51 protein-coding genes are annotated in these 57671 nt (G+C 45.6%); 31 read left to right on the top strand and 20 right to left on the bottom strand.

Annotated features, from left to right (window positions below; all coding sequences use genetic code 11):
• Positions 1 to 114: 114 nt before the first annotated feature.
• Positions 115 to 786 carry a hypothetical protein gene (locus tag GWI56_RS19040; RefSeq protein WP_198573789.1) on the bottom strand — a complete coding sequence of 224 codons (672 nt, stop codon included), beginning with the start codon at positions 784 to 786 and terminating at the stop codon, positions 115 to 117.
• A 490-nt stretch (positions 787 to 1276) separates the two neighbouring features.
• Entirely contained in the window at positions 1277 to 2809 is a 1533-nt protein-coding gene (locus GWI56_RS19045) for a DUF3612 domain-containing protein (protein WP_105250724.1), read from the bottom strand.
• Between the two features lie 254 nt (positions 2810 to 3063).
• Here GWI56_RS19045 and GWI56_RS19050 point away from each other — a divergent pair, with 254 nt between their 5' ends.
• A complete protein-coding gene (locus GWI56_RS19050) occupies positions 3064 to 3627 on the top strand; it encodes a malate synthase (protein ID WP_011845404.1) in 564 nt (187 codons plus the stop codon).
• 286 nt (positions 3628 to 3913) lie between these two features.
• Positions 3914 to 4864 (top strand): putative sulfate exporter family transporter, encoded by a 951-nt coding sequence (locus tag GWI56_RS19055; protein ID WP_106648891.1) that lies wholly within the window; start codon positions 3914 to 3916, stop codon positions 4862 to 4864.
• A 26-nt stretch (positions 4865 to 4890) separates the two neighbouring features.
• Here the strand turns inward: GWI56_RS19055 and GWI56_RS19060 are convergent, their stop codons facing one another.
• Entirely contained in the window at positions 4891 to 5037 is a 147-nt protein-coding gene (locus GWI56_RS19060) for a hypothetical protein (protein ID WP_105253023.1), read from the bottom strand.
• Between the two features lie 113 nt (positions 5038 to 5150).
• Complete coding sequence (locus GWI56_RS19065; RefSeq protein ID WP_105250726.1) at positions 5151 to 5696, bottom strand: LuxR C-terminal-related transcriptional regulator; 546 nt, start codon at positions 5694 to 5696, stop codon at positions 5151 to 5153.
• 145 nt (positions 5697 to 5841) lie between these two features.
• Between GWI56_RS19065 and GWI56_RS19070 the strand changes: the two genes are divergently transcribed.
• The 4 genes from GWI56_RS19070 to GWI56_RS19085 are packed head-to-tail and all read left to right on the top strand — an operon-like array spanning position 5842 to position 11447.
• Positions 5842 to 7065, top strand: coding sequence for a metal transporter (locus GWI56_RS19070; protein ID WP_198573790.1), 1224 nt, complete (start codon positions 5842 to 5844; stop codon positions 7063 to 7065).
• On the top strand, positions 7062 to 8090 hold the full coding sequence (locus tag GWI56_RS19075) for a membrane fusion-like protein (RefSeq protein WP_198573791.1): 1029 nt from the start codon (positions 7062 to 7064) through the stop codon (positions 8088 to 8090). The genes GWI56_RS19070 and GWI56_RS19075 overlap by 4 nt, the downstream gene beginning before the upstream one ends.
• Before the next feature lies 1 nt (position 8091).
• A complete protein-coding gene (locus tag GWI56_RS19080) occupies positions 8092 to 11145 on the top strand; it encodes a CusA/CzcA family heavy metal efflux RND transporter (RefSeq protein ID WP_198573792.1) in 3054 nt (1017 codons plus the stop codon).
• On the top strand, positions 11142 to 11447 hold the full coding sequence (locus GWI56_RS19085; protein WP_105250730.1) for a DUF3240 family protein: 306 nt from the start codon (positions 11142 to 11144) through the stop codon (positions 11445 to 11447). The genes GWI56_RS19080 and GWI56_RS19085 overlap by 4 nt, the downstream gene beginning before the upstream one ends.
• 73 nt (positions 11448 to 11520) lie before the next feature.
• Here GWI56_RS19085 and GWI56_RS19090 read toward each other — a convergent pair whose 3' ends face one another.
• From GWI56_RS19090 to GWI56_RS19100, 3 genes are all read right to left on the bottom strand, one after another.
• Positions 11521 to 12156, bottom strand: coding sequence for a paraquat-inducible protein A (locus tag GWI56_RS19090; RefSeq protein WP_198573812.1), 636 nt, complete (start codon positions 12154 to 12156; stop codon positions 11521 to 11523).
• A 113-nt stretch (positions 12157 to 12269) separates the two neighbouring features.
• Positions 12270 to 13460 (bottom strand): HD-GYP domain-containing protein, encoded by a 1191-nt coding sequence (locus tag GWI56_RS19095; protein WP_198573793.1) that lies wholly within the window; start codon positions 13458 to 13460, stop codon positions 12270 to 12272.
• Between the two features lie 306 nt (positions 13461 to 13766).
• A complete protein-coding gene (locus GWI56_RS19100) occupies positions 13767 to 15137 on the bottom strand; it encodes an ABC transporter ATP-binding protein (RefSeq protein WP_198573794.1) in 1371 nt (456 codons plus the stop codon).
• A 515-nt stretch (positions 15138 to 15652) separates the two neighbouring features.
• On the opposite strand from GWI56_RS19100, the gene GWI56_RS19105 reads away from it, so the two are divergent.
• Entirely contained in the window at positions 15653 to 17011 is a 1359-nt protein-coding gene (locus GWI56_RS19105; RefSeq protein ID WP_168826140.1) for an isochorismate synthase, read from the top strand.
• 21 nt (positions 17012 to 17032) lie between these two features.
• Here the strand turns inward: GWI56_RS19105 and GWI56_RS19110 are convergent, their stop codons facing one another.
• Complete coding sequence (locus GWI56_RS19110) at positions 17033 to 17773, bottom strand: transporter substrate-binding domain-containing protein (protein WP_198573795.1); 741 nt, start codon at positions 17771 to 17773, stop codon at positions 17033 to 17035.
• Between the two features lie 205 nt (positions 17774 to 17978).
• Here GWI56_RS19110 and GWI56_RS19115 point away from each other — a divergent pair, with 205 nt between their 5' ends.
• The gene (locus GWI56_RS19115; RefSeq protein ID WP_105250735.1) at positions 17979 to 18638 is read left to right on the top strand and encodes a 7-cyano-7-deazaguanine/7-aminomethyl-7-deazaguanine transporter; all 660 of its coding nucleotides are present in this window, start codon (positions 17979 to 17981) and stop codon (positions 18636 to 18638) included.
• A gap of 100 nt (positions 18639 to 18738) precedes the next feature.
• Positions 18739 to 19197 carry a GNAT family N-acetyltransferase gene (locus tag GWI56_RS19120; protein WP_113940170.1) on the top strand — a complete coding sequence of 153 codons (459 nt, stop codon included), beginning with the start codon at positions 18739 to 18741 and terminating at the stop codon, positions 19195 to 19197.
• A gap of 340 nt (positions 19198 to 19537) precedes the next feature.
• Here GWI56_RS19120 and GWI56_RS19125 read toward each other — a convergent pair whose 3' ends face one another.
• Both GWI56_RS19125 and GWI56_RS19130 read right to left on the bottom strand, forming a co-directional pair.
• Entirely contained in the window at positions 19538 to 21691 is a 2154-nt protein-coding gene (locus GWI56_RS19125; protein WP_105250737.1) for a cache domain-containing protein, read from the bottom strand.
• Position 21692: 1 nt separating this feature from the next.
• Positions 21693 to 23075, bottom strand: a complete 1383-nt coding sequence (locus GWI56_RS19130) for a sigma-54 dependent transcriptional regulator (RefSeq protein ID WP_105250738.1) — start codon at positions 23073 to 23075, stop codon at positions 21693 to 21695.
• 284 nt (positions 23076 to 23359) lie between these two features.
• On the opposite strand from GWI56_RS19130, the gene GWI56_RS19135 reads away from it, so the two are divergent.
• From GWI56_RS19135 to mutM, 8 genes are all read left to right on the top strand, one after another.
• Positions 23360 to 24184, top strand: coding sequence for a substrate-binding domain-containing protein (locus GWI56_RS19135; protein ID WP_198573796.1), 825 nt, complete (start codon positions 23360 to 23362; stop codon positions 24182 to 24184).
• Entirely contained in the window at positions 24181 to 24888 is a 708-nt protein-coding gene (locus GWI56_RS19140; RefSeq protein ID WP_168826136.1) for an ABC transporter permease, read from the top strand. Before GWI56_RS19135 ends, GWI56_RS19140 begins: the two co-directional genes overlap by 4 nt.
• A 3-nt stretch (positions 24889 to 24891) precedes the next feature.
• Positions 24892 to 25602, top strand: coding sequence for an energy-coupling factor ABC transporter ATP-binding protein (locus tag GWI56_RS19145; RefSeq protein ID WP_173497808.1), 711 nt, complete (start codon positions 24892 to 24894; stop codon positions 25600 to 25602).
• The gene (mobA, locus tag GWI56_RS19150) at positions 25586 to 26176 is read left to right on the top strand and encodes a molybdenum cofactor guanylyltransferase MobA (protein ID WP_113940167.1); all 591 of its coding nucleotides are present in this window, start codon (positions 25586 to 25588) and stop codon (positions 26174 to 26176) included. The genes GWI56_RS19145 and mobA overlap by 17 nt, the downstream gene beginning before the upstream one ends.
• A gap of 36 nt (positions 26177 to 26212) precedes the next feature.
• A complete protein-coding gene (locus GWI56_RS19155; protein WP_173497807.1) occupies positions 26213 to 28024 on the top strand; it encodes a bifunctional molybdopterin-guanine dinucleotide biosynthesis adaptor protein MobB/molybdopterin molybdotransferase MoeA in 1812 nt (603 codons plus the stop codon).
• Between the two features lie 16 nt (positions 28025 to 28040).
• Complete coding sequence (moaA, locus tag GWI56_RS19160) at positions 28041 to 29024, top strand: GTP 3',8-cyclase MoaA (protein WP_131524425.1); 984 nt, start codon at positions 28041 to 28043, stop codon at positions 29022 to 29024.
• A gap of 90 nt (positions 29025 to 29114) precedes the next feature.
• On the top strand, positions 29115 to 29570 hold the full coding sequence (locus GWI56_RS19165) for a hypothetical protein (RefSeq protein WP_105250745.1): 456 nt from the start codon (positions 29115 to 29117) through the stop codon (positions 29568 to 29570).
• Between the two features lie 36 nt (positions 29571 to 29606).
• On the top strand, positions 29607 to 30422 hold the full coding sequence (gene mutM / locus GWI56_RS19170) for a bifunctional DNA-formamidopyrimidine glycosylase/DNA-(apurinic or apyrimidinic site) lyase (RefSeq protein ID WP_173497806.1): 816 nt from the start codon (positions 29607 to 29609) through the stop codon (positions 30420 to 30422).
• A gap of 72 nt (positions 30423 to 30494) precedes the next feature.
• Here the strand turns inward: mutM and GWI56_RS19175 are convergent, their stop codons facing one another.
• Both GWI56_RS19175 and coaD read right to left on the bottom strand, forming a co-directional pair.
• Positions 30495 to 31970 carry a capsule assembly Wzi family protein gene (locus GWI56_RS19175; RefSeq protein WP_173497805.1) on the bottom strand — a complete coding sequence of 492 codons (1476 nt, stop codon included), beginning with the start codon at positions 31968 to 31970 and terminating at the stop codon, positions 30495 to 30497.
• Positions 31971 to 32060: 90 nt separating this feature from the next.
• On the bottom strand, positions 32061 to 32552 hold the full coding sequence (gene coaD / locus GWI56_RS19180) for a pantetheine-phosphate adenylyltransferase (protein ID WP_105250747.1): 492 nt from the start codon (positions 32550 to 32552) through the stop codon (positions 32061 to 32063).
• A 282-nt stretch (positions 32553 to 32834) separates the two neighbouring features.
• Here coaD and GWI56_RS19185 point away from each other — a divergent pair, with 282 nt between their 5' ends.
• Both GWI56_RS19185 and GWI56_RS19190 read left to right on the top strand, forming a co-directional pair.
• The gene (locus GWI56_RS19185) at positions 32835 to 33905 is read left to right on the top strand and encodes a glycosyltransferase (RefSeq protein ID WP_198573797.1); all 1071 of its coding nucleotides are present in this window, start codon (positions 32835 to 32837) and stop codon (positions 33903 to 33905) included.
• Positions 33906 to 34260: 355 nt separating this feature from the next.
• Positions 34261 to 35433 (top strand): glycosyltransferase family 4 protein, encoded by a 1173-nt coding sequence (locus GWI56_RS19190; RefSeq protein WP_173497803.1) that lies wholly within the window; start codon positions 34261 to 34263, stop codon positions 35431 to 35433.
• Between the two features lie 48 nt (positions 35434 to 35481).
• Here GWI56_RS19190 and GWI56_RS19195 read toward each other — a convergent pair whose 3' ends face one another.
• From GWI56_RS19195 to GWI56_RS19205, 3 genes are all read right to left on the bottom strand, one after another.
• Positions 35482 to 36558: a CDP-glycerol glycerophosphotransferase family protein gene (locus GWI56_RS19195; protein WP_198573798.1), complete on the bottom strand. Its 1077-nt coding sequence runs from the start codon at positions 36556 to 36558 to the stop codon at positions 35482 to 35484.
• A gap of 30 nt (positions 36559 to 36588) precedes the next feature.
• A complete protein-coding gene (locus tag GWI56_RS19200; protein ID WP_198573799.1) occupies positions 36589 to 37674 on the bottom strand; it encodes a glycosyltransferase in 1086 nt (361 codons plus the stop codon).
• 91 nt (positions 37675 to 37765) lie between these two features.
• The gene (locus GWI56_RS19205) at positions 37766 to 38809 is read right to left on the bottom strand and encodes a glycosyltransferase family 9 protein (RefSeq protein WP_198573800.1); all 1044 of its coding nucleotides are present in this window, start codon (positions 38807 to 38809) and stop codon (positions 37766 to 37768) included.
• 98 nt (positions 38810 to 38907) lie between these two features.
• On the opposite strand from GWI56_RS19205, the gene GWI56_RS19210 reads away from it, so the two are divergent.
• On the top strand, positions 38908 to 39663 hold the full coding sequence (locus GWI56_RS19210) for a 3-deoxy-D-manno-octulosonic acid kinase (protein ID WP_107950046.1): 756 nt from the start codon (positions 38908 to 38910) through the stop codon (positions 39661 to 39663).
• 26 nt (positions 39664 to 39689) lie between these two features.
• On the opposite strand, the gene waaA is transcribed toward GWI56_RS19210, so the two are convergent.
• A complete protein-coding gene (waaA, locus tag GWI56_RS19215; protein WP_198573801.1) occupies positions 39690 to 40955 on the bottom strand; it encodes a lipid IV(A) 3-deoxy-D-manno-octulosonic acid transferase in 1266 nt (421 codons plus the stop codon).
• A gap of 142 nt (positions 40956 to 41097) precedes the next feature.
• Between waaA and GWI56_RS19220 the strand changes: the two genes are divergently transcribed.
• The 5 genes from GWI56_RS19220 to glpG all read left to right on the top strand — a co-directional run bounded on the left by GWI56_RS19220 (position 41098) and on the right by glpG (position 45511).
• The gene (locus tag GWI56_RS19220; protein ID WP_113940155.1) at positions 41098 to 41745 is read left to right on the top strand and encodes a TetR/AcrR family transcriptional regulator; all 648 of its coding nucleotides are present in this window, start codon (positions 41098 to 41100) and stop codon (positions 41743 to 41745) included.
• A 286-nt stretch (positions 41746 to 42031) separates the two neighbouring features.
• The gene (locus tag GWI56_RS19225; RefSeq protein WP_198573802.1) at positions 42032 to 43225 is read left to right on the top strand and encodes a glycine C-acetyltransferase; all 1194 of its coding nucleotides are present in this window, start codon (positions 42032 to 42034) and stop codon (positions 43223 to 43225) included.
• An 11-nt stretch (positions 43226 to 43236) separates the two neighbouring features.
• Entirely contained in the window at positions 43237 to 44262 is a 1026-nt protein-coding gene (tdh, locus tag GWI56_RS19230) for an L-threonine 3-dehydrogenase (protein ID WP_012090660.1), read from the top strand.
• Positions 44263 to 44363: 101 nt separating this feature from the next.
• On the top strand, positions 44364 to 44669 hold the full coding sequence (glpE, locus tag GWI56_RS19235) for a thiosulfate sulfurtransferase GlpE (protein ID WP_198573803.1): 306 nt from the start codon (positions 44364 to 44366) through the stop codon (positions 44667 to 44669).
• The gene (glpG, locus tag GWI56_RS19240) at positions 44666 to 45511 is read left to right on the top strand and encodes a rhomboid family intramembrane serine protease GlpG (RefSeq protein WP_105250758.1); all 846 of its coding nucleotides are present in this window, start codon (positions 44666 to 44668) and stop codon (positions 45509 to 45511) included. Before glpE ends, glpG begins: the two co-directional genes overlap by 4 nt.
• Before the next feature lie 88 nt (positions 45512 to 45599).
• On the opposite strand, the gene elbB is transcribed toward glpG, so the two are convergent.
• Positions 45600 to 46262: an isoprenoid biosynthesis glyoxalase ElbB gene (gene elbB, locus GWI56_RS19245; protein WP_198573804.1), complete on the bottom strand. Its 663-nt coding sequence runs from the start codon at positions 46260 to 46262 to the stop codon at positions 45600 to 45602.
• A gap of 387 nt (positions 46263 to 46649) precedes the next feature.
• Here elbB and polA point away from each other — a divergent pair, with 387 nt between their 5' ends.
• Positions 46650 to 49415, top strand: a complete 2766-nt coding sequence (gene polA, locus GWI56_RS19250; RefSeq protein WP_198573805.1) for a DNA polymerase I — start codon at positions 46650 to 46652, stop codon at positions 49413 to 49415.
• Between the two features lie 1022 nt (positions 49416 to 50437).
• Here polA and yihA read toward each other — a convergent pair.
• On the bottom strand, positions 50438 to 51097 hold the full coding sequence (gene yihA, locus GWI56_RS19255; protein ID WP_106648821.1) for a ribosome biogenesis GTP-binding protein YihA/YsxC: 660 nt from the start codon (positions 51095 to 51097) through the stop codon (positions 50438 to 50440).
• A 167-nt stretch (positions 51098 to 51264) separates the two neighbouring features.
• On the opposite strand from yihA, the gene GWI56_RS19260 reads away from it, so the two are divergent.
• From GWI56_RS19260 to hemN, 5 genes are all read left to right on the top strand, one after another.
• Positions 51265 to 51888 (top strand): c-type cytochrome, encoded by a 624-nt coding sequence (locus tag GWI56_RS19260; protein WP_105250761.1) that lies wholly within the window; start codon positions 51265 to 51267, stop codon positions 51886 to 51888.
• An 816-nt stretch (positions 51889 to 52704) separates the two neighbouring features.
• Positions 52705 to 53343: a class I SAM-dependent methyltransferase gene (locus GWI56_RS19265; RefSeq protein WP_198573806.1), complete on the top strand. Its 639-nt coding sequence runs from the start codon at positions 52705 to 52707 to the stop codon at positions 53341 to 53343.
• A gap of 90 nt (positions 53344 to 53433) precedes the next feature.
• Positions 53434 to 53994 (top strand): Der GTPase-activating protein YihI, encoded by a 561-nt coding sequence (yihI, locus tag GWI56_RS19270; protein ID WP_105250763.1) that lies wholly within the window; start codon positions 53434 to 53436, stop codon positions 53992 to 53994.
• 73 nt (positions 53995 to 54067) lie between these two features.
• Positions 54068 to 54535 (top strand): DUF2489 domain-containing protein, encoded by a 468-nt coding sequence (locus tag GWI56_RS19275; protein ID WP_113940148.1) that lies wholly within the window; start codon positions 54068 to 54070, stop codon positions 54533 to 54535.
• Between the two features lie 261 nt (positions 54536 to 54796).
• A complete protein-coding gene (hemN, locus tag GWI56_RS19280) occupies positions 54797 to 56173 on the top strand; it encodes an oxygen-independent coproporphyrinogen III oxidase (protein WP_198573807.1) in 1377 nt (458 codons plus the stop codon).
• A gap of 5 nt (positions 56174 to 56178) precedes the next feature.
• Here hemN and GWI56_RS21775 read toward each other — a convergent pair whose 3' ends face one another.
• Together GWI56_RS21775 and add are read right to left on the bottom strand one after the other, a co-directional pair.
• Positions 56179 to 56412, bottom strand: a complete 234-nt coding sequence (locus GWI56_RS21775; protein WP_347339153.1) for a hypothetical protein — start codon at positions 56410 to 56412, stop codon at positions 56179 to 56181.
• Between the two features lie 106 nt (positions 56413 to 56518).
• Positions 56519 to 57529, bottom strand: a complete 1011-nt coding sequence (add, locus tag GWI56_RS19285) for an adenosine deaminase (protein ID WP_198573808.1) — start codon at positions 57527 to 57529, stop codon at positions 56519 to 56521.
• Positions 57530 to 57671 lie beyond the last annotated feature (142 nt).

Genomic DNA, 57671 nt, shown 5'->3' on the forward strand with positions numbered 1-57671 from the left:
TGGGCGTAATTCAGGCTATAGCCTCAAGGAACAATCACCACCGCCAGAGGCGGTGGTTTTGGGATGACAATAAAAAAAGTAATCTCACGGAAATGAACATTTTATCTTCATGGATTACAAGCATTGTGACCGAAAGTACTTAAGAAGCTCTTCACCAGCGTCTCCTAAACCATAGTTTTCAAAAATTGAAGAAAGTAAACCCTTTGATTCAAGTCTTGCGCATAAGAAACCTGCATTTTTCTGCAAATTTGGAGGTAAAACGTCGAGAATGTCTTTCACTCGAAATAAAGTATTTCCCGACCCAGTTAATAGAGATTTATGTTCTAGATAAATCTTTCCAATCTCACCAAACATGCTGGCTTCTGATGGTGACATTTCACCTATGACGCTCACTAAATCAAAAGAAGGAATAGAGGTAGCCTGCTTACCAATGATTGATTCAGCGATGATTCGAGCAATGGCGGATATTCTTTCAGTATCTGCTATTTTTATCGCTCGGCTAAATGCATTCTGCGAAAGATCAAAAAACTCTTCTGATTTTATGTACTCTTTATCTACTATTTGATCGCTTATGTAACTCAACTCATTCTTGATTTCGCTAAACATCGATTCAATACGACGCTGATATATTTCATTCGCCATTGAGTTGAAGTGAGAATCTAAAAAAGCACCAATAACAGGTAATGACGCAACAACTGATTTAGTCCAAGGGCTGTCACCATATTTGTGAATCAAAGATTCAACTAAATCATTTGGATCTTTTTCTGCTAATTTATGACTTTCCATTCCTTCCTCCTATATGTGTAAACTCAATTCTGCCTATAACTATACCTCATAAATTATCAATTAAAATCAACAATATATACCGTTTCTTATAGATAGTTCAATATAACAAATAGTTAAAGTAAAAATGCTAGCCAACACTTTTTGCTCAAGAAAACAAACCAAAAAGACATGACGGGCAATCTCTTCGGGCCTAAATTTCATACCTGATGCCGCAGAATACTATTCCCCTCGGAGTTGCCGCAGGGCGAATGGTAAATTCGCGTGAGTCTCGCCATGGATGGCGAGCTAGCTTTCGCAGGTGCATGGACGCATCCTTCGGAAGCGATAGCAAATTTGCCAATGAGCACAAGGAGCTTTCAACTCCGTTGGGGGCGTCATGGAGCATCCAAGGAGGATAGGACGAGCAGTCCTCCTTGGTCGGGTGTGGGGTGAAGCCCCACGACTTTCTCGGCTGTAAGGCCGCAAAACTCAACGTAAATCAAATAGTGATTTACGTTGCCCCATCACACTGTGATTTACCCGCTTGATAGCAACTGGGTTGACGTGGGCATACGGCGCCGCGGGAGCAAATAAGGCGGGCGTCGTTTTTGATCCCGCGTTCTATCCAGTTGATATTGAGGATTTTTGCAACGCTCACCAGATCGCTTTTAATGTGTTTTGGAATAGTGACTGAACCGCCACTGGCGACACAGGCATCTTTCAAATCGTGGGCGATTGAGAGAGCATCTTTGCCTTGGGCTTCAATCGCCGGATTCAAATCAATACCGGCACAGAGGACATGGGGATTGCCTGCCGAATCTTCGACCTTAATTGACTCGCAGCAGTAAATGCGTGGTTCGTTACCGACGTTTAAAATCGAAATCTGTGCCGAAGTGCCGACCGTCGGCTCGCTGATCATTCTAAAGACGGCCCAATGCTGACAAGGGTCTTCCACTAACCGCATATTGCCCCAAGGTAGTGGAATACCGTTACCACGGTAAACGGCTTTGAGTTTGCCTGGTGCGTAAGCGTCGAAATAATGCCAATGGGGATAAGGAGAGACGACAGTCATACGCCGCATGGCGACTGAGGCTGACACTTGCAGTTGCTTGTGTACTTCAATCTCATAGCCGTGGCGGTCGAGTAATTGGCGATAAGGCACTTTAGGGCACAGCAGCGCACCGGCGAAGAAGCTCGATTCAAAATCGCGCCACGCATGCAAGATATCCTGCGCGTTCAAGGTATTGGACTGCATACCCGCCTCTTCATCCACTTCTAATTTGCGGCCTGAGATCATCACACTCTTGAGGCCGTCCTTGTTGTGCAACACGCAATGACCTATGTGCACAGCTAAATCATATTTGAGTCTGTTGGGGCGATTTTTGAGGATTTTATTTACATAAATCGTGCTCGGCGGCTCAATAAATGAGGTGACCAACTGGCGCGAACTCACGCCCATTTCATCGATAACTTCCTGCGGCGTACTATCTATCCACTTGATTTTTAATCCCATTCCCTTAGCGATATCCAGCATATCGTCCAGAGATAGGGGCATACGTTTGAGGCCGACTTCTTCGGCGGCACGTTCAAGATCGGGGAAATGATTTTGATGGTGTTCTTGATGGGCGCGGATCAATAAATGGGCAAACTGCCGACCTGAGATCCCTGTCTGCGACAGCATCTCAGGTATCGCTATTTGTAAAATATCATTGGAAAACAAAAAGCTGGGTTCGAGTGCCATACCACTTATGCCACCACGTCGGCCCTTGTCTGGCGTAATGGCGTTTTCTTCGGGCACATCGTCTAAGAACCATTCGGCGTCTTTTTGAAAAACCGCGGCGATGACTGCCAGCATTCCGGCACTCGGCACACGCTTGCCACGTTCGATCATCGACAAATATGACACAGAAGGCGCACTTCCCGCGTCGACTCGAATGCATCGTGCCGACAAATCTTCCATCGTTAAATTATTACGTTTCCGTAGGTTACGTATTTTTGTGCCTAGGAAATGTGATTTTCTCATCAAGCTCTGGTCATTGCGCATTTTGTAAAATTCACAGTGTAAAATTTTTATTGTGAAATTGTAGTCAAAAAAAGACTAGACTACAAATCAAGCAATCAAGGAAAGGCTAATGCGAACAAGCTAAGCCATTCCAGTACAAGAAATGCTTAACCACTCACACTTAAAGTGGCTAAGCACTCAAAGCGGACAAACCAAATTGAAGACAAACTTTGATAAGCCAAAAGTTAAATCAAAACCCTGAATTTTTTAAATTGAAAGAGTGAGAGGAACAAGCGATGAATATGTCAATTATCAAGAGCAACCAGATCCAACCGAATCTAAACAGCCTCATCGCAGAAGAAGTGCTAGCCGTGGCCCAAGTGAATGTCGCCGAGCACGAGAAGATCGCTAATGCGAAACAATTCCTCGACCGCCTCTTTCCACTTAACTCTGGTTCACACCAAGATGTGAGCAGCTATGTGGTTTACTACCAACACCTGTTGGCCTTTTTTGCCGACGGCAGCCACAGTGGTTTACGTCAGCCAAAACAGTTTGTGGCCTTTAACGGCACTAAAGATGCGCCTTGCGCCATAGTGTTACAGGACCTAGGTTGCCACGTTGAACTCAGTTTCGACCGCAGTGGCATGATAGGTGCGAGAGACGTTGCCAATCTGGAAGATATCCAAATCGGAACGTCATTAAACATGGTAGTCGGAACACCAGAGTCACGTTCTGCCGCATCGCGCCATTGGCTCAGCCTATTACATGCGGGTATGTCCAGCGCCAACGACACCCAAGATAAGTTGTTTACCGCAAAGGATGGCAGCGATTACAACTTGAAAAGTATCGTAAATTTATAATTGCACGCTTTGTAACCTCGCCATTTATTATCTAGCCAAGAAGATGAACTGAGCTCAGTTCATCTTCTTCGATTTACCCTCCTGCTTTGCACAATCCTCTGAGAGTCAATAAAACTGACTGACTAGATAAGTTTAATTGATTTTATTGAGGCTCATACACCCAGCTATAATGCCCTCTTGCATCTGTCTCCATGATCAATCCAATTGATCGCCATTTTGTATCCGTCGCTTAATGTGAAGATCTGTGGTTGGAACGATAAACCGAATCGCTCGAGCCTAAGGCGTTATGAATTCTTCATCGACATCACAGCAAGATAATAAGACTCATCGCATCGTTTTCATCTGTGCGGGTTTGTTATGCCTCGCGCCTTTTATCTCATCGCCCATGGCGCTAGTGTTAGGTTTTACCTTAGCCAGCCTTGGTTGGGTGCCAGTGCAATGGAATATCGCCGCACTCACCAAAAAACTCCTGTCTTATTCGATCATTGGCTTAGGGTTTGGGATTAACTTAAACGCGGCGATCGAGGCGAGCACCCACAACTTCGGCCTGATTGTTGGCTCAATCTTTTTCACCCTCAGCTTAGGGTTTGTGCTCACCCGCGCCCTGAAATTTGATCATGTCACGGGCCACTTAATCGCCTCTGGTACCGCTATTTGCGGTGGCAGCGCCATTGCCGCAGTCGCTCCGGCCATCAATGCGCGTAACGATCAAACCGCCACTGCGTTAGCCTGCGTATTTGTGCTGAACTCAGTCGCGCTATTTTTATTCCCCGCACTCGGCCACTTACTCAATATGAGCCAATACGATTTTGGCGTGTGGAGTGCCATCGCCATCCACGATACTTCATCGGTTGTCGGCGCGGCTTCGGCCTACGGCGATGAAGCCTTAAAAACCGCAACCACTATAAAACTCGCCCGCGCCCTGTGGATTATCCCGATCGCATTGGTCAGCGCTATGTTGTTTGGTGGCGATAAGCGCAAGCTTAACCTGCCGTATTTTATCGGTTTTTATTGTTTAGCCATTGCCGTGGCCCATTGGTTGCCACAATTCCATGCTGTTTATGACACCTTATTTATGGTGTCGAAACGGGCATTAGTCCTGTGTTTGTTTTTGATTGGTGCAGGAATTACAGTGCAGAAAATGCGGGCGAGTGGCCCCAAACCTTTGTTACTTGGGGTGATGCTGTGGGCAGCAATTGGTATCACGTCTTTAGTGTATATTCTTTATTTTCAATAACTAAGATTTAGCTAAAAAAAGCCTGCCTACTCTGCCGTCGGCTTCATTCGCCAAGCCCAGTAGAGGACGCCAACAAAGGCGGAGAATTCGATAAGTGAGCGCACGAGTCCTGTGGTTTGCGTCGAAGCGACCAAGGCAATCAGGCAAAACACGATAATCAGCCAGTTTTTCAATTGCATCTTCCTGCAAACTTAGGGGATGCTCATTATTGTTTAGAACTAAAAACTCAGCAAATATCGATTTTCAATAACAAATAGCTATAACAACTAAGCCAATCCAGCGTTGATTAAGCCGCCTTAGGGCTTGATGCCGCTTCATTCGCAGCAAGATCTTGATTATGTTCTTGAATAAAGTCTTCCATAAACCAAGCACAAAAAGTATGGCGCCCATCGACTGCCGCTTTACCGTAAATGGTCGATGCCTGTTGTCTGACGGTTTTTTCTTTAGTCTGGCGCACTTCGGCAATTTCTTTAAAACTTAAACCCTTAAGCAGTAAAAATGCCACTTGCTGCTCACTCTTAGTAAAGCCCCAAGTCTCGAATTGCTGCGACACAGCTTGGCTGTATTCTTGTCTGGCAGAGCGCATTTGCGTCGACATATTGTCGATTTTTTTATCCGCATGCTCCAACCGTTTAGCCAACGCTTTCACTTCGCGGGAGCGACGAATGAGGTCATAACTTAAGTACATGGCACCAATCACTGTGAGCACTAATAACATGGCTTCCTGGGCAATATGCCATTGGGGAATGCCCAATTGAATGTCGGAAGTGATGTCAAAAAGCTTAAAGCATATGATCAAGGCCAACAGACCAATAATGACAAGATCCTTCATCGAAAAACTCCTAAATAAAAGCAAAATCAACCCATTAATTTATGGGACATATGTACCATAGACAGTTTTATGATACATGTCCCCCACGACTTTCGCCCACCAATCCCTACACTGGCAGTACACTTTATTGCCATAGAATCGTCCTATGTCTGTCAGTACGTCTTGTATCAAGTTATGTCTGTTGGCGACCTTAGTCAGCAGCAGTTTCCTGTGCCACGCCGCGCATTCCGAGCTATCTCAAGCACTCACCACCAGCCAAGCAAGATTACATTCTCTATCTCAATCGGGCGGCCAGTTACCGCAATCACAAATAAGCTTAAGCAGTTCATCTTGGCTCAATGGCCTGCCGAGCATTAGCTTGAGTCACTTAGGTAGCCTAGATAATGGTAACAGCTACGAGCAGGAACTCTCACTCAATTTGCCAATAAAATCCCCTGCTTTGCACAGCAGCGATAAGCAAATTAAACAACTCACCCAAGGCATTCAGGTGCAACAAGCCGCGCTGCAAGGTCTGTATTTATCGGGATTATTGCGACAAAGCCTGTGGGAACATCGTCTTGCTGCAGTGAAACTGGCCCAATTAGATCGCAAGAGCCAATTACTCGACAAGCTTCATAGTCAGCAAAAGCAACTCACAGATGCGGGCGAACTGCCGATTGCCCACATTCTCTTGTTAGAACGCGAAATGGTGGATATTGCACTGGAGCGGGTCGTTCTTAATCAGCAACAGGCCGAGGCGCGTGCCCTCTATCAACAACTCACCGGACAAGAGCAAATACCGCAGAACATAGCCGAAACCGCGCGGCCACTTTCTGCCAACAACCAACCCAATGACATGCTCGCGCGGCATCCATTATGGCAACTACTGAGCCTGCAGAAGCAGCAACAGCTGTTGATCATCCAGAGTCAGCAAGCAGGGAATAACGATCCTTGGGCAGTCTCACTCACGGCCAAAAATACCGCCGATAATCAAGTCGATGATCAACAGCTTGGCATCGCCGTTTCTGTACCACTGACCTTAGGTTCTGCCCTATCACAAACCGAATTATCCCAATGGCAACAAGCCAATACCGAGCACACGCTCAACCTCGACCGTACCTATATCGAGCTAAAAACTCAGCTTAAAAAGCTAGAGCAACAGCAACAAAACTTACTCGACCAACAAACATTGCTAACCCAAGCCTTACACCTTAGCCGCACCATCACTGAAGAGCTGGCCAAGGTCAAAGACCAAAATCAAGTTAGCTACGAAGTCTGGCTGCGCCGCTATATGGATGCCCTCGATACCGAATCCCGCTTAGCACTGAACCAAGTCGCGCAGCAACAACTGCACTCCCAACAACTGCAAGCCTTAGGAATTTCATTATGATGGCCAAGTACGGCGCATGCCTTTTCTGTTTATCCGCCAGTGTTGCCACTTTAGTGCAGGCTGAATCCTTAACGATAAGCTCCCTCGGTAATTTAGACCTGAGCTACGTACAACCACAGAAAGTCGCCAGTTATGAGGGCAGCCCGTTGCCCGCGCAGGTTGAAATCCTCCCCGGTAACGATTATTGGATCAGCACGCCGGAGAATATCCAGCAGATCAGCTTTCTCGTCGGCCAAGGCCAGCTCGTCACTAAAGGCCAAGCGATTGTCAAACTGACTGGGCCAGAAGTGTTCCACTACCTCGCCCAAGTCGAAGCCGCCAGCAGCTTATATCAACTGGCCAAAAGCCGTTATGAGCGCAATAAACCCTTATTAAACAATGGCAGTATCAGCGCAGAAAAATGGCAAGAGATCAGCCAAGACTACTTCAGCACTCACCTCGAATACGAGCACATGCAGCATTTTATGGAGATAGTCAAAAGCACAGATGCCGCCACAGACTCCCTAGTGGTAGGCACGCCAGTGGCGGGGATCGTTAAACTCAACCAAGTGAATGGACCTTATATGGCGGGTTCACAGCTATTCTCACTGGTGTCCAGCGACAGCATTCGCGTCAAGGTCAGTGTGCCAATGAGTCAGTCGCACTCACTTTCGGCGGTGAATATCAATCAGTGCCATATCGCCATTGAGTCCGTGTCGGCCATCGCCGAAGGTGCCTTCGTGACCGCTTGGTCATCATCCGTACCGCAGGAGTGTAACTTACTGTTAGGACAACAGATCACTGTGATACCCGAGTATCAAAAGGCGGTGTATTTATTGCCTAAAAATAGTGTTTTTAGCTGGGAGCAAGACAGCCAAGTCTTCACTAAAACCGCCGACACACTCACCTCAATTTCGATCGATATTCTGGGCTCAACGCCTGAGCAATATATCGTTGAAAGCGATCAAGAACTCAGCCAAATCCAAGTGTTATCCCAGTCAGTTGCTGCAGTCAAAGGCATAATGCTTGGCCTAGGAGGCGAATAAGATGTTGACCTCAGTCATCCGCTTTTCGCTTACGCAGCGCTTATTTGTGCTGATTGTGGCGCTGATCATCATGTTAGCGGGAGCGCGAGCCTGGTTTTCCATTCCCTTGGATGCCTTTCCCGATATTTCGCCCACCCAAGTGAAGATTATCCTCAAGGCGCCCGGCATGACGCCGGAGGAAATCGAAGCGCAAATTACCGTGCCGATTGAAACCGAACTGTTAGGTATTCCCCATCAATCGATTCTGCGCTCGACCACTAAATACGCCATCAGCGATATCACACTCGATTTTGACGAAGGCACAGATATCTATTGGGCGCGCCAGCAGGTGAGCGAACGCATCGCCGCCGTGTGGGACAGTTTCCCTGAAGGTGTGACGGGCGGCGTAGCGCCGATGAGTACGCCGCTCAGCGAAATCTTTATGTTTTCACTCGAAAATCCCAATCTTTCGCTGATAGAAAGACGGCAGTTGCTCGAATGGGAAATCCGTCCGCTACTGCGAACCGTTGCAGGTGTCGCCGATGTGAATATCCTCGGTGGCTATGCCAAAAGCTTTAGTGTGACCCCCAAACCTGCGGCTATGGCGGCCGCGGGAGTAAGTTTTGCGGCGCTGCAACAGGCGATAGTGGAGAATAATCACAACGAAGGTGCGGGCAAGCTCACGATTGGTACAGATACCATCATAGTGCGCGCCGAAGGTCGCATCGATGACATCGACGAGCTCAAACAATTAGTGATCAAAGCCGATGATGCCAGAGTCTATCGACTGCAGGATTTAGCCGATATTCAAATTGGCCACTTAGCCCGCTATGGCGCAGTCACTAAGGACGGTAACGAAACCGCCGAAGCCTTGATCATCGCCCTGAAAGACGCCAATACCGCACAAGTAGTCAAAAACATTAAAGAAAAACTCGATCAAATCAGCCTAACCTTACCAGAAGGGAGCCAGATCAACACCTTTTACGACCGCGCGAATCTGATCAATACCGCGATTGATACTATCTCCAATGCCTTGTTCGAAGCCGTAGTGCTGGTGATCATCTTGCTGGCGCTATTTTTAGGTAACGTGCGCGCCGCATTGGTCGTGTCACTCTCGCTGCCTCTTGCCGCGCTGATGACGTTTTTGATGATGGATTACTTCAATCTTTCTGCAAACTTAATGAGCCTAGGCGGGCTGGTTATCGCCATCGGCATGTTAGTTGATTCATCTGTGGTTGTGGTCGAAAACATGGTAAATCTCATCGCCACTAAGCAGAGATTACCGCGGCTGCATTTGATTTTTCGCGCGACCAAGGACGTTGCCATTCCCGTGGTGTCGGGCACAGTGATCGTCATGATAGTGTTCTCGCCCTTACTGACCTTGAGCGGGCTTGAAGGCAAACTCTTCACCCCAGTTGCGGTCACTATCGTGTTTGCCATGCTGTCGGCGCTGGTGTTGTCGTTAACTGTCATTCCGGTTATCGCTTCTTATCTCGTCAACGAAAAAGCCGCCAAGGAACCTAAGGCGATTGAAAAGCTTAAACAGTTTTATCTGGTCAGCCTCAAGAGCACGGTTAGCCATCAAAAACGCTTTATGGTGATCGCCTTTAGCTTGCTTATCGTCAGCTTAGGCTTGTTCGGGTTAGTGGGAAAAACCTTTATGCCGACCTTAGATGAAGGCGACATTATCCTGCAGCTGGAGAAATCCCCATCGATTTCACTCGAAGCTTCGATTGCCATCGACAAGCAAATTCAGCAAACCTTGCTGGCTAAAGTTCCTGAAATCAAACAGATGGTGGCGCGTACTGGCGCGGATGAAATCGGCTTAGATCCCATGGGACTCAATGAAACCGATGTGTTCTTAGAACTTTTGCCCCGCAGTGAATGGCGCTTTGCCAATAAAGAAGCGCTTATCGATGCGATCCGCACTGTGTTATTGGACTATCCCGGCGTTAATTTTAACTTCACTCAACCGATACAAATGCGTGTGTCCGAAATGCTCACCGGCAGCATTGGCGACGTGGCGATTAAGGTCTTTGGTAATGATATCGACACCTTAGGCCAGCTCACTAGCCAGATCCAACAACTCGTTAATGCCACCAGCGGCAGCATCGATGTGAAAATGGCGATGATCGAAGGCAGTCCTTTTATCAACCTCACCTTAGATAACGAGCTCGCCCGTGGCTTTGGTATGAGCACCATGGAGTTTGCTCGCTACCTGAAAAGCCAACTCGAAGGCGTAATCGTGACCGAAGTGCTGCAAGGTAAGAAGCGCACACCCGTACTGATGGCTAATAATCAGAGCCACTTAAGCAGCATTAATGAGCTTAAAAATCAGTTACTGGTGATGCCAGATCACTCCTTAAAACGCCTGAGTGATGTCGCCACTTTAAGCTATAAGCAAGGCCCCATCCTTATCGAGCGTGAGCAAGGGAATCGCTTTTCAGTGATCACCACCAACGTGCAGGGTCGCGATATTGTGAGTTTTGTAGAAGAGCTCAACGCTAAAATCGCAAAGGAAATCAAACTCCCGAGCGGTTATAGCGTGAGTTTTGGTGGTGAGTTTGAAAACCAGCAGCGAGCCACCAGCAATTTACTGTTAGTGATCCCCATTGCTATCGCACTGATCACTTTGATTTTATTCACCACATTTGGCTCACTGGCCAAAGCGGGCTTAATCCTCGCCAACGTTCCCTTCGCTATGATGGGCGGCATAGTTAGCCTGTATTTATCGGGGGAGTATTTGTCCGTGCCCGCCTCAGTTGGCTTTATCGCCCTGCTCGGCGTCGCTGTGCTCAATGGCGTGGTAATGGTCAGCTATTACGAACAAACCAAGCACATGTTCAGTAATCTGCGCGAACGGGTAGAACAAGGTGCGGCGCGGCGTTTACGCCCCATTTTGATGACGGCGACAACGGCCATGTTTGGTCTTATGCCGCTAGTGTTTGCCTCAGGTCCTGGGGCTGAAATTCAAAAACCTTTAGCGATTGTGGTGATTGGCGGTCTGCTCACTTCAACCATTACCACACTGTATTTACTGCCAATTCTGTATTTTTGGCTGGAGAAACGTAAATGAGCACAGAACAACTGTTAGTACTGATCGCCCAAAATGATATTAAGGACGACATAGTCGATACCTTGATAGAGTTAGAGTTTCTATCGGGTTTTAGCCTAGGGAATATTTGTGGTTTTAGCCGTGAACACAGCCATTTTAATATCAAGGAACAAGTGGAAGGTTATCGGGAGTTTTGCAAATTCGAAATCATGCACCCCGTTGCACAACAAGCCGCGCTGCTCGCGGCGCTAGCTTTGGTCTGCAAACATAATCCCTGTCGCTATTGGATTATGCCCATCTATCAAAATGGTACTCTGTCTTAATCTAGATTGATGTTGATCTCACTAAGCAAGGCATACTCACTTTGTCACTAAAGTCAGTATGCCTTTAAAATAGCTAAAGAATTGGCGTTGGACGACGCACTAAAAAACCACTCAGAATCGATAAAGTGCAGTAAGCGGTAAAGAAATAAAAACCGTTTTCAAATTGCGCCTGTGTTTTTAACATTTCCCCCATGCCACCTGAAGCGTTCCCCGCCATAAAGGTGATGATCAGCGCCACCACAAACACATCGGCCATCGACCACTTGGCGAGTGAGTTGACGACGGCATTAATCCTCAGTTTCAGGCCAATCGAGCTAACACATTGCTGTGCCAGCATTAAACTCAACTTTAAGGCAGGCACCACCACGCTGAATAACATGACTAATCCCGCGACGAGTCCATTACCAGAGTGATAAAGTTCGGTTACCGTTCCCCAAATACTGCGGGTTTTCTGCAACACTTCGACTTCGCCCTTAAGGCTATTAAACCCAAGCAAACCACTGACCATGCTTAACATGCCGCGGGCACTGTCACGCCCAGAGTCCTCATCAAATCTTTGGGCAACTTGCTCTATGCCTTGTTCCGCCAGCTTGGCCTTATCGATACTGCCGCTGATACTCAAAATAGGTTGAGTCACCCCAGGGATTAACAAAGCCAAGGATAAGATAATGATAAAAATAGGAAATAGAGATTTCATAGCACTGTTCATAGCATTGCTCGACCAGAGAAATACTTTCAGTTTACGGTTTTTAGCGCAGGCTCTGCAATCATTCACACCAGCCATCGACTCAGATGACCGGCATTTAAGGTAGGATTTGAAGATTAATAGAAAGGAGTCGGATCGATATCTAATGTACTCGGTGACACACCGCGTTCAATATAAAGTTCAGATTTTAATAAATCCACCATAGCGACATCAGTGTAACGTTTTACTTTTAAAGAATAAAAACACTTTACGATTGGATGTAGCGCATCCCTATCTTTCGAGGCCCAAACAATACCAACACGACCATCCGATAATTCAACTAAGGAACCCACAGGGTAAACACCAATACAACGAATAAACTCATAGACCAATTCTTGATCCAAATGGAATGGCGTCAGACTGAGTAAAATTTTAAAGGCCGCGGCAGGGCTCATAGCCTCTTTATAACATCGCGTTGCTGTTAAAGCATCGAAGATATCGACTATACAACTCATACGGCCATGGCGGGGGATTTCATCACCCTTCAAACCCCTTGGATAACCTCTGCCATCTAATTTTTCATGGTGCATTAAGCAGATATCTTTACTGATCTGCGACAGACCAGTAGTTTCGTTCATAATTTCAAGCGCATACACTTGATGCAGCTTCATATGTTCGAACTCTTCCGGCGTCAGTTTGCCTGGCTTATGCAGCACTTTATTGTCGACTTTAATCTTGCCAATATCGTGCAAAATCCCGCCGACCGCCATTTCCCGTAGCATGACGCGATCTAGCTTTAAGTATTTACCAAAGGTAACCAGTAGAAAGGCGACATTCACTGAATGTTCAAGTAGATAGGCATCTTTTGAACGGAGTGCAGACATACATTTAAGCGCATCAGCATCCAACATCACTGACTCTATCATGGTATCGGCTAACGCTTCGAAGGGCGCGACTTCGATGGCTTTGCCTTCGAAGGTTTCGGATAACACTTTACGAATAAGGTCTTTCGCTTCGGTCAGCATAACCTTAGCTTGAGCTTGTTGTTTATCGCGACTCACTAGCGCTTTTCGATTGTCGGGTTGACTATCATTAGTCGATTTTTTCTTTAACCCACAATGTTCTGCCGAACGCTCAGTGTCCACCCAAACGAATTTGATGCCACTTTTGGCCAGTTTTAAAATTGCATCCTTATGTTTAATTTGTCCAGCATTTGCAATAGCAAGTTGACCCTGATCATTTTTGTCTATGGCACTGACAAACATACCTAATGTCAATTGCGACACTGGTAATTTGATAAGCTCAACTGTTTCTGCCGACTCACTCATATCTACAACCCCAAGGATGATGTGCCCGAATAAAATATCAACTTAACCATACGACATAAAAGCGACCTACGCTCAAATGTTCTGTTGTTATTTTTGATTATTATAGAACAGACGTGAGGGGCATTCTAAGACGAAGATTAGAAAATCACCATAGACTTTCTTGGTAAATAAAGGGGCTTAAACAAGATACGATGAAATCAGAGCTTAAGGTGTCGATTAGACTCATTTCAATCTCTCATTATTTCAACAAATGCCTAAGGGCTAGGCATTCAAAACCAGCGACCCTCACGCGCGAAAAGCTCACAACTACCCCACATAACGCTCAGCCATTTCAGTTGACTCTTCCACCAATAAACCATTGCGTAAACTCAGTTGCCGTGACACAGCACTGTGTTCAATGCTTCTGTGAGTGCTGAGCAAAATAGCGCAACCTTGGGAGCTTAACCGCTTTAGCAAGTACCACACTTTGCCGTAGTAATGCTTATCCATCCCTGCCAATGGATCGTCCAAAAGCAGCACCTTAGGGCGTAGACAGGCGAGTGACGCTAAGGCAATCAAGTGCTGTTGGCCGTAGGATAATTTGTGGGGCGACAGATGGGCTAAGCTAAATAAATCCAACTCGTCCAACATTTGCACCGCTCGCTCTTTGGGGAGTTCAAAGCGCCTAAGGCTAAACTGCATTTCGGCTAGCACGTTAGACTCGAATAATTGTCGACTCGGCCTTTGCATCAACAGTCCCAATTCAGCGCCATAAATCCCCAATTTAGGCCTTCGCCCTAGCACTTTAAGGGGAAGACGCTGCCTTAAACTGTGCACGCCCGCTATAGTTTTCAATAAACTCGTTTTACCAGAGCCGTTGTCGCCCACTAAGGTCACTATCTCCCCCGCTTGCAATTGGAATCCTTGCGGACACGCAAATAACATGGGACAAGCATCGAACCCAAAATCAAAGGCTTCGGCGCTGACCAAGACTTTGCCTAAATGCTCAAATTTAGCTTGATGTCGCCACGCAGGCGCTTCAATTTGCGGCGCATCGCTCACGGTATAGATGCCTTCGGACAACTTGCCAGCCTCTAACTGCCAATAATGCTGAATAATCTCGGCGAATGCCGAGGCGTTATGCTCAACTAATACTAGCGCCATACCATCTTGGATAAGATTGCGAAGCACGACCAGCAGCTCACTCACACCGTGATCATCGAGTTGTGCCCAAGGTTCATCGAGCAGCAGTAAATGCGGCTCTGACACTAACTGGGCGGCGATCATTAAGCGATATTTTTGACCGAGAGAAAGCGTGCTGACTTGGGTATCGAGGCGCAAATACAAGCCCACACGCCGCAGAGCTAATTGCACTTTAGGTAGCATTTGCTCGGTGGGAATACCGAGGTTTTCTAAGGCGAAAGCCACCTCGGCACCAACGGTTTGCCTTAGTAGCTGAGTTTGTGGGTCTTGCATTACCAGACCCGTAACCAATTGAGGATAACGCCAGATGTCACCTTCATGCGGGCGATTTAACACGCCCGCCAGTAGGTTTAGCAAACTCGATTTTCCTGAGCCCGTCGGACCGCTCACGCAATGGCATTGGCCTGTACCAATCGCCAAGTTAATTTCCTGCAATACCGTCGGTAACTGGCTGCCATAGTTGAAGCTAACGCCTTCGAGATCTAAGAGTTTCATGCTATATCTGCCTATAAAGATCTAACGAACAGCCTATGACAAGGCTTCACCCTAGTCGTCTTTTCATTCCCACGGCGAGTCATACGTTAATAGACATCTAACTTGTCACGTAGAAAATTTAAGATGTGCCAGCTATTGTGGACCGCGATTATTCTGTCTCAACCGAAAAACGTTTAAAAACCAACCTAGATCGACTAATTACGACAAAGGGAAAGTACATTTAACGACTAAGAGACAAAATGTCCATCGAGGGTGACTTGCCCGACAAAAAGACCCACTCAAGTCACATTTTTTATCAGCGTAAAATGAGACTATGGCGAAAGTCACACGATAGGGCCTTACATCTTGACACACTCGACCGTGGCCTTTAATTTGAGCGAAAGATTCTTATTTACAGACTAAAATCACTACAGGTAAATGGCTTGTAAAAGAGGACATTAACCTGAGTCGAATTTACTGACGCTGACAGAGTGACCTTCAGCTTTCGCCTTCATCCGTTATCTTTGGAGTTCTATTTGCCCGTTCATGCCCTGTCTGAAGACCTTAAGTCTCTCATCGACAAACTCATTCAATTAAAGCAAGTTCCACCGACGGAACCGATAGTGCAGTTGTCACTAAACACTGTCGCTATGCCTTTAATTTCATGGCTGGCATCCCAGGCTCAATACCCAAGGATCTACTGGCATGGGCGCGACAGAATCGAAGAAGTCGCGGCGATAGGGGCGTGCAAAGACTTTAGATTTGAAACCGGAATCAATGATCAGCAACTGGCCATGGCCTACCAAGAGCAGCGAGCCTTATCGACGAATCAGAATATTCGCTACTATGGCGGTGTTGCCTTCGATCGCACTATAGAGTCTTGGCCTGAGTTCGGTAATAGCCGCTTTATCCTGCCGCGCATTGAATTTAGACGCAGTGGGAACAAATTTAGCCTATTAGTGAATCTTAATTTTGCTGATAATGATCACCATAGTGAGATAGATAAGGCCATCGGCGCTATCGAAGCCGTCATGCCTGCTAAGCCACTCTCGCCACCTAAAAAGATCGTTCCACTTGGGCGCAGTGACAAACCTGATTTTGAACGTTGGAAGACATTAGTCGAGCAAGTGGTGGATCCTAAATTCAATCAAGATACCCCAAAAGTCGTGTTATCCCGCTTAACGCAACTTGAAGTCAACGAACCTATCGATCCTTGGATGGTGCTGGCTTGCTGGCAGGGCCGTAATCCCAATAGTTTCCAGTTTGGCTTTCAATTTAGCCCAGATCGCACTTTTATCTCTTGCTCACCAGAGCGTTTATTCCGCCGCCGTCAGCAGGAACTATTTACCGAGGCACTTGCTGGTACAACGGTACGCGGTCTCAATCAAGAAGAAGATGTTGCGCTGGCGAACGCTTTATTAGAAGACAACAAAAATAGCGTTGAAAACCAACTTGTTCGCAGTCACATAGTGAATATGCTCACGCCGCTGAGCAATTATGTTGGCGCCGATGAATTAGCGACTATTTTTAAGCTGAACCATATTCAACATTTACACCGTGCAATTCGAGCCGAATTGAAGCCGGGCGTGAATGATTTCCAACTTTTGCAAGCCCTGCATCCTACTCCTGCAGTTGGCGGCTTGCCGCGGTATTCAGCGCTAAACTTTATTCGTCAACGTGAAGGTTATATTCGCGGTTGGTACGCCGGTGCCTGCGGCTATTTCAATAAATATGAGAGTGAGTTTTCGGTAGCGATCCGCAGTGCGCTGATCGAACCAGGTCGGATTAATCTATTTGCGGGGGCGGGAATTATTGCAGGTTCTGAGCCTGAAGCTGAGTGGCAAGAGCTTGAAAATAAACTCGCAACCATAATGTCGATTTTATTCGAAATGTAATAAGCCTAGTAAACATTAAGACTATTCAGCGCCGTCAGCCCTTCGTTTTTCAATCGTTTCAAGGTAAAGCCTGTCCTGTTCACCCGAATCGATTAAGCGCTTATGTGCAAGGTCAAAATGTTGTTTCAACATCTGGCCTTTCTCGGTGTTAGCGAAAACAAAATAGGTTTCGGCCTTGAGTACACCTTGAATAATCACAAAATTTTGTGGCGCCTTTAATTTAGGAACAAACGTAAGTAAATTAGGTTTGTAATCTAGCACGGCATCTATACGTCCAGCATTTAAGCTATTGAGCATAGTCAACATATCGCTACTTTCTTCGTAATACATAGGCACAGGTGTCAGCATATTGTATCTGTAGGCCAGCATGGCCTGAACCTTCTTGTGGGATAGGCTTTCAATACCGGTCCATCCTGCCGCCACCTCAGCAGTAACAGCCACATCGATAGAGTCCACTTCAACCATATTATCTGTTAATAGCCCCTTTTTAATATCACCCTTGTAAACGCTGAGCGTGATATCGGTACGATTGTGCTCAACAAGATATAAACTGCGGGCAAAAGGCATAAACTGTACATTGAGCTGCCATTCTGGCTCAGGGAAAATCCGCTGAAGTAACTCGAAGTAGTAACCCGTTTTATCACGATTGGCAAATCCCTCCCAAGTTGACGTTGCTACATCGACCACTATCGGCTGAGCGGCGGAAACAGATACAGGTAACACAGCTAAAAATAAGCAAAAAGTAGCAAAAAATCGTCTCATGGCTATCCTCCTTCGACGTATTCAAAGTGTAGAAGAGTTTTCATTCTATGTGCACATTTAAACAGCAGACTTGCATCTTAAAACTCGACCACTATAATGGCGACCCGATTTCAGCACGCTGTCACCGGCAATAAAGTCGTAAACATAATAAATTGAATATTAGCGGGTTCCCTCACCCCGCCCTACACAACTAAAAAGGCCACATATGTTAATGTTAACCACAGCGCAGCTTCGCCGCGCTTTATTCCTATTAGTAGGATTTCACATACTGATTATTTGCGTCAGCAACTACTTAGTACAATTGCCATTTCAACTGTTTGGCTACCACACAACTTGGGGGGCATTCAGCTTTCCGTTCGTGTACTTAGCCACAGATCTCACTGTCCGTATTTTTGGCCAACAAGCCGCACGAAGCATCATACTCAAAGCTATGATTCCCGCTTTGATGATTTCCTACGTGATGGGAGTGATGTTCCATCAAGGCAGCTTTCAAGGTGCTGATTCACTTGCACAGTGGAATACCTTTGTGTTCCGAATTGCCTTTGCCAGCTTCGCGGCTTATTTGATTGGTCAGTTGATGGATATTAAGGTTTTTGCCCGTATTCGAGCCAGTCGCTCTTGGTGGGTCGCCCCTGCAGCCTCCACCTTAGTTGGAAATCTGGTCGATACTTTAGTCTTTTTCAGTATCGCTTTTTACGCCTCTTCCGATAGCTTTATGGCAGCCAATTGGCCCGAAATCGCTACCGTTGATTACGGCTTTAAGCTAATCGTGAGCTTAGGCCTTTTCCTACCGGCATACGGTGTTTTGCTAAAAGTCTTACAGGACAAGATTTTGCGAGCCAATCCGCAAGAATCAATTTCCTAATTAACCCAACTGGCCAGACCTGTTATAATTTAATCAGTTAATAGCTCAGCCCTGCTCCTGTTAACGCGCGAGTGGGGCTGATTTTTTATGAGAGTAAACTATGTATTCTATTGAAATTAAAGCAGAGTCAAGTTTGACTCCCGAGTTAGCCGCTCAGCTTATCGAACTTAGCCAACAAATCCCTGAGCTCGATCACCCACTCACAAACAAAGTGTTGGACCAGCGCTTACAGGGCAAGACATGTTTGATCTTAGTCGCATATGTAGAAGGTGAATTGGCAGGGTTTAAACTGGGTTACGAGCAAGAAGAAGCCATATTTTATAGCTGGTTAGGTGGCGTTGCATTCGACTTTAGACGTTTAGGCTTAGCGCAGAGTCTACTCGAATATCAAGAAACTTGGGCACGCCGCCAAGGATATAATCATATTCAAGTGAAGACGCTGAACCGCTTCCCTGCGATGCTTAATTTGTTGATCAGTAATCAATATTTAATTACTGAACTGACAGCCGATCCTAAAAGCTTAGTCGAACATAAACTGCATCTGTGCAAGTCGATCTAAATCGTTAATGGATGAGAGCAAAACGATATTTGTAAAGATGTGCACTTTTTGCAATAAATAGCTTGCAAACACAATTGAGAATGATTATCGTTAACGTGCGTTCCAAAACTCATCTTTAACAACGATGACTGGTAATCGACGTTGTTATGGAGCTCCTGAGTTTGCAAGCACGACATTGCTCACACACACTCTTTGTGGCCGGACTCATCATCCGGCTTTTTTTTTTGCCTAAAAATCAGTAATGCAAAGCCACATAATACAAAGCTAGTAATCGCTCGACATATTTTAATTCAAACCTAATCAGCCAAATACAACACACGGCCTATCTAACGGGATAAGACTAATCTGCAGACATATCGCTGTAGTTGCCCGCAAAGTGTAAGCCATCGTAGGGATTATTTTGCTGATCTTCCTTCGCTTCATGATACAAACCTATGGTAAATAAAGACCCTTTACCCAAAGTTGAACTCACTTCTATCGTGCCACCAATCCGCTTGATAATGCCGTAACTGAGCGAAAGACCTAAACCAGTGCCATCCTTACGTGTGGTATAAAAAGGGTCGAAAATCCGTCCAAGCTGCTCTGGCGCTATCCCTGAGCCTTCATCTTCCACTTCGATTTTGACGCCAATCGGCATATCTTGCTGCACCCAGTCATAGGTTCGCACCCAAATACGTCCTTTACCGTCCATCGCATGCGCCGCATTCACGACAAGATTAATCAAGACTTGCAGCAACTGCGGACGATTAACCTGTACTGGACAACTGGCGTTTAACTCAGTGATCAGCACGACTTCTTGTTTCTGAATCGAATGTCGCACCAACACCAACATTTCTTCGATAATAGGAGTCATCGGATGCATTTCTAGTGGCGCGTTGAATTCGCCAGGTCGGCTGTATTGCAACAGGCTGCGGATGATAGTGCTGATCCGCCCAACCTGTTGAATGACTAGATCAATTTCTTCTTTTACTACTTCAGCATTATCACCAAGTTCGTAGCGCAGTAACTCCATATTGCCAAGAATTACGGCAGTCGGATTATTGATTTCATGGGCGATACCTGCGGTCAATTCGCCAAGAGCTGTGAGCTTCTCGTTAGTGACGAGCTGTTGACGCGTTTCGTTCAGTAACGCCACGTTACGTTGCAACTCTAAGGTTTTGTCCTGCAGGCTACGAGTACGCTCTTCAACCTTCATTTCAAGCTGTTCTGCAGCCGCTTGGATCTGGGCATTTCGACGCTGTAGCAAGTCAAGCATACTGTCGAACTGCTCGGCTAAGTTCGATAACTCATTATCCCTATCTAATCCTAAGGCGCCGATACGAATATTGCGCCCCGACTGCACTGCTTGTACAACATGGTGAATACGTTCAATGGGCTGCAATAAACTATAAGCACCGCGATAAACCAGCAGGCCAGAGACCAACAGCACTAACATTAGAATCGTGCCTAGCTCTATGATATTGAGTAAATAATTATGGATAAATGGCGATTCAGAAAAGCCAGTATAGATCATACCGACACGTTGGCCGCGTACATCTTCCAAGGGGGCATAAGCGGAAATAAACCAATCGTTAAATACGAAAGCGCGATCGACCCACTGCTCACCTTGAGTTAACACTTTGTCTTTCACTTCCTCCGATACTAAACTGCCAAGCGCGCGGCCCAGCGTCTCATTGCCTGTGGGATAAAAATGCAGCGGCACGTTGGTGGAAATACGGATGTTATCTAAGAAGATGGTCACAGTGCCGATAGAACGCTCGGGCAAGGTGCCTTTGTCGTATACCAGATCACGAATGTGGTCGACAATTCGAGTATCGCGATTAAACAAGATCCCACCATCGAGATACCAAGCCACTTTGCCTTCCATATCAGGGACGGGCAATAGGCTACGGCTCAATAAACCACGTTCTTCAACGGTTTTAACGGGGCTTTGCGCCCGCAAGGTTGCAACTATCGGAATGCTCGCAGTAATAGCCAATTCGGGGTCGATACGTGCTAAACGCTCGGGCGGCAGCACCATCAAGCCGGAGTAAGGTAATAAACCGTCTAACTTAGGAAGGATTTGGCGTAAATCTGGGTCTGCGGCCGCTTCGGCAACACTGACTAAACGCAGATAATCGAGATTTAGCTGTTTTTTCTGTTCAAGGAGAAAAGCATCAATACTGGCTCGGTAGCTGACTTCGCCACTTAATTCTTTACCACTGAAAAGTGGCCTAAAGTCATTTTGAAAAGTCCAAGAAGTCACCACACGTTCAAGTTGTTTTTCTTGGCGTACTTGCACTTGCTGCAAGGTGTTTTCGGCAACAGACAAGTCAGCTTTAACCTTCATAAACAGCTGCTTACCTGTGTAACTGATGTTCCAGTAAATAGTGATAAACACTAAACTCACCAGTGTCAGTAAAATGGGCAGTAACGTCAGGATTAATATGCGATAGCGCACCTTGGCCTGCATTTGCTGCCAACTGACACCAAAAAAGTGAGTGAAGAATGACACCCTATGACTCCTGTTCGCCACTAAAATCAAACCACTCTTTATACTTGCGATCTAAGGTCTTGCGCGATACGCCTAAATCCCTCGCCGCGGCAGACTTATTGCCAGAATGTAAGTCCACAACACTAGTCACATGGTGTTTTTCCACGTCTTTCAATGGCCAATCCAATGGATAACCCGATGTGGATAAAGACTCACTCTTCAGCTGTTGCTTCCAATATTCCGCTGGCGGTTTGCCCAGCAAAATACAACGCTCAATCATGTTGCGCAGTTCACGAATGTTACCAGGCCACTCGTGTTGCTGTAGTTTCACCATATCTTCATGGCTCCACACGACTTCTCTTACCCCTAATTCAGCGGCAAGTTGGCGAGTGAAATGATGGGTTAACTCCACGACATCTTCGGGTCTATCACGTAATGGCGGGATTAAAATATCGAGCACATTCAGCCGATAATATAAGTCTCGACGGAAATTCCCAGCATCCACTTCATCAATCAGAGTACGGTTAGTGGCCGCGATCACTCGCACATCAATGTTAACTTCTTTCTCGCTGCCCACAGGACGAATCGCTTTTTGCTCTAACACTCGAAGTAAAGCCGTTTGCATTTTTAGTGGCATTTCGCCAATTTCATCGAGAAAAATCGTCCCGCCAGAAGCAAAACTGAATAAACCTTCACGATTGCCTTTCGCACCCGTAAAGGCACCGGCGGTATGGCCAAACAATTCACTTTCGAGCAGTTCAGGGGCGATAGAGCCACAGTTAACTGGGACAAAAGGTCCCTGACGTCCACTAAGCAAATGCAATTGCCGTGCGACTAATTCCTTACCCGTGCCCGACTCACCTTGGATCAAGACGACGGCATTGGTCGGCGCCACACGTTCGATGATATGTTTCACCGACTTCATGGCTTCACTGCTGCCAATAATGGTCGATGAATAACCGATTGAAACCTCACGACGCAGCATCAAGTTTTCACGTTTAAGCAGACGACGTTCGATACAGCGATCGACCGCTGTCATCATCTGTTCAAGGTGGAAAGGTTTCATGATGAAGTCAGAAGCACCCGCGCGTAGCGCGGTAATCGCGACTTCCATGTCAGCATAGCCGGTCATAAAAATGATGTCCGAACGACGCCCCTGCTCATCCAACGCTTCATGCCATTCGATACCCGAACGACCAGGCAGACGAATGTCGACGATAAGCAAATCGAAATGGCAACGGCTACGCAGCTGCTCCGCATCTTCGATACTGCCCGCCGTTTCGACTAAGGCAAATTTCTTCGAGAGTGCCTTATTTAAAAAACTCCGCATTCCGGGTTCATCATCAACAATCAGTACCGATACTGCCGATGGAAGAGGCTTGAGGTTATTATCTATCTGGCTCATATTGTCTGCTTCTGGACATTTTGACTCATTTGCGACCAATTCTAGCACTGAAAATAGATGAATAGGTCACTATGAACCATCAGAAGTTTGTCCTGAGACAATTTGTCTGTAGAGTATTTGTTAAGCTTGGGATCAAGCTCACAAATTAGGTTAAGCTGTGAAGAAAATGACCGCATTCTCAGCTTGGCATCTAACTTGCTTTCAACCGAACGTATTACAATTTACGAGACCTTCCACTCAGTAGGCATTTGAGTTGGAATCCTATTTTCCGCCAAGGAGTACCCATGCTAAACATGAAATCTCATATGAAGTCATTACTGGGACTGGTTGTTGCAGCCAGTATGTTCACTGTTTTACCCGCTCACTCGACTGAAATTATCAAGTTAGCCACCACCACCAGCACAGAAAACTCAGGCCTATTGAAAGAACTGTTACCTAAGTTCGAAAGTGAATCAGGCTACAAGGTTCAAGTCATCGCCACAGGTACAGGTAAAGCCCTGAAACTAGGTGAGCAAGGTGACGTGGATTTAGTCATGACTCACGCGCCTAGCGCCGAAGCTAAATTCGTAGCCGATGGTTTTGGTGTTGAGCCCCGTGGCATTATGGAAAATGATTTCGTAGTACTTGGCCCTAAAAACGACCCAGCAAAAATCCGTGACAGCAAAACGGCCGAAGAAGCCTTCGTTAAAATGGCAAAATCAGGCGTACCTTTTATCTCTCGTGGTGACAATTCAGGCACTCACATCAAAGAGTTAGAAGTATGGAAAGCGGCAAATGTTACTCCTAACTTCAAAGGTTATACTTCAGTCGGTCAAGGCATGGGTAAAACCCTGCTGATGGCAAACGAAATGCAAGGTTACACTCTGTCTGACCGTGGTACTTTCGTGGCTTATAAAACTAAGCTCGATCTTGCCGTTGATTTCGATGGTGGTAAAACCTTAGCCAACCCATACCAAGTTATTCTCATCAACCCTACTAAATACCCAGATCTGAACCACAAAGGCGCTAAAGCATTCAGCGACTGGTTGATCAGCAAAGAAGGTCAAAGCATGATCAACAACTTCAAAGTTGAAGGCGAGCAATTGTTCAAGGCAACTTATAGCGAATGAACGACGGCTGGCTAGCACTATTACAGCAGGCGTTAAGCCTGCTGTTTTCTTTAGACCCTGACGTTTGGTCCATCATTTCGATCTCGTTTTCGGTTTCTTTCGCGGCACTGCTGATCACGCTTGTTCCTTCCATGGTGCTCGGCTTTGTGTTGGCGTTTGCGCCATTTCGCGGCAAATGGATAGTCACTAACTTAGTTCAAACTCTGCAATCAATCCCGACAGTGGTTATCGGTCTACTCGTGTATTTACTGCTAACGCGCAACGGTCCTATGGGCGATCTAAAGTGGTTATTTACCCAAGAAGGCATGATTCTCGGGCAAATGTTCATCTGTGCCCCCGTGCTAATTGCAATGAGCCAAGCCGCATTCACTAGCGTTGATCGTAGAGCTTGGGAAACCTCACGCACCTTAGGTGCCTCTTGGTGCAGTGCAGTGTGGACAGTATGCCGAGAACTGCGCATGCCCTTACTGCTGGCGATTGTCGCGGCGTTTAGTCGCATTCTGACCGAAGTCGGCTGCTCTATGATGGTCGGCGGCAATATTTTAAACGTGACCCGTAATATTCCTACCGCAATCGCACTTGAAACCAGCAAAGGTGACTTCGCCCAAGCTATCGCCCTCGGGCTAGTGCTGCTAATCTTGGCCTTGATCCTCAACTTTGCCTTAGGTAGTTTACGCGGCAAAGCCATGCCAAGGAGCCATTAAGCAATGACTAAGGTCAAACTGATCGCCCGTGACGTAGAAATGTCCTTTGGTGCGCGCCTGTTATTCAAAGCCGACGTATTATCGCTCTGCCAAGGAGATGTGATTTATCTGCAAGGCGACAATGGCACAGGCAAATCAACCTTGATGAAAATTCTGGCGGGCTTAATGCCACCAACCAAAGGTCATATTGAGGCTGTCGGTTTTGCCCAAAATGCTTGGTGGCGACGCAATCCATTGTTAGGTAAGGCTGTTTATCTGCACCAACATCCTTATTTGTTCGACGGCACAGTAGAATATAATCTCACCTATGGGCTGAATTTCAGCTCAGAAACAAAAGCCAAGGCGAAACAGCGGATTACTCAAGCAATTGAGATGGCGCAGCTAGGGTCGCTGCTGCACGAAAGGGCCAGTAATCTCTCTGGTGGCGAAAGACAGCGCCTCGCGATTGCGCGCGCTTGGATCCTACAACCTAAACTATTAATGCTCGATGAACCCACCTCCAATATGGACAAGGATTCCCAAGAGCTAGTATTAAAAATGATCCAACAACTCAAACACGAAGGCACAGGAATGTTACTGAGTAGCCATCAGAATTGCGCGCTAACCGCCATCTGCGAACAACAGTGGCACATAGAAGGTGAGCGCGTGATGACCTCTTATCAACAGCCTGAATCTTTGCCAGCACAGGAGCCTTTGTATGTCATCGCAAATTGATGCCGTTATTCTCGCCGGTGGTATGGCCCGTCGCATGGGTGGCGACGATAAAGGTCTCGTCGAATTAAACGGCGAAGCCATGATTAAGCACACAATAGATAGAATAAAACCTCAGGTTAAGGAGATCCTGATCAACGCAAATCGTAACCAAACACGTTATGCTGAGTTCGGTTTTAAGGTGATAAGTGACGAGCATAGTGGTTTCCTCGGACCTTTAGCGGGTATGATCACCGCTATGGGCCAAACAGATGCAGACTACTTATTGGTAGTACCCTGCGACTGTCCACTCCTGCCACTCGACCTTGTTCCGCGTATGTTGGCAGCAATTGAAGCAGAAAAGGCCGAGATTGCTGTCGCCAGTGACGGTGAGTATGAACAACCCGTTGTTTTACTCTTAAAACCTAGCTTACGTGACTCGATGAAAGCGTTTCTTGAGGCGGGTGAGCGTAAAGTGGACTTTTGGTATATCAAACATCACTTCGTCGTAGCGTCATTCGCCGACCAGCCCAATGCTTTTGTGAATGTAAATACGCCAGAACAAAAACAACGACTAGCGATAGAAATCACCCAGTAGCTAAAAAGGCTCCAATAACCCAAATTAGAGGTGCAAATGAGTAACCCCTTCGTCAATCCGCTCGCTATTCCCGTTCTCGGATTTTGTGCCTACAGTGGCACGGGGAAAACCACCTTACTCAAGCAATTGATCCCCGAATTAAATCAACGTGGCCTGCGTTTAGCCGTAATCAAACATGCCCACCATAATTTCGACGTAGATATTCCCGGCAAAGACAGTTACGAAATGCGTAAAGCGGGCGCACGACAAATGCTGGTTGCCTCCCATGTACGCTGGGCGCTGATGACAGAAGATGCGCGCGATGGCGATCCTGAGTTAGTCCATTTACTCAAGCAAATCGAAGCCGACAAAGTCGATATTGTCCTCGTCGAAGGCTTTAAAAAGCTCGCATTACCTAAAATTGAATTGCACCGCGCCGCCCACGGCAAACCTTTTATCTACACCCAAGATGAGAATATCCTCGCCATCGCCTGTTGCGATGACACTCAGTTGCCAAACGACGCACTCCCGAGTGAGCTGCGCCGAATCGATCTCAACAATATCAGCCAGATTGCCGATTTTGTGATGGAGTACACCCAAAACTGGGAAGCGCCACTCCAATACCCCATTTCGGCCGTGGATGCCTGCGCCATAGGCGACAACAAAAACCTTACCGTCAGCCAAGGTTTAGCGCAGATTTTATCCCATGTATCACCTGTGGCAGAGATTGAAGACATTGAGTTAGATGCCTTAGATAACCGCGTACTAGCCAGCGACAGCATTTCTCCCGTCAACGTGCCACAACAAACCAATTCGGCGATGGATGGCTACGCCTTTGTCTATCAAGACCCAATGCCTACCACCTTAAAATTGGTGGGAGAGGTTCTTGCCGGTCATCAATATTCGGGCATGCTTAAAGTCGGCGAGACCGTGCGTATCATGACGGGCGCAACAGTGCCTGCAGGTGCCGATACTGTGCAGCCCAGAGAGCTTGCCAAGGAAGTCGATGGCATTGTTAGCTTTGAAGGCCGCATTCTTTCTGGCCAACACGTTCGCCTCGCTGGAGAAGATATTGCTCAAGGCCAAGTCGCACTTGCAAAAGCCACTCGCCTAAGCGCCGCAGAACAAGGTTTACTGGCCTCACTCGGGCTCAATCACCTGAGCGTATATCGCCGCCCAACTGTTGCAGTATTCTCTACCGGCGATGAAGTGAGCCAGCCCGGTGAAGTACTCAAAACTAACTGCATCTATGACTCAAACCGCTTTACCATCAAAGCAATGGCGAAACGTCTCGGTTGTGACGTTATCGATTTAGGCATTATCGAAGATTCTGAAGCCGCCCTTGAAGCAACTCTCGCTAAAGCCGCCAACCTTGCTGATGTCGTCATTAGCTCGGGTGGCGTGTCTGTCGGCGATGCGGACTACATTAAAACCGTGCTTGCACGCCTCGGCAAAATTGATTTCTGGCGGATTAGCATGCGTCCGGGTCGGCCACTCGCCTTTGGTAAAGTGAATGACAGCTTATTCTTCGGGCTACCTGGCAACCCAGTCGCAGTCATGGTGTCTTTCCTGCAATTTGTGCAGCCCGCTTTACGAAAATTAGCAGGTGAAGTGAATTGGCAAGCGCAGCTATTCCCTGCAATAAGTGATGAAACTCTACGAAGCCGTCAAGGTCGCACCGAATTTATTCGCGGGATTTATCAACTTGGTAAAGATGGACGCCTACACGTGAGTAGTACGGGCAACCAAGGTTCCGGAATGTTAAGTTCAATGGTTAAAGGGAATTGCCTCATCATCATAGGGGATGATGCAGAAGCCGTGAATGCAGGTGAAACTGTATTTATTCAACCCTTTGCGGATCTGCTTTAGGATCCAGTGAGTTTTTATGAGTCTAATTGTGGATTCCTTTGGCCGTAAGGTCGAATATTTACGGCTCTCGGTCACCGACCGCTGCGACTTTCGCTGTGTTTATTGCATGACGGAAGATCCCTGTTTTCTGCCAAAGGACCACGTACTCCACCTCGAAGAATTAGCTTGGATTGCCCAAGCCTTTACCGAGCTTGGTGTGACTAAAATTCGCCTGACCGGCGGTGAGCCCTTAGTTCGCACCGATTGCGACCAGCTAGTGGGTCTGCTTGGCAAACTGCCTGGGCTGACGGATTTATCCATGACCACTAATGGTTCAAGGCTGACAAAATTCGCTAAACCCATGTTTGATGCAGGATTAAAGCGCCTCAATATCAGCCTAGATACCTTAAACCCCACACTGTTTACTCAGCTAACGCGTAACGGCAAATTAGACAGAGTCATCGATGGTATTGATGCGGCTATTGCGGCGGGATTTGAACGTATCAAGATTAATGCAGTGATTTTAAAACAACAGAACGATAATGAAGTTATTGATTTAGTTGATTTCTGCCGTGGCCGCAACTTAGACATCGCCTTTATCGAAGAAATGCCGCTTGGCGAAATGGATGAGCGGAAACGCGCCCGTCATTGCAGCAGCGATGAAGTAAAAGCCATCATCAATAGTCACTATCCGCTACAGCTTTCCAACAAACGTACCGGCGGCCCAGCACGTTATTACACTATGGCCGACAGCCCAATCCATATCGGCTTTATCTCGCCCCACAGCCACAACTTCTGCCACGAATGTAATCGCGTGCGCGTCACAGTCGAAGGCCAATTATTGCTATGTTTAGGCAATGAACATGCCGTTGATCTCAAAAGCATAGTCCGGGAATTTCCGGCTGATATTGAAAGATTAAAAGTCGCTATTCTCGCGGGAATTAATCTCAAACCTAAGCAGCATGACTTTGGCAATAATCAGGTACAAATCCTACGCTTTATGAACGCCACAGGCGGTTAAGCATCACCACTCCATCGCTTAAGGGCTAGCATCTCAATTTGGCCGTGATAAACTCGAAGCATCACCCCATACTTAGCGTCACACATTTCTATGGCCTTAACTCGTAAGCAATGGAATAACATCATCATAGTCGCCTGCGCCTTTATGGTCGCCGTGCTGACTTTTATGGATAACAAAACCAATAATGTTCCGAGTGATGCTCAGCGACTGTTTGACGATAATGCACCGCTTTCACAGCTGCAACTCGACGGGTTATGGCTGCACAAGCAAGCATCACAATGGGAGTGCGACACTAAAGTCCTCAACTGTGATGAATGGGCAAAGGCGTGGCAAACCATACGGGTATCCCCCTTAACCGCCGCGCCAGAAACCACAGATAATCCGCAAGAATTAGTTATACAGATTGCAGATATCCGCGATGCTCAACTGTGGATCTATTTTCCCAATGAAGGCGCCTTAAAGTCTCCCGCAGGTAATTGGTATTTAGTACCACCGAGTTTAAGATCTAAACTGCAACCGATCCTCGATGCGAAACCCGCAACTTAAATGCCACCCCATTTTACTTAAGATAAGAAAGAATCCATGCCGGAATTACCAGAAGTTGAAGTCACCCGTCAGGGTATTGCCCCCTACCTTGTCGAGCAAACCGTAGTTGATCTTGTGATCCGCAATGGCTCGTTGCGCTGGCCTGTGCCTGACATAGCCAAACAGATTATCGGCCAAGTTATACGCCAAGTGCGACGCCGTGCTAAGTATCTATTAATCGACACTGACGCGGGTACTAGCATAGTGCATTTAGGCATGTCGGGAAGTTTACGGATTTTGCCCCACGATACCCCAGTGGAAAAGCATGACCATATCGACTTAGTGCTCGCCAACAGCCGCATTTTACGTTTTAACGATCCAAGACGATTCGGTGCTTGGCTATGGTGTGAACTCCCAGAAGAAGCGCATCCATTACTCGCCAAACTGGGGCCAGAGCCACTGACCCATGCCTTTAATGTCGCACAATTAGCGGCAGCTTTAGCGGGCAAGAAAAAGGCCATCAAACTCTGCCTGATGGATAATCATATAGTGGTGGGAGTGGGTAATATTTACGCCAATGAAGCCCTGTTTGCGGCGGGCATTCACCCAGAGGCCGAAGCAGGTAAAATCGATATCGAGCGTTTGACCGTTTTAGTTGCAGAAGTGAAGCAAATCTTAGCCCACGCCATTAAACAGGGTGGCACCACGCTGAAAGACTTCACCAATGCCGATGGCAAGCCGGGCTACTTCGCCCAAAAACTGCATGTCTATGGTCGCGGCGGTGAAACCTGCACAAGCTGCGGTAACTTGCTGAGTGAAATCCGTTTAGGCCAGCGCACCACAGTATTTTGTGGCATTTGCCAAACACGCTAATATTGCGTTATTTATAAGCCAAAATGCCAAGCAAGTGCTTGGCATTTTTCGTTATTTAATCAATTATATCTGTCAAAAACGATACTCAAAACTGCTAAATAGCGTGGCATTTGTATCATTTTCTTGAACTTCAAATTCCGATCTCGATACTGTTCCACCTAAGCTCCACATGCCTTTCCACACAGGCATACGGTAAGAAAGCTCCAGCATCAATAAATCTTCTTTTGGCGGTTGTGGTGCCCAAGTGTTCGCCACATTGGAGCCATCTTTATTCAGCTTCGCATAACGCAGCAACGAGGTAAAACCACGGCTGTTATTAAACTGGCCAACTAATCCAACCACGAACACTTGTGCATCGCTATCATAGGTAGAACCCAAAGCACGACCATAGTAGCGAGCACCACTCAGATAGACAGGATCCTCATAGAAACAATTGGCACTATCACCATCGCATTTTACATAGGTGTCCGAATATTCCATGAACAACTTAAACTGCTTACCCGATGTGCCAAAATGGGTATCAATCCCCCAAAGTGAGCCGCAGTCACTACCATTTTCACAACTATGTTCGAGATATAATCCAACAGGGATATCCTGCAAAGTATCGGCATAACGCATATCAATACTTTGAGTTCTATGGCCTGCATCGCGGCGCTCATTCGGCGCACAATCATTTGTACCATCGATACAAACAGCATTACTCGCAACCGAATCCCACCAAGAGTCAAAGTTACAATCTTGGCCCTCACCACAAAATAAGGTCGACCAAGACAATCCCACTTCTAACTGTTTAATCGGTCTTGCACTTAAGCGCATATCCCACTCAGCCGTCTTAGGCACAGCACGATCCACTTCAGTTAAGCTAAATCCGGTTTTAAAGGTCCAAGGGCCAATCCAAGATAACCAAGGTGTTTCAAAAGCCGCGGCATTGTTACGGCTCAAGGTTAACGATGACATAGGGCGGGCGTTATTAGAACGATGTAGAGCCGAGTCAAACCCCGGTCCCCACCACTGCTCAACCGCGCCTAAGGTTGCGATCCAATTGCCAAAAATGATGGCAAAATAAGACTCATCAAGGCGGAAGTTTTTATTATCTTGCGGATCATAGGTTTCTGCCACCGTCGCCTTATAAGCAACACGCGATCCTAAATACTCGTAGGAGCCCAGCACTTCACCTTTCTCGCGATAGCCAGAACCATAATGTTGAAAGCGAGCAGGATCAGATGCTGCCGATACTTTTATCCGTGCATTACCACGATTATCGACAGCATTTTGATAATAAAAATTAACCCGTGCAAAGGCTTGTACTAAAGAGGGAGAAAGCAGCTCAGGCTCAATTTTCGCTAAATCACCACCAATGCCTGACCACATCAATGGATAAGTATTCACAGGCACAGTGATCACACCCGCATCAGCAAGTGCTTGAATGTCAGCTCTAAGATAAATATCAGAGGCATCGACCCAAGGTGCAGCAGCAAGCATTGAAGAAAAAAACAGGCCAGAGGCAATGCTAGTAGCAAGGATCGTGGGGGGAAAAAAAGCCTTCATAACATCCTTTTAAGTATCATCACAAGGCAACAATGCCTCAAAGTTAACACAAAACTCCTACGTAAAAACTATCTAGTTCGCAGGTAAAATCTAAGGTTTAACCAACTTAAGCTTTGCCGCCAATGCAGCCGTTACTTCAGGGTGAACAAACTGGCTCACATCGCCACCATGCAAAGCGACTTCCTTTACTAAGGTTGAAGAGATAAATGAGTTTTCCTCGGCAGGCGTTAAAAACACGCTTTCCAGATCAGGGCTCAATCTGCGATTCATATTTGCTAATTGGAATTCATATTCAAAGTCGGATACCGCGCGTAACCCACGCACAAGTACACTGGCCTTTTGCTCCTTGGCAAAATCCACTAGCAACCCCGAAAACCCCACCACCTCGACATTATCCAAATGAGCAGTCACCCGATTGACCAATTCAACTCGCTCTTCAAGAGTAAATCTAGGCTGCTTGGAAGGATTAGCCGCAATGCCAATCACCACATGTTTAAACAGTTTAGCCGCACGCTCAATCAAGTCGGCATGACCATTGGTGATAGGATCAAAAGTTCCCGGATAAATAGCTCTTGTATGCACTTTGCTGACTCAACTCACATGGATGCCAAAAATCATTGCTCGCCAGTCTACTCGTTTTAGCAAAGCGAGTGAATAATCGCAGCAAAAACGACTTTAAATACCGATAAAAAACTTAAAAATAAGCAAGAACGCTATTGATTAAGCCCATGTAAAGGCACGAACAGGTATAATGTTGCACGAAATTAAAACCGACCACATACAATGTTGCTCCCCTATTTAACGATATACACTGAGCAGTGTTAGGTTTAAAAACGACGTTTGAAGACACGCAGAAGAGCATATATGAAGAAAATCGCGATTTTTTGCCATAACTTTTTCTCCAACGGCACAGTGAAAGTCGCTTTGTCGCAGGCAGAAGTGTTACAGGAAGCAGGACAAGATGTGCATTTGTTTGTGTTTCACAGGGAAGGCGATTTTATACCTCCGCAAAATGTGACCATTCATTATCTGTTTGAAGCGGGTCAAAAACCTTTGCTACAGGAGCAGATACAACAACTCAAAGCTAAAGTGAGCGCCGCCGAAAAAACGGGCAAGTTTTCACTCTTTCTCAGTAATTCAACTGACTGCGATGTTGTTGTTTCCGGCTGTCATTTCGATCCTTGCTACTACTTCTGTCATTGTGCGTTAAAACAAGAGTTATTGATGGAGTTAAAACGCGGTCCAGTACACTTCTGGCGCAGATGGAAAAAAGCCAAGGCCCTGATCGGCAAAAAAATCATCACAGTCTCAAATGGTATTGCCGACGAACTCAGAGCCACGTCTTGGTTAAAACCCCAGAGCGTGCAAACCATCTACAACCCTTTTCGCTTAGAAGAAATAAAAATTAAGACTCAAGAAGTCATCGCCGAAATTCCCAATGAGCCTTATATGATCCATGTGGGTAGAGTCACTCGTCAAAAGCGCCATGACATTCTCTTCAAAGCATTGAGGGATATGCCGACAGCACCTAAACTCGTGCTTCTCTGTAATCGACCAAATAAAGCGCGTAAATTAGCCAAAAAATACGGTGTTGAGCACCGAATTATCACACCCGGTTTTCAACATAATCCCTATGCTTGGATTGCCAACGCAGAATTAATGCTACTGAGCTCAGATTTTGAAGGCTTGCCAACGGTAGTCATTGAGTCATTGGCCTGTGGCACCCCCGTCGTAAGCACTGACTGCCCTCACGGCCCGAATGAAATCCTTACCGGACATTTAGCTAAATATTTGGTTCCCGTTCGCCAACCTGCATTGTTGGCACAAAAGGCTCTGGAATGTCTGGCATCGCCTCCATCGCTTGAAGACCTTGCTATTCTTAAAGCTATAGATAGTCAAAATATTGCAAAGCAATATTTGAACTTAGCCGAATAAATATCTTTATACGGTAAAAAGTAGAAACTCTATTGAATATAATTAGAGTTTCTACTTAACCTCCAACACCTGTTACACTCTGATACAGTATGACGGCTCATTTGAATTAGCCCCGAAAACACAATGCATTAACAATTGCATCAAACAAAGAGTGATAACACACAGAAATACAATACATTTAGCCTGTATAATTACTATTATTGAACATCGATAAAACAGTTTATTATAAGGTTAACCATTCTGTATTTATGAATAAATAAATTCATTGATAGTCTATTTGAAAAATATCAAAATACTTCCCATCAAATAATTCTGCCTAAGTAGAATTAGCAATAAATGATTTTTTGGGGTAGTAATGAGTAAGCTTAAAGTGGCTTTATTAGTTGATGAGTACTTTGGTGGTACAGGCACAGTGTATGGTGGATACGGTTTTCTAGCACGCCACTTAATCGCCAAACACTTACCCAACGAAAATATTGAAGTAGAAGTGCTGATAAAAAAAGACTGCAGCAAGCAAAGATTAATACCTCGTCGCTATATGATAGATGGCATTAAAGTTTATCGCTTAGCGGCTAAGTTTATGGATTTCCTTAATATTAGGTTTCTGAAAAAGAAGAATTACGATATATTTCTGTCAATAGAAATGACAACCCACTCATATCGTATTCTAAAAACTATCCCCAATATTGATAAAAAACTCCTATTTTGGGTTCAAGATCCAAGACCTGATTATGAATGGGATGAAATTAATACCGTAAAACTTTTCCCTGAGAAAAGTTATTGGGACAGTAATATTTATCAGTTTGTTCATGACCTTTGGGCGGCAGGGAAAGTCTCATTTATTTCTCAGGCACGCTTTTTAGATCGTAAAGCCAGAGATCTCTACAATCTCGATGATAAAACAGAAATCAAATATTTACCCAATCCTATCGAGATCGATCATAATTTCGATGTAGAAGCACACCCGAAGAAAAATCACATTATCTTTCTGGGACGAATTGAGTCAGTCAAACGTGGTTGGTTATTTTGCGAGATAGCTAAACTGATGCCTGAATATGAATTTTTCATGCTAGGTCAGTCATTTAGGCAGTCAAAGAAAAATCAGTCCATCATGAATGACTACCTAAATATTCCCAACCTACATTTTGTAGGGCATGTAGAAGGCGATCGAAAAAACCAGCTAATCAAAGATGCTAAAATTTTAGTCAACACTTCAATTCACGAAGCTCTACCAATTTCTTTCTTAGAAGCGTTATCTTATGGCACCCTTCTCGTCAGTTGCCGTGACCCCGACGAGCTGACGAGTCAATTTGGCGTATTTACAGGTACAGTGCTCGGAGATGGTTTTGATAAAGTCGATTTATTTGTCGATGGTATACGCCATCTGATGGAAAACGAACAACTAAGACAAGAACTCGCGGTTAAGGCAGTTGACTACATCAAAGCAAACCACAGTATTGAAGATTTCCAGAAAAATATGCAAGAAATCATCTTTAAACTGGTTGAAGAAACGAAACTGCAAGGCTAACAAAATGGGCCGATATTTCAATATCGGCCCATAAGTAACGACAGCTAGCTAAAACAACTTCCAATAACCTAGCTTGCGCCGCATCTTAAAATGGCGCAACAAGTTCAATGGTTTAGGTTTTAGCCAATCAGTGCCTTTATCAATCAAAGCATCTGTTGCGGCTAAAACTCGCTGGCTAGATTGACCATCACCCATAGGGTGAATTTGATTACAATAATCATGGATGTGCGCCATCAAATCATCAGGACGACTCAGTGCTCGCGTTAATGCAGATTCAATATCCTCAACCCGACTGATATCGATTAAATGATCTTTCGGTGACTGATTTTTAAAGGTCACCACTGGTTTTCGCTGCATTAAAAACATCAACAGAATCGATGAAGTGTCACACAACATCACATCCCCCGCCTGTAGCAAAGGGATCACATTATCAGTTTCAACAAACTGTAAATTCTCGTTTTCTAAAGCCTTGTACTGCTCAACAATCTTAGGATTCATCTTTGGATGAAATTGCACTAACCAGCGCCATTGGCTCTTTTGCGACAGGGCTTTAATCTGCTCAAATACTACAGGTGCGCAGGTCAAACTTGGGGAAAATGTTGAGCAAAAGAGTACTACTGGCCTTGGGTCATCAGCTTTGATATAGGGATTATCTTTATTCTCAAGAAATAGGGGGTCGAGCGCAGGCCATCCCGTTTCAACTACAGTAAAAGTACCAAACTTTTTCTCTAGTTTCAGAAAGGGCAGAGTCGTCGCAGGGCCTTGGGTACAATACAAATCAAAACAATCTCTGATTTCGAAGTGATCTTCTCGGCCCTTATGATTCATTTTACCCGCATTAAATCCATGGAATACGCCCACTTTAACCCCAGGAATAAAATGAGGGACAACGTTCCCAGGGACGAATACCGCATCTGGTTTCCACGCTTTCACAGCATCGATGCTCTGCAAGCGCAGTTCATCGTTTTTTAAAAACTTAGGATCGACCTCATTTCCCTCTAAAAACCAGCTAACCTCATCACCTCTTTCCAAAATGACTTGTTGAAGTGGCCTTAACATCGCATAGGAATAGTTTTGCGCTATGTAAAATAAATAACGTCTTTTGGCTTGTTTGACTTCTTCCACAAGCATGCTCCTAAAACACAAACGAATAAATTATTTTGCCAACGCTAAATATTGTTCGGCAATTAAGGTCGCATCGACTTTGCCCAAAATCTCAACCTGCTCGAGGGATGGCGGCAAGCTAACAACCTCGTCTATCATTTTAGCTAACGCTTTGGGATCACGACGCGGCACGAGATAAGGCACTAAATTCCCCGTTAAAATTTCACTGGGTCCATGTGGGCAATCAGTGCTCACAACAGGAGTCCCACAAGCTAAAGATTCAATCAAGACTGTCGGTAAACCTTCAAAATCAGAGCTGAGCACTAATGCCTTAGCCTGCTTAATCCATGGAAAAGGATTACTTTGAAAACCGGGAATAATTAATCGCTTTTCAATACCAAACTTTTTCGCTGCTTTTATCGCTTTTTTGTGGTTATGGCACAAGAGCACGACAGGAAGTTGATTTTGCGTGAGCTTGAGGGCTTCAAACAACACATCATGGCGCTTTTGCTTAGCAAAACGACCGACATGAATAAGATAATCTCCCTGAGGGATTTGCGGATTATCTTGCTGTGATTGAGATGTGATTTCGTTAAATTCAAATGGATTATAGATAGTTTGCATAGATGCTGGATGCAAACGACCTTTATCTTTAATCTCCTTTGCTATGCCATTTGAGACAGTAATCAAATGCTGGCCATTGAGCGCTTTTTTGGATTTTAGCTTCTTGAAATAAGCAAACGGTCCCAGTTTAAATTGGCGGCTCAACTCTTCTTCTACAGAAGAATGGACTATGACATAAAGCGGTGAAACACCAGTTTTGGTCATCATTAAATTGGTTTTATCTAAATTTGATAAAAACAAATCAAACTTGCCCACTTGAGATTCAATTTCCGCGATTTTTGCGCTGAGTTTGTTAACCGAAGCATTCAATCGCCCAAAATGGTCGAAATCTTTATCCTTAGGGACAAAACATTGATGAATGGGTAAGTCATCTGGGATTTCATAATAGCGATTATCTTCCATGACTAAAAAATGCGGCTCATGCCCTAAGCGAATAAATTGCTTGGCTAAGGTAATCATGACCTTTTCGGCTCCGCCACCCGCTAAACTGTCAATGGCAATGGCTATCCGCATGATTTATCTCCTAAACGATATTCTGAATACCCACCGCTAATGCAGCGATATTTCAAGAGTGCTGAACAAGAATGCACGATACTAACAAGCCTTAACTGAGTGTCTGCTGAACCACTAACTCAAACTTCTCAATCACGGCTTCAACACTGATCAAAGCCATCAAATGCTCGCCTTTGGCGCGAGTTCCCCACTTAATTTGTCCACTATGTTGCGATCTCATGGCCTCATCATAGGCACTCACCACATATTGCTGCGATAGATAAGGACCTGTGCGCCCAGGATTGGAATGGGCATATAAACCAATGACTGGGGTACCTTGGGTAACCGCCATATGCGCAGGGCCCGTATCTGGTGCTAACACTAAGCTTGCACGTTTTAGCAGGGCCAATAATTGCGTCAGACTGGTTTTGCCCACTAAATTATCGATTTTAGAGGGACAAGCCTGCAAAATTTGCTCTGCTAAATCCTTCTCAAGTTGAGTTGGGCCACCGCAAAGCATGACTCTAAATCCTTTCGCAATCGCATGGCTCGCAACGGCGGCATAACGCTCTGGTAACCAGTTACGTTCAGCCTTACTGGCTGCGGCGCAAATGATAAAGACTTTTTCATTGTCTTTAATCTGCGTCTGGGCAAATTCAGTATCCGCAATTGGCACAGGAATATGCCATTGAGGAGTGAGATCGTTAACGCCAATCGCCTTAGCGAATCCCATAAATCCTTCGAGCACATGGGGCTTGGCCAAGGGCTCCACCTTGTGATTTGTCACTAGCCACTGACCTTCTTTAGCGCGGGCACGATCAAAACCTATGCGCACCTTTGCCGAAATGGCTAATGAAGCCAAAGTGGCACGTAGCGCAACCTGCATATGCAGCAGCACGTCAAAACGTCGGCCTTTTAAGGCCTTACGCAAATTAAAATAGCTGCGCCATCCTTGAGATTTATCGAAAATAACAAACTCAATGCCGGGTAAATGCTTCAACAATTGATATTCGAGTTTACCGATCACCCATGTGATTTTGAGCTCGGGGTATTGCCGCTGAATCGCCTGCACCATTGCCACGGCATGACAGACGTCACCGATAGCGGATAAGCGCAGCAAACAAAGAGAATTCATGGTATTGGGATTTAAACTCATTGGGATTGAAGCTAAAAGCTCTTAAGGTTATTTGGCGCAAGCTAAGGATCTTAATGTAGAATGGCCCTAGGTGCCACGCTTAAGTCAACAAATCTCCGATGAATGCTCAGATACAGCTCATAAAAACCGCCCAAGGTCACATGGCAGTTTGCCAAGATACGCCAACAGATATCGATCCCGCGTGGTTCTCGGTGGATTTTTGGCGGGCTAAAAATGCTGTCGTCGGTTCATCCAAAGGCCGCTACACCACTTGGTTTGTGGCATTTGAGCACAGTCATTGGGTATTGCGTCATTATTGGCGTGGCGGCTTAATGGAGAAATTCAGCAAAGATGCTTACGTTTATACTGGCCTCGAAAATACCCGCGCCATGGGTGAGTTACGCTTATTAGACATTTTGTATCGCGAAGATTTTGCTGTACCTAAACCGATTGCCGCCAACATAGTGCGCGATGGATTATTTTACCGCGCCGATATCATTATCGAACGGGTCGAAGGCGCCGAAGATTTAGTCGCTAAACTTGGCAAAGGGGTCATGAGCACAGAGCAATGGCAGGCATTAGGGGCTTGCATCGCCCAATTCCATCAGCGTGGTGTGTACCACGCCGACCTCAATGCCAAGAATATTCTGTTCCAGCCCGCACAAACTGAACTCTTAACGCCAGAGCGGTTTTATCTTATCGATTTCGACCGTGGTGAGTTAAAAACACCGAGCCCGCAATGGCAGCAATCGAATCTAGACAGACTTTTACGTTCCTTCAATAAAGAACAAGGCAAGTTACCAAACCTTGCCTTCACCGCTGATAACTGGTCATCACTTATGCAAGGCTATCAAGCGGCGATGCAAAGCGCCTGATCCACTAAACGAATTATCCAGTTGAATTAAGCGGTTATTAAAGATTGCGCGAGAAGATATTGTTGTTGCAAGGCACCGCGATTTGCCTCAACCACAGCCAATCCCGCGTTCACCGCCTGCTGGCGTAACTCAGGTTTAGCAAAATACTCAATCAAGTTAGCAGCAAGTTCATCCGCCGAAGCGACAACCCTTAACCCACCAGCATCCGCCAACATCTGCGTAATCTGGGCAAAGTCCCAATGGTTCGGCCCCACCATAACAGGTACGCCCATAGCAACAGGCTCCAAGGGATTATGGCCACCATTATTGATCAGCGTGCCACCGACAAAGGCTTGGTCCGCCGCGCCATAAAAAGTCAGAAGTTCACCCATGGTATCGCCGACCAGCACTTGAGTCGTGGCCGTCACAGGAAGATTACCGCTGCGACGAATTAATTCAAAACCTTGACTGGCAACAACCTCAGCAACGGCAGAAAACTGCTCAGGATGACGCGGTGCAATAATCAGCAAGGCATCGGGCCACTGAGCCAATAATTGCCTATGGGCGATGAGCATGGCGTCAAATTCTCCAGGATGCACACTGCCTGCGACCCAAATCGGCGAGGTTTTACGTCCCCAAGTCTGACGCAACAGCTTGGCATTGGCTAAACGCTCAGGCGTAATACTGAGATCAAACTTCAAGCTACCGCATACTGTCACTCTGTCCGGCGATACACCTAACTCGATAAAACGCTGCGCTTCCACTTGAGTCTGCACCGCAATAACATCGAGTCGTTGCAACATAGGTCGACTGAGTTTAGGGCGCTTAGCATATTGCGCCGCCGACTTGGCCGACAGACGTGCATTGGCCAACATCAAGCGCACACCTCGCTTGGCCGCTAAAGCAACCAAATTAGGCCACAGTTCGGTTTCCATAATGATGCAAGATTTAGGTGAGACTTGGCGCAAGAAACGCTCCACACACCAAGGTAAGTCAAAGGGTAAATAACAATGTTGCACTGAGTCACCAAAGGCTTTACGCACCTGCGCAGATCCTGTTGGGCTGGTTGTAGTAACCGTAATGCTTAATTCAGGGTGTGATTGCATAATCAAACGGATCAATGGGATTGCCGCAAGCGTTTCACCCATAGACACAGAATGGACCAGTACATCCGTCGATTTAAGCCGGGTTAATCCAAAACGTTCCCCCCAACGACCGCGGTAATCAGGGCTTTTAATAGCACGAAATGCTAAATAGACGATTAGCAAAGGGAATAATAAATATAAGATCGTGGAATAGAGAAAACGATTCATTAAAAACGTGCTTATGAGTTTTGCCTGATGAATAGCGGCAATGTTAGCATATGCACCAAATTAGGGATAATTTACCAGCAGTATGGCGGTCGTTGGTTAACTCTATCTATGATGTGGCGTTCACTAGCAATTTGGATAACTTATGAAAACCCGCGACAAAATAATCTATGCCAGTCTTGAACTGTTCAACGAGCATGGAGAAAGAAACATCACCACCAATCACATTGCCGCTCACTTAAATATGAGTCCCGGGAATCTTTATTACCATTTTCGCAATAAAGAAGACATTATCCGCTGTATTTTCAGTCTATATGAGAATCATCTCGAATCGGGTTTCCAACCCTATGAAGATAAGCAAGTGGATGTAGAACTGTTAATCGGCTACTTCGATGCTATGTTCTATACCTTGTGGCAATTCCGCTTTATGTACGCCAATCTTGCGGATATTCTCGCCCGCGATGAAGAACTAAAAAAACGCTATTTGCACGCACAGCAGCAAGTCTTAACGCGTTCAAGCCATGTGCTGCATAAACTCACACAAGATGGATTTCTGTGTGTCGATGCTGACAAAATCACGCCACTGGCGGATACCATTAAGATGATCGTCAGCTTTTGGATTGGTTATCAACTCACACAATCCAGCACGTCCACCATTACTAAAGCGACACTTTATGAAGGCGTTTTAAGGGTGCTGATGATTTTCAAAGCCTATGCAACCCCGACTTCCGTTGCGACTTTTACTCGCCTAGAGCAACATTACCACGCGCTAGCGAGTCAAGAATCCCTATAACATCATCCCAAACGCCTATGTTGGGAACTCGCATTCGGAACTAAACTCAAAGCAATTATAGTACTGAGTGCGAACCCGTTTTCGCTCTACAACGCTTAAAAGAATACTCAGTCAAACAGTGGCAAACTTATGTTGCACATTAGTTTTTATAATGTAAAAACCACTTTAGCCCTAAACTAGTTTATCTTGCGAACCTGCATGAAAAAAAGGCTGTAGGCCGATTAGGTTTAGAGTTAGAATGCCGCCACTCCCAAAATCAGAATAAAGTTAACTAAGGAGATATCAGGTGGCCTCTACCTCATTCTACGCACAGATTAATCAACAGCTTGCAGACATCAAAGCCGAAGGCTTATATAAAAGCGAGCGTGTTATTGCCTCACCACAACAGACTGCCATTCAAGTTAATCACCAAGAAGTTGTTAACTTTTGCGCAAATAATTACCTAGGCCTAGCGAATCACCCAGAGCTAATCAAAGCCGCCCAACAGGGATTAGACAGCCACGGCTTTGGTATGGCATCAGTACGTTTTATTTGCGGTACCCAAGACATACATAAAAAGCTAGAAGCTAGCCTGAGCGAATTCCTCGGCACTGAAGACACCATTCTTTACTCTTCATGTTTTGATGCGAACGCAGGTCTATTCGAAACCTTGTTAGATGCAGAAGACGCGATTATTTCTGATGCGTTAAACCATGCTTCTATCATCGACGGTGTACGTTTATGTAAAGCAAAGCGTTTCCGCTATGCCAACAACGACATGGCCGATTTAGAAACTCAGTTGATCGCCGCGAAAGAAGCAGGCGCCCGTAACATCTTGATCGCCACCGATGGCGTATTCTCGATGGACGGCGTGATTGCTAACCTGCAAGGCGTATGTGATTTAGCCGATAAATACGGCGCACTAGTGATGGTCGATGACTCTCACGCTGTGGGCTTTATCGGCGCAAACGGCCGTGGCACCCACGAATATTGCAATGTGATGGACAGAGTCGACATCATCACTGGCACCTTAGGCAAAGCCTTAGGCGGCGCATCGGGCGGTTTCACTTCGGGTAAAAAAGAAGTCATAGACTGGTTACGTCAGCGTTCACGTCCTTACCTGTTCTCTAACTCATTAGCGCCATCAATCGTGACTGCATCTATCCATGTGTTAGAAATGCTCAAATCAGGCCAAGCCCTGCGCGAAGCCGTATGGGAAAACAGCCGTTATTTCCGTGAGCAAATGTCAGCAGCAGGCTTTACTTTGGGCGGCGCCGACCACGCGATTATCCCTGTGATGATTGGCGATGCGAAACTGGCGGGCGACTTTGCTAACCGCTTATTAGCAGAACATATTTATGTTATTGGCTTCTCGTTCCCTGTGGTTCCTAAGGGACAAGCCCGTATCCGTACGCAAATGTCAGCGGCACATACCCGTGAGCAACTCGACAAAGCGATCGCCGCCTTTACCCGTATTGCCAAAGAAATGAGCATTATTTAGGACTTAAGACAATGAAAGCACTAAGCAAGTTAAAAGCCGAAAAAGGTATTTGGTTAGTCGATGCGCCTAAGCCAGTGATGGGCCACAACGATCTGCTGATCAAAATTAAAAAAACGGCGATTTGTGGCACCGACATGCACATCTACAACTGGGACGAATGGTCACAAAAAACCATTCCAGTCCCTATGGTTGTTGGTCATGAATATGTAGGCGAAGTGGTTGATATCGGCCAAGAAGTTCGTGGTTTTAAGATAGGCGACCGCGTGTCTGGCGAAGGCCATATCACCTGCGGCCACTGCCGTAACTGCCGCGCAGGCCGCACCCATTTATGCCGTAACACCTCTGGCGTGGGTGTCAATCGTGAAGGTTCATTTGCGGAATACTTAGTTATCCCCGCCTTTAACGCCTTTAAAATCCCTGATGATATCAGCGATGATTTAGCCTCAATCTTTGACCCGTTTGGTAACGCTGTGCACACAGCATTATCCTTCGATTTAGTCGGTGAAGACGTGTTGATCACCGGCGCAGGTCCCATCGGCATAATGGCGGCAGCAGTATGTCGTCACGTAGGTGCTCGCCATGTGGTGATCACTGACGTCAACGAATACCGCTTAGAGCTGGCCCGTAAAATGGGCGCCACGCGCGCTGTGAACGTGTCAAAAGAAAACCTAAAAGACGTGATGAAAGAACTGGGCATGACCGAAGGTTTCGACGTTGGATTAGAAATGTCTGGCGTACCATCGGCCTTCCACGCCATGTTAGATACCATGAACCACGGCGGCAAAGTCGCTATGCTCGGTATTCCAAGTGGTGAAATGGCCATCGACTGGAGCAAAGTGATCTTCAAAGGTTTGGTCATTAAAGGCATCTACGGCCGTGAAATGTTCGAAACTTGGTACAAGATGGCCAGTCTTATCCAATCAGGCTTAGATATTTCACCTATCATCACTCACCACTTCAAGATTGATGATTTCCAACAAGGTTTCGACGCTATGGGCTCGGGCCAATCGGGTAAAGTGATCCTCAGCTGGGATTAATCCTGCAGAGCATTACCTAGATAGGGGCTGTACACTCGCAGCCCCTTGTTGCACACTTATCCCATCTTGATTTCCATCTCTTAGCTTTGTCAGGTTTTATTATGTCTTCCTTTAAACACTTAAGCGTTAATCAATTGCTGCAAATGACCGAAGCACAGCCAGTGCAAATCGTCGATATCCGCGATGGCAATAGCTTCACCAACGGCCATATTGCAGGTGCAACTAACCTGAATAACGAAAACCTAGCGCAATTTATTAGCCAAGCCGATATAGATAGCCCACTCGTGGTGGTTTGTTACCACGGCATGAGCAGCCAAAATGCGGCGCAATATTTATGCGAACAAGGTTTTGATGACGTTTACAGCCTAGACGGCGGCTATAGCGCCTGGCATGAGGCGAATGCATGATAGAAATTGGCAGACTCCCCAACAGCAGAGCCGCGCAGGCATTTGTCGATTACCTCAAAGGGGAAGACATTGACTGCCAAATTGAGCCGCTGGTTCAGGGTGTTGCCATTTTGGTTATCCATGACAAAGATGTGGAGCAAGCACGCAAAGAGTTTGCCCACTTTATTGCTCACCCTTACGACAATAAATATCTGCAAGCCTCATGGGAACACGGCGATACCCAAACCAAACTCGATTATGGTGCCCCTTCGCTGCAGTTGTTCACCCAATTTATTACCGGCGCAGGCCCAGTCACGCTGATCGTATTTGCGGTTTGCGTACTCATTTTTGCGGCGATGAACTTAGGATTCGCCAACCAAACCTACGAAGCACTGTCCTATTTTGGGGCAGTACCTCATTCAGAGTTCAGCCAGTTCTGGCGTGTTTTTACACCGAGCCTGCTGCATTTTTCAGCCATGCACGTCATCTTTAATTTGCTCTGGTGGTGGTATTTAGGCGGTAAAATCGAAACCCGTATCGGTACTGCACCCTTGCTCATTTTGCTGTTTGTCGCAGGAACTCTGCCAAACGTTATCCAATATTATGTCGGTGGACCTAACTTTGGCGGGCTGTCCGGCGTTGTGTATGCAGTGGTGGGTTACACTTGGATCATGGGTATACGTAAACCCGCAGCTGGAATAGATTTCCCACCATCATATATGGGCTTTATGATGATATGGTTGGCATTGGGATTCACAGATATTCTAGGGGTTTCGGTTGCTAATGGTGCCCACATTGGCGGCTTACTCATAGGTTTAGCCCAAGGTTTATTTGATAGCCGCAAATCCTCGAGCTCAATCTAATAACTCAATCTAATATTGTGAACCAAGATAAATCCTGAAATTTATCTTGGTTCAATGACTCGCTTCACTCCTCTACAAACCGCTCAAACTAACTCTGATCAGTCATTTCTAGTAGCTTAACGACTAGCTTCTCGATGCCTGAATGCGCCTCAGCAATATTACCAGCCAACATATAAGCGGGAGTGCTGACAATGCGATTCGCTTCATCCACGACTATCTCATGTACTGTCGCAACTTGATGCTCACCGCCCATCAAATTGAACGCCGCAACAGTATCGCTATCATTACCAATAGTGCCTTTTACGCCATGGGGATATAATCGCGGGATCATCATAGGTGCGATACAGATAAAGCCAACGGGCTTTTTCGCCAGAATGAACTCATTGATAAAATCAGTCACCAGCGGATCTACTTCACACTCGCTGCCGTTCGTCGCAAAATTACACAGATTTTTCGCCGCACCAAAACCACCGGGAATGATCAAGGCATCAAATTCGGCGATAGCTAATTCTGTGGTCGCTTTAACTTCGCCACGGGCAATGCGCGCCGACTCCACCAGCACATTACGACTTGCTGTCGCATCGACCTCGCCAGTGAGGTGATCGACCACATGCATCTGTTTGATATCAGGTGCAAAACATTGGTAGTGAGCCCCCCCTTTGGATAAGCATAAAAGCGTTAAAACCGATTCATGGATCTCTGTTCCATCGAAAACACCGCATCCACTCAGTAACACTGCGACTTTTTTCATTAAAAATATCCTTCTTATGTCATTAAGTTTTAACAAACTACAAACAAACTAGTTGATCTGATTAAAAATCGTGCTAACTTAATTCGTCGAATCTGACGGGTGCCGAAAATTAAGCCAATCCTTAGATGTATTTTACGGAGTCAATAAAAAATCCACAAATTGGGAAGATTTTTTAAGAAACAGTATTGAACTCACACAAATCTTTTATAAATATAAAAAACAACAACTTAAAAATATCGCACTAAGCCGTAATCATCGCCATTATTCTCAGTTGACTTTTTCACTCACAGACTTATCCACAGGCTGGGAGTCATTTTGCCGTGGCTGAAATAGCGCTTATGTGGCATGCTTAGCGCCATCTAAGTCATCGATAAACGAAAAATACCTATGCCAACCGTCGCTAAAAACCCACTTGTGCTTGTGGATGGATCTTCTTATTTATATCGCGCTTATTATGCGCCTCCTCACCTGACAAACTCAAAGGGCGAAGCAACCGGTGCCGTTTATGGCGTAGTGAATATGTTACGCAGCTTGCTGACTCGCTATCAGCCAAGCCATATCGCAGTCGTGTTCGATGCCAAGGGCAAAACCTTCCGCAATGACATGTACAGCGAATACAAAGCACAGCGCCCACCTATGCCTGATGACCTACGTTCGCAAATCGAACCTCTACATCGCATTATTCGTGCACTGGGTTTACCACTGATTTCGATTTCCGGCGTCGAAGCCGATGACGTGATCGGCACTATTGCTCGCCAAGCCAGTTTAGAAAACCGTGCAGTGCTTATCAGCACTGGCGATAAAGACATGGCGCAGTTAGTCGATGAGAACGTCACGCTCATCAACACCATGACAGACACCATAATGGGCCCAGAAGAAGTCGCGATTAAATTTGGTGTTGGTCCAGACCGTATCATAGATTTGCTCGCGCTGATGGGCGACAAGGCCGATAACATTCCCGGCTTACCCGGCGTAGGTGAGAAGACGGCGCTCGCTATGCTCACAGGAGCCGGCAGCGTGAGTAACTTATTAGCTGAACCCGAAAAAGTCGCCGAGCTCGGCTTTAGAGGTTCTAAAACCATGGCGGCGAAGATCATTGAAAATGCCGACATGCTCAAGCTTTCTTACGAACTCGCCACCATCAAAACCGATGTCGAACTTGAGCAAGACTGGCACGAACTCACCATCAAGCCCGCGGACAAAGATGAGCTGATCAAATGCTACGGCGAGATGGAGTTTAAGCGTTGGTTAGCCGAAGTCTTAGATAATAAAATCACTGCAAATACTTCAATTGATGCGGCATCCGAGACACAGGAAGACTCGACTCCAGTCGAAGCGATTGCAACACAGTACGACTGCATTCTCACGGAAGCCGAATTAGACGCTTGGATTGCTAAGCTTAAAGAAGCCGACTTGATGGCGGTAGATACCGAGACCACCAGCTTAGATTACATGGTGGCAGAATTAGTCGGGATATCTTTCGCCGTTGAGGCAGGAAAAGCCGCTTATCTGCCTTTGACCCATGATTATGTTGGCGCACCGACTCAAATCGATAAAACCGTCGCGCTAGAAAAACTGCGTCCACTGCTTGAAGATCCAAAACTTAAGAAAGTCGGTCAAAATCTTAAGTACGACATCAGTATCTTAGCCAATGCAGGCATCAAACTGCAGGGCGTCGCTTTCGACACTATGCTCGAATCCTATGTCTTCAACTCAGTGGCTTCGCGCCATGATATGGATGGTTTAGCGCTCAAGTACTTAGGCCATAAGAATATCAGCTTTGAAGAAATCGCCGGTAAAGGTGCAAAACAGCTGACCTTCAACCAAATCCCGCTAGAGACGGCTGCACCTTATGCAGCAGAAGATGCTGACATCACACTGCGTTTACACCAACATTTATGGCTAAGACTCGAGAAAGAAGCCGAACTTGCCACCATGTTTACCGAAGTCGAATTACCGCTAATCCAAGTATTGTCGGACATTGAACGTCAAGGGGTATTAATCGACAGTATGTTACTCGGCCAACAGAGCGATGAACTGGCGCGTAAAATCGATACCTTAGAAGAAAAAGCCTACGACATTGCCGGTGAAAAATTCAATCTTGGTTCACCTAAGCAACTGCAAGTATTGTTTTATGAAAAGCTAGGTTATCCGATCACCAAAAAGACCCCAAAGGGTGCGCCATCGACCGCGGAAGAAGTATTAGTCGAATTAGCCTTAGATTTCCCACTGCCAAAGGTGATCCTCGAGCATCGAAGTCTATCTAAGTTAAAGAGCACTTACACCGATAAGCTGCCACTGATGGTCAACGCCAAAACGGGGCGCGTACACACTAGCTATCATCAAGCTAATGCGGCAACAGGTCGCTTATCGTCAAGCGAACCTAACCTGCAGAATATTCCGATCCGCACCGAAGAAGGTCGCCGTATTCGCCAAGCCTTTATCGCCCCAGCAGGCCGTAAAATTTTGGCTGCCGACTACTCGCAAATCGAACTACGGATCATGGCCCATTTATCCCAAGATGCTGGCTTACTCAAAGCCTTCGCCGAGGGCAAAGACATTCATAGAGCCACTGCTGCAGAAGTATTTGGTACCGACTTTGATGAAGTAACCACAGAACAACGCCGCCGTGCCAAAGCAGTTAACTTCGGCTTAATTTATGGCATGTCAGCCTTTGGTTTGGCGCGTCAGCTTGATATCCCACGCCATGAAGCACAAACCTATATCGATACCTACTTTGCCCGTTATCCTGGCGTATTACGTTATATGGAAGAAACGCGGGCGGGTGCTGCTGACTTAGGTTATGTGTCGACTCTGTTTGGTCGTCGCCTCTACTTGCCCGAAATCCGTGATCGTAATGCGATGCGCCGCCAAGGTGCTGAACGTGCTGCGATTAACGCGCCAATGCAAGGTACGGCTGCCGACATCATCAAAAAGGCCATGATCAATATTGCCCAGTGGATCAAAACAGAAACCCAAGGCGAAATCACTATGATCATGCAGGTTCACGATGAATTAGTGTTTGAAGTCGATGCGGATAAAGCAGAGGCACTTAAAAAGACAATCTGCACCTTGATGGCGCAAGCAGCTAATCTCGATGTTGAGCTGCTTGCCGAAGCAGGCATTGGTGATAACTGGGATGAAGCCCACTAATCTCAGCAATATCCAGAAGAACACTATCAATATGATTTAACTGAAAATAAAGCTAATCTGACTTCAATATTTTGAGCTCAGATTAGCTCTCTCCCGTCTTAATCGCCTCTAAGCACATCAATACAGAGTCCTTTTCATCACTCAGCATAAATAACCCTTTCACAATACAAATTAGCTCGTTAAGTAAGACAAACTTCATCGGCAGAAAATGATCCACTCACAGCCAAACAATCTTTACCTGATACATTTGGCAGTAGAGTTCATCGATACACTGCCACAGCAGATGGATATTAAAGGGTGTGATTTACTCGAATTGAAACTGCATTCAAGTCAGCCATATATGCTCAAAAATGCCATAACGGTTGTTCTCTCACGCGTACACCAAAATCTTAGGTCAGGATTAGAGTAAAAAATCAAATCTCAAATATTGATCACTTTTGTATATAAATTTCGAGTTTTCTCTTTAAATCAGCCAATTAACCATTTTCACTGAAATTTTAGGATCAATTTGAGATGCTTTTTCACTCACAACCTGAGATCAAGCGCACATAATTACCTCTTTTTTGAAAAAACTGTTTTCCATTTAAAGATAAATAGAGTAATATTCTCTGCGTAGGGTACAGAGGTTAAGATGTTCTATCTTTCAGACCTTTATTTCACTTATAGTGATGAGCCAAATTCTGGCGCCTCAGCAACTTGTTTGCTGAGGCTTTTTTTTGCTCTTTTTTCAGACTTTAAGTAAATTTTAGAGTATTTACTTTAATAAGGAGTGAATTGGCTGTATGCTAGTTTCATTGAGAACCATTGAAGCAAATTTGATGGTGCTTGAGTCTTGTTGAATTTAGCTTCTCCCCAAAAGAGCTAATATTTTTGGCCGATGATAATATCATCGGCTATTTTTTTGCCTGAAATTAACGAAGAACCGATGGGAATGAGACTGAACAAAAGAGAAAAAATTGCAGTAAAAACAAAGAAGAGGTATACACAGTCAAATTCTACCATGTACACCAAAACAGGCGATATTATTCAGCGTTATTCACTGCATCTAACTCATCAGTCAACCACTGTGGATGACACCATTCATTAAGAATTGCCAACACTTTAGGCTTACCAGTTCCTTTGAGTGATGAGAAAGGTTCAACTTGTACCCAGTCGCCAAACTCACTTAATGCGAGACGCACTTCATTTACGGTTTTCATCTTAGCACTTTGGGCTAATTTGTCTGATTTCGTTAGCAAAGCTAATACTGGAATTTCACTAGCAACTGCCCATTCAATCATCTGCATATCGAGATCTTTTAATGGATGACGAATATCCATCAAGACAACCACGCCACTTAAACAAGCGCGTTTTTGCAAATATTCACCTAATGCTTGCTGCCATTTATTTTTCAACGCAAGTGGGACTTGCGCAAAGCCATAACCAGGCAAGTCAACTAAACGACGCTGAGCATCTAACTCAAATACGTTAATTAGTTGAGTACGGCCCGGTGTTTTACTGGTTCTTGCTAAACTTTTTTGCTCAGTTAATGCATTGAGTGCACTAGACTTTCCAGCATTAGAGCGGCCAGCAAATGCAATCTCAACTCCAACATCGCCGGGCAGATATTGATCCAAATGTGCAATGTCAGGTGCACTGATTAAAAACTTTGCCCTACGAAAATCTATACGAGATTCAGTCACTATTTACTCCGAAATTTTTCTACGCAATACCATAATTTATGAAGAATTACTTACTTTCCCACGTTTTCGTGTAAAATATTACTCCGATCACATTAATCATATTTTACCACGCTTGCGGGTCACCCTAGTAAGCTCAGGATAATAATTTAACCAGAAGTTGGAACGCCATGAAAAAGCTAGCTCTTGCGCTGTCTGTTGTAATTGCCGCCATATCTTCACCTGCGATTGCTGAAGGTAATGCTGAAGCGGGAAAAACGAAAATCATTGTCTGTTCGGCCTGTCACGGTATGGACGGTAACAGTATGATCGATATGTACCCCAAAATTGCGGGCCAACACGCCACTTACCTCCAAAAGCAACTACATGATTTCCGTAGCGCAGCACAAACTGGCGGTAAAGATGGTCGTATGGATCCTATCATGAGTGGCATGGCAATGCCTCTAAGCGATCAGGATATTCTCGACATTAGCGCATATTTTTCTAGCCAAGCAATCCAAGTGGCTGAAGCAAAAGATGTTCCTGAGTTAGGTGCTAAACTTTACAAGGGGGGTGATGTTTCTCGTGGCATTACCGCTTGTATGGCATGTCATGGCCCAGATGGTAAAGGCGCTGAGCTTGCAGGTTTTCCAACGTTGGCAGGCCAACACGCAAACTACATCAAGATCCAGCTGACAAAATTCCGTGAAGCGGGCCGCCATAATGACTTGAATGGCATGATGCAAGATGTGGCTAAAAAACTAAATGATAGCGATATCGACGCGCTATCAAAGTATCTTTCTAGCCTGAAGTAATCTTCGCGAGTGAAAAGAAGGGTGTATTGTCACCCTTTTTTTACGCCACAAAGTTGACGTGGACGTAAACTGCGAAGATTCGTGCTTGACATAGATCACAGATTTCGGTTTAATAAGCCCCGTACCGAGATAAACCCATCTGTTTGTACAAAAAGATTAATAATAACTTACAGGTTTCGGTATAATTAACGTTCAAGATATAAGAATAAAGATACTCAATAACAATAATATACTTAAGACCACTCTCTAATAATAACAAGAGTCGTGATTTCCACTTGAAATCCAGGTCAGCACAATTTTGTAAGGGATGGCCGATAACGCCAATTTGCTTCTAGCAAAACACCTTACACTCAGGGTAACTTGCCCCATCAGGACATAGTTTACATGATGTAAACTGTAGCAAAGGAAGCGATAAGCTTAGGATGCACTGGCTGGATGCTTGTTATCACAGGAAGGTACTTAAGTAACATGGATGGTTAACTCGACGTCAATGATGACGATGCTTTAAAAGATGTGTCGCGAGACCATCTACGGAAACTGTAGTCAGGATGGCGACAGAAAAAAATAAAGTGTCTGGAAGACCATTAACAAAAATAATGCAGGGAAAGCAGTAAAAAAAAGAAGGATACCGACCGGGAAAGTCGCATAGCAAGTATGGATACTTGGAATCAGGATAAGGTGCTAAAGCACCCTTTGTAAGGCGGCAGTTAAACTGCCGCCTTTTTTCTTTTGTAACACCCCATTAGTGTCTAAAATGTGCACTCAACCAATATAATTGGTACAATCAAAGCCTTAATAACCACTTCAGCAGACTCAATGCCCAGATGCCCTCTTTGTCATAACAGTCAGACACGACTCCTTCATCAAGATAAAAAGCGGAGTTTTTATGTTTGCAAGACATGTGAGTTAACCTTTGCGGATGCGAATAGCCATTTACCCCCCGCGGCAGAGAAGCAAAGATACGGTCGTTCCCGCATAGCGTCGAAGCAAAAACAGTTATCGCAATTTATTTTGCCGCTGTTAGCGCAATTAGAGCAGCAACAAGCGGGCTGTTTATTAGGATTGAATTTTGGCCGCATACTCGATGATGAGAGCCTGACGACCATAGAAAATGCGGGCCACAAGTTAAATCAATATGATCCCTTTTTTGCCCCTAATCATGACGTGTTAAAGCTAGAGTATGATTTTATCTGCTGTTATCGGGTGTTTGAGCATTTTCAAAACCCTATAAAAGAGTGGACTTTGCTCTCTCGGCTACTGCATTCTGGTGGTTGGTTAGCGATAAGCACACCATTACTGACTGAATTAGATGGTTTTGCTAAGTGGCATTATAAGAACAACCTCACCCATGTGAGCTTTTATCAGCGACAAACCTTCGAGTACCTCGCAAACAATAGCGATTTTGAACTATTATTTGCCGCAAAGGACCTCGTTTTGATGCAAAAAACATCATAATCTGGTATAACACTCGGCCTAATTTCGCACCTTGTAGACAAGCTCACCCTTAGTCTGCAAGGCCATACGTTGTAAATAATTGAGAAGACCATGTCTCGTAGCAAGAAAACACGCAAGGGCGGCGAGAACAGCCCTAAGTTACAGCCAAGAGTGAAGAAGCAAGATCGCGCTGTAGCGACTGGCAAACGTAAAGATTCTGGCAATAAATCAGGTAGTCGTCATAACGAAAGCTTAATTTTAGCGCAAGCGCCGCAACAGCAGGCCGCTAAGAAAAAAGACCCGCGTCATGGCAGTAAAAAGCCTGTAGCTTTAGCAATTCCTGCGGCAGTGGTAACAGATAAAGCCGCTCAGCCAAAAGTAAAACAAGCTAAGCTGACTGACGAGCAAAAACTGCTGAAACTGGAAGAAGATCCAAGACTAAATCAGCTGTTAGATATGCTTGAAGAAGGCCGCGACCTCAACGAGGTTGACCAAAAGTGGTTAGATCAACAGCTAAATAAGATTGAAGCTCTGATGATTAAACTGGGCATTAGCGACGATATGGATGATGACACACCTTCATCACCTGCTAAGTCTTTGTCTGACGATGAGTTGTTCGACAAGTTCGAATCAGGCGCTGACTTACTAAAAGATTATCAAGACAAGTTCTAACCTCTCAGTGCTAAGGCATAGGGAACTCAGTTTTTAGCTGTGGCTCCTTATGCCATTCATATAAGGAGTCTTTGTGTCTACGACTATCATTATTCTCGGTTTTATCATCATAGTAGCGCTAAGTAGCTACGCCACCTTCTTAATCCTAAAACTCAAGCAGCAAAAAAAGCGTCAGCAGGCTGAACAAGCCGAGCGTGAAGTGACTGCGAACGCAAAACGTGCCCAAGTTTTAGATGATATCCGCTATATCGCCACCGCCATGATTGAAGACCGCTGTGAGATCTCTGAAGGCGTGGTCAGGATTGGGCGATTATTTGAAATCCTGTCATTAAGTGAGCGTGTGGCTCCCGATTACCCTTCATTATTCAAACACTTTGAGTTAATTAAAAATCATCCCATCATGGATGCTCGTCAAGCCTTGCCTAAGCAAGAAAGAATGAAGTTAGACTTGATCAGAATGAAGTCTGAAGCCGCATTAGAGCAAGGCATTAGTGATGATGCGAAAAAACTGTCGGATTACCAAGCCAAAGCGATGCATTAAACCAGCCAATTGCTATAGCTCAAGACCACTTATATTGTGGTTTTGAGGTTATCTCGATAAAACCCACACCAATCTTACCCTCCTTACTCCCGTGAGCCTGCGCACAAAACCGCCAAATATCGACAGACAAGCGTACTTTTTTGATAGATATTGCGTAACTTCTAAAATGACAGACGTCATTTTTACAACCTAGATCAAGGTTATTTACTTAAGAACCTTGCATACTTCGCTTGTTGCTAATTTACCCACGGAGGACACGCCTTGAAGCAGCCCACTCAGATTAGCTGGGATCAGTCGATGATCGAAAAATATAACTACAGCGGTCCCCGTTATACCTCTTACCCAACGGCATTAGAGTTCGATGACACATTCACCGAACAAAACCTGCTGACGGCCATTGAAAATAGCAAAAGCGATAAACTGTCGCTGTATATTCATATCCCGTTCTGCGCCAAGCTTTGTTATTACTGCGGCTGTAATAAAGTCATCACCCGCCACCAACACAAAGCCGATCAGTACATTGAATATTTAAGCCAAGAAATTATCAAACGTGCGCCCCTGTTCAAACATTACAGTGTGACCCAAATGCATTGGGGCGGCGGTACACCCACGTTCTTAAATCCTGAGCAGATTCTTAAACTTACGTCATTGATTAAAGCTAACTTTAACTTTGCGGAAGAAGGCGAGTACTCAATTGAAGTCGATCCTCGCGAGATAGAACTGTCAATGCTCGACACATTGAAAGAAGCGGGCTTCAACCGGATCTCCATCGGCATACAAGATTTCAATAAAGAAGTACAAATTGCCGTTAATCGCGAACAAGACGAGCAATTTATCTTCGACTTGATGGCCAAAGCGAAAGCCATGGGTTTTGTGTCGACCAACATAGATTTAATCTATGGTTTGCCACACCAAACGCCAGAAACCTTTGCCGTCACTATGCAGCGCGTTTTAGATTTATCACCTGACCGTCTGTCGGTATTTAACTATGCTCACTTACCTGCGCGCTTTGCTGCACAACGTAAGATCAAAGATGAGCATTTACCTTCGCCAAAACAAAAACTCGAAATGCTGCACCAAACTATCGAGACCTTAACTGGCGCGGGCTACCAATATATCGGTATGGACCACTTTGCTAAACCCGATGACGAGTTAGCCAAGTTACAGCGTGAAGGCAGACTGCACCGCAACTTCCAAGGTTACACTACCCAAGAAGAATGCGATTTGTTAGGTCTTGGCGTATCGTCTATCAGTCAGATTGGCGACTGCTATGCGCAAAACCAGAAAGATATCCGCCCTTACTATGAGGCCATAGATAAGGAAGGCCATGCTTTGTGGAAAGGTTGCAGCCTAAACCGTGACGATGAAATCCGCCGCGTAGTGATTAAACAGCTGATTTGCCACTTCGAACTGGATATGGCGAAAATTGATGAGAAACTGGGGATTAACTTCGAAACCTATTTCGCGGAAGATCTTAAGTTAATGCAGACATTTATCGATGATAAGTTAGTTGAAATCGTCGACAGACAGATCACTATCAGCCCTACTGGCCGTTTATTGATCCGCAATATCTGTATGTGCTTCGATCTTTACTATCGTCAAAAAGCGCGTCAGCAACAGTTCTCACGCGTGATCTAAAACGCCTATCGCAGCACTCGTAAACGCTCATAAAAAAATCCGACTCTAGAGTCGGATTTTTTATTGATGGCAATTTTTAGTAACGACTCAGAGCTTATACCAATCGTATTAAATATCTGTTCATTCAGCGGGAGTTCAACGCGCTTTAGACAAGGCGAAGGCTTGAAGGCATAGTGGTGCTCTGTCGAAAGCCTTAAACGCAGTATAAAGCGCGTTGAAACCCGCCCCTTGGGAGCCACACAGGCATCCCACTCCCGTGTTGCATTGACTAAAAAGGGAATAACCATTTCTGCGTCAATGCGCTTCGGATTGAAATGCCTGTGAGGCTCTGAACTGATTAGATATTTAAATGTGATTGGTATATACCTTAGCGGCATACAGTGCTTTGCGCTCACTGTCCGATAAAAATGCCATTTCAACGCCGTTACGTTGCACCTGCGCTAACTCAGCATCGGTTAACTTGAGTTCAGATTTGGCGATACGATACTCATGATTAATATCGATAGCGCTCACACCGGGATCATCGGTATTTAGGCTTATCAACACGCCTGCATCCATAAAGGTTCTGAATGGATGCTCAGCGTAAGAAGCCACAGTAGAAGTATGCAAGTTACTGGTTGGGCAAGATTCGATACCAATACTGTGCTTAGCAAGATATTCCATCAGCTTAGGATCGTTAATCGCGTTCACACCGTGACCAATTCGAGTTGCGCCAAGTTCTTGAATCGCTTGCCACATACTTTGTGAACCAGCAGCTTCACCGGCGTGAGCCGTAATCGCAAGACCAGCATCACGAACACGTTTAAAGTGATCGTTAAATAACTCGCCAGGGAAGCCTAATTCATCACCAGCTAAGTCCATAGCCACGAGATGTTGTTTATGGGCGAGTAAGCCTTCAAGTTCTTGAGTACAAGCAGCTTGACCGAATGAACGTGACATAATGCCAATCAAATTGATCTTCACGTTATAGTCTTTTAAGCCAGCTTTAACGCCGTCAACTACCGCCTCAACTACGCCTTCAATCGGTAACTTATGGTTCATCGCCATATAGTAAGGACTAAAACGTAACTCAGCGTAATCTAAGCCAGATAACGCCGCATCGGCAACGTTTTCATAGGCGACGCGTTTAACCGCATCCAAATCTGCGAGTACGGCAACCATCCAATCGAGCTTCTTTAAGAAGGCGACTAAGCTAGTTTCTTTCCCCTGAATTTGCACAAAAGGTGCGAGCGTCTCTAAAGAATCGGCAGGTAGCGCAATGCCGTGTTGGTGTCCTAGTTCCCAAATGGTATTTACCCGCACATTACCGTCTAGGTGACGATGCAGATCCACCAATGGAATGGATGTATCAATCATATTTAACCCCTATTTGAACTACCCAGCCAATGCTTTTGTTATTTGGTCGCGGGCGGACACTAAGTTTAACACGCATTTTCGGGGGCATTTATGCGCTAAACGCATTTAAATTCACATTCAGTCACAATTCTGCTTAATATCC

The sequence above is a fragment of the Shewanella sp. DW31 genome (genome assembly GCF_015767295.1).
Taxonomy (GTDB): Bacteria; Pseudomonadota; Gammaproteobacteria; order Enterobacterales; family Shewanellaceae; genus Shewanella; species Shewanella oncorhynchi.

Coding starts and splice junctions, on each gene's coding strand:
- GWI56_RS19040 (WP_198573789.1), bottom strand. CDS start 786: ATGGAAAGTCATAAATTAGCAGAAAAAGATCCAAATGATTTAGTTGAA.
- GWI56_RS19045 (WP_105250724.1), bottom strand. CDS start 2,809: ATGCGCAATGACCAGAGCTTGATGAGAAAATCACATTTCCTAGGCACA.
- GWI56_RS19050 (WP_011845404.1), top strand. CDS start 3,064: ATGAATATGTCAATTATCAAGAGCAACCAGATCCAACCGAATCTAAAC.
- GWI56_RS19055 (WP_106648891.1), top strand. CDS start 3,914: ATGAATTCTTCATCGACATCACAGCAAGATAATAAGACTCATCGCATC.
- GWI56_RS19065 (WP_105250726.1), bottom strand. CDS start 5,696: ATGAAGGATCTTGTCATTATTGGTCTGTTGGCCTTGATCATATGCTTT.
- GWI56_RS19070 (WP_198573790.1), top strand. CDS start 5,842: ATGTCTGTCAGTACGTCTTGTATCAAGTTATGTCTGTTGGCGACCTTA.
- GWI56_RS19075 (WP_198573791.1), top strand. CDS start 7,062: ATGATGGCCAAGTACGGCGCATGCCTTTTCTGTTTATCCGCCAGTGTT.
- GWI56_RS19080 (WP_198573792.1), top strand. CDS start 8,092: ATGTTGACCTCAGTCATCCGCTTTTCGCTTACGCAGCGCTTATTTGTG.
- GWI56_RS19085 (WP_105250730.1), top strand. CDS start 11,142: ATGAGCACAGAACAACTGTTAGTACTGATCGCCCAAAATGATATTAAG.
- GWI56_RS19090 (WP_198573812.1), bottom strand. CDS start 12,156: ATGAACAGTGCTATGAAATCTCTATTTCCTATTTTTATCATTATCTTA.
- GWI56_RS19095 (WP_198573793.1), bottom strand. CDS start 13,460: ATGAGTGAGTCGGCAGAAACAGTTGAGCTTATCAAATTACCAGTGTCG.
- GWI56_RS19100 (WP_198573794.1), bottom strand. CDS start 15,137: ATGAAACTCTTAGATCTCGAAGGCGTTAGCTTCAACTATGGCAGCCAG.
- GWI56_RS19110 (WP_198573795.1), bottom strand. CDS start 17,773: ATGAGACGATTTTTTGCTACTTTTTGCTTATTTTTAGCTGTGTTACCT.
- GWI56_RS19115 (WP_105250735.1), top strand. CDS start 17,979: ATGTTAATGTTAACCACAGCGCAGCTTCGCCGCGCTTTATTCCTATTA.
- GWI56_RS19120 (WP_113940170.1), top strand. CDS start 18,739: ATGTATTCTATTGAAATTAAAGCAGAGTCAAGTTTGACTCCCGAGTTA.
- GWI56_RS19130 (WP_105250738.1), bottom strand. CDS start 23,075: ATGAGCCAGATAGATAATAACCTCAAGCCTCTTCCATCGGCAGTATCG.
- GWI56_RS19135 (WP_198573796.1), top strand. CDS start 23,360: ATGCTAAACATGAAATCTCATATGAAGTCATTACTGGGACTGGTTGTT.
- GWI56_RS19140 (WP_168826136.1), top strand. CDS start 24,181: ATGAACGACGGCTGGCTAGCACTATTACAGCAGGCGTTAAGCCTGCTG.
- GWI56_RS19145 (WP_173497808.1), top strand. CDS start 24,892: ATGACTAAGGTCAAACTGATCGCCCGTGACGTAGAAATGTCCTTTGGT.
- mobA (WP_113940167.1), top strand. CDS start 25,586: ATGTCATCGCAAATTGATGCCGTTATTCTCGCCGGTGGTATGGCCCGT.
- GWI56_RS19155 (WP_173497807.1), top strand. CDS start 26,213: ATGAGTAACCCCTTCGTCAATCCGCTCGCTATTCCCGTTCTCGGATTT.
- moaA (WP_131524425.1), top strand. CDS start 28,041: ATGAGTCTAATTGTGGATTCCTTTGGCCGTAAGGTCGAATATTTACGG.
- GWI56_RS19165 (WP_105250745.1), top strand. CDS start 29,115: ATGGCCTTAACTCGTAAGCAATGGAATAACATCATCATAGTCGCCTGC.
- mutM (WP_173497806.1), top strand. CDS start 29,607: ATGCCGGAATTACCAGAAGTTGAAGTCACCCGTCAGGGTATTGCCCCC.
- GWI56_RS19175 (WP_173497805.1), bottom strand. CDS start 31,970: ATGAAGGCTTTTTTTCCCCCCACGATCCTTGCTACTAGCATTGCCTCT.
- GWI56_RS19185 (WP_198573797.1), top strand. CDS start 32,835: ATGAAGAAAATCGCGATTTTTTGCCATAACTTTTTCTCCAACGGCACA.
- GWI56_RS19190 (WP_173497803.1), top strand. CDS start 34,261: ATGAGTAAGCTTAAAGTGGCTTTATTAGTTGATGAGTACTTTGGTGGT.
- GWI56_RS19200 (WP_198573799.1), bottom strand. CDS start 37,674: ATGCGGATAGCCATTGCCATTGACAGTTTAGCGGGTGGCGGAGCCGAA.
- GWI56_RS19205 (WP_198573800.1), bottom strand. CDS start 38,809: ATGAGTTTAAATCCCAATACCATGAATTCTCTTTGTTTGCTGCGCTTA.
- GWI56_RS19210 (WP_107950046.1), top strand. CDS start 38,908: ATGAATGCTCAGATACAGCTCATAAAAACCGCCCAAGGTCACATGGCA.
- waaA (WP_198573801.1), bottom strand. CDS start 40,955: ATGAATCGTTTTCTCTATTCCACGATCTTATATTTATTATTCCCTTTG.
- GWI56_RS19220 (WP_113940155.1), top strand. CDS start 41,098: ATGAAAACCCGCGACAAAATAATCTATGCCAGTCTTGAACTGTTCAAC.
- tdh (WP_012090660.1), top strand. CDS start 43,237: ATGAAAGCACTAAGCAAGTTAAAAGCCGAAAAAGGTATTTGGTTAGTC.
- glpE (WP_198573803.1), top strand. CDS start 44,364: ATGTCTTCCTTTAAACACTTAAGCGTTAATCAATTGCTGCAAATGACC.
- glpG (WP_105250758.1), top strand. CDS start 44,666: ATGATAGAAATTGGCAGACTCCCCAACAGCAGAGCCGCGCAGGCATTT.
- elbB (WP_198573804.1), bottom strand. CDS start 46,262: ATGAAAAAAGTCGCAGTGTTACTGAGTGGATGCGGTGTTTTCGATGGA.
- polA (WP_198573805.1), top strand. CDS start 46,650: ATGCCAACCGTCGCTAAAAACCCACTTGTGCTTGTGGATGGATCTTCT.
- GWI56_RS19260 (WP_105250761.1), top strand. CDS start 51,265: ATGAAAAAGCTAGCTCTTGCGCTGTCTGTTGTAATTGCCGCCATATCT.
- GWI56_RS19265 (WP_198573806.1), top strand. CDS start 52,705: ATGCCCAGATGCCCTCTTTGTCATAACAGTCAGACACGACTCCTTCAT.
- yihI (WP_105250763.1), top strand. CDS start 53,434: ATGTCTCGTAGCAAGAAAACACGCAAGGGCGGCGAGAACAGCCCTAAG.
- add (WP_198573808.1), bottom strand. CDS start 57,529: ATGATTGATACATCCATTCCATTGGTGGATCTGCATCGTCACCTAGAC.